The 56975-nt window shown below is 72.6% G+C and carries 51 protein-coding genes (2 of these 51 only partly in view); 25 read left to right on the forward strand and 26 right to left on the reverse strand.

All coding sequences use genetic code 11. The features are described 5' to 3' along the window. The 5 genes in view from DT019_RS16940 to DT019_RS16960 are tightly spaced (at most 34 nt apart) and all read right to left on the reverse strand, a layout consistent with a single transcriptional unit that may run on beyond the window. Positions 1 to 536 carry the 5' portion of a 3,4-dihydroxyphenylacetate 2,3-dioxygenase gene (locus DT019_RS16940; RefSeq protein ID WP_114037660.1) on the reverse strand. Its footprint begins 409 nt before the window's first position, so 536 of the gene's 945 nt are visible here — the first part of the coding sequence; its start codon is at positions 534 to 536; its stop codon lies off the left edge, out of view. Between the two features lie 6 nt (positions 537 to 542). Next, positions 543 to 2027 (reverse strand): aldehyde dehydrogenase, encoded by a 1485-nt coding sequence (locus DT019_RS16945; RefSeq protein ID WP_114037661.1) that lies wholly within the window; start codon positions 2025 to 2027, stop codon positions 543 to 545. A gap of 34 nt (positions 2028 to 2061) precedes the next feature. Further along, positions 2062 to 2868, reverse strand: a complete 807-nt coding sequence (locus DT019_RS16950; protein ID WP_114037662.1) for an acetoacetate decarboxylase family protein — start codon at positions 2866 to 2868, stop codon at positions 2062 to 2064. Next, positions 2865 to 4097 (reverse strand): NAD(P)/FAD-dependent oxidoreductase, encoded by a 1233-nt coding sequence (locus DT019_RS16955; RefSeq protein WP_189389667.1) that lies wholly within the window; start codon positions 4095 to 4097, stop codon positions 2865 to 2867. Before DT019_RS16955 ends, DT019_RS16950 begins: the two co-directional genes overlap by 4 nt. Positions 4098 to 4102: 5 nt before the next feature. Continuing rightward, positions 4103 to 4291 carry a ferredoxin gene (locus tag DT019_RS16960; protein ID WP_114037663.1) on the reverse strand — a complete coding sequence of 63 codons (189 nt, stop codon included), beginning with the start codon at positions 4289 to 4291 and terminating at the stop codon, positions 4103 to 4105. Positions 4292 to 4564: 273 nt separating this feature from the next. On the opposite strand from DT019_RS16960, the gene DT019_RS16965 reads away from it, so the two are divergent. From DT019_RS16965 to DT019_RS16985, 5 genes are all read left to right on the forward strand, one after another. Then, positions 4565 to 5854: a glutamine synthetase family protein gene (locus DT019_RS16965; protein WP_114037878.1), complete on the forward strand. Its 1290-nt coding sequence runs from the start codon at positions 4565 to 4567 to the stop codon at positions 5852 to 5854. A gap of 57 nt (positions 5855 to 5911) precedes the next feature. Further along, positions 5912 to 7192 carry a cytochrome P450 gene (locus DT019_RS16970; protein WP_114037664.1) on the forward strand — a complete coding sequence of 427 codons (1281 nt, stop codon included), beginning with the start codon at positions 5912 to 5914 and terminating at the stop codon, positions 7190 to 7192. Positions 7193 to 7256: 64 nt separating this feature from the next. Beyond that, positions 7257 to 8471, forward strand: coding sequence for a cytochrome P450 family protein (locus DT019_RS16975; protein WP_114037665.1), 1215 nt, complete (start codon positions 7257 to 7259; stop codon positions 8469 to 8471). A 100-nt stretch (positions 8472 to 8571) separates the two neighbouring features. Continuing rightward, positions 8572 to 9342: an IclR family transcriptional regulator gene (locus DT019_RS16980; RefSeq protein WP_114037666.1), complete on the forward strand. Its 771-nt coding sequence runs from the start codon at positions 8572 to 8574 to the stop codon at positions 9340 to 9342. Beyond that, complete coding sequence (locus DT019_RS16985) at positions 9339 to 10181, forward strand: SMP-30/gluconolactonase/LRE family protein (RefSeq protein ID WP_114037667.1); 843 nt, start codon at positions 9339 to 9341, stop codon at positions 10179 to 10181. Before DT019_RS16980 ends, DT019_RS16985 begins: the two co-directional genes overlap by 4 nt. A 60-nt stretch (positions 10182 to 10241) precedes the next feature. Here the strand turns inward: DT019_RS16985 and DT019_RS16990 are convergent, their stop codons facing one another. The 7 genes from DT019_RS16990 to DT019_RS17020 form a co-directional block, all read right to left on the reverse strand. Then, a complete protein-coding gene (locus tag DT019_RS16990) occupies positions 10242 to 11396 on the reverse strand; it encodes an aldose epimerase family protein (RefSeq protein WP_114037668.1) in 1155 nt (384 codons plus the stop codon). 49 nt (positions 11397 to 11445) lie between these two features. After that, positions 11446 to 12681 (reverse strand): multiple monosaccharide ABC transporter permease, encoded by a 1236-nt coding sequence (gene mmsB / locus DT019_RS16995; RefSeq protein ID WP_114037669.1) that lies wholly within the window; start codon positions 12679 to 12681, stop codon positions 11446 to 11448. 5 nt (positions 12682 to 12686) lie between these two features. Continuing rightward, positions 12687 to 14207, reverse strand: coding sequence for a multiple monosaccharide ABC transporter ATP-binding protein (gene mmsA, locus DT019_RS17000; protein WP_114037879.1), 1521 nt, complete (start codon positions 14205 to 14207; stop codon positions 12687 to 12689). A gap of 35 nt (positions 14208 to 14242) precedes the next feature. Continuing rightward, positions 14243 to 15358 (reverse strand): multiple monosaccharide ABC transporter substrate-binding protein, encoded by a 1116-nt coding sequence (gene chvE, locus DT019_RS17005; protein WP_114037670.1) that lies wholly within the window; start codon positions 15356 to 15358, stop codon positions 14243 to 14245. After that, on the reverse strand, positions 15358 to 16341 hold the full coding sequence (locus tag DT019_RS17010; RefSeq protein WP_114037671.1) for a hypothetical protein: 984 nt from the start codon (positions 16339 to 16341) through the stop codon (positions 15358 to 15360). Before DT019_RS17010 ends, chvE begins: the two co-directional genes overlap by 1 nt. A gap of 118 nt (positions 16342 to 16459) precedes the next feature. Continuing rightward, complete coding sequence (locus DT019_RS17015) at positions 16460 to 17470, reverse strand: zinc-dependent alcohol dehydrogenase (RefSeq protein ID WP_114037672.1); 1011 nt, start codon at positions 17468 to 17470, stop codon at positions 16460 to 16462. Continuing rightward, on the reverse strand, positions 17467 to 18627 hold the full coding sequence (locus DT019_RS17020) for a mandelate racemase/muconate lactonizing enzyme family protein (protein ID WP_114037673.1): 1161 nt from the start codon (positions 18625 to 18627) through the stop codon (positions 17467 to 17469). The genes DT019_RS17015 and DT019_RS17020 overlap by 4 nt, the downstream gene beginning before the upstream one ends. Before the next feature lie 234 nt (positions 18628 to 18861). Here DT019_RS17020 and DT019_RS17025 point away from each other — a divergent pair, with 234 nt between their 5' ends. Further along, positions 18862 to 21447: an alpha-L-arabinofuranosidase C-terminal domain-containing protein gene (locus tag DT019_RS17025; RefSeq protein ID WP_114037674.1), complete on the forward strand. Its 2586-nt coding sequence runs from the start codon at positions 18862 to 18864 to the stop codon at positions 21445 to 21447. 110 nt (positions 21448 to 21557) lie between these two features. After that, positions 21558 to 24740 (forward strand): amidohydrolase family protein, encoded by a 3183-nt coding sequence (locus DT019_RS17030; RefSeq protein ID WP_114037675.1) that lies wholly within the window; start codon positions 21558 to 21560, stop codon positions 24738 to 24740. A gap of 51 nt (positions 24741 to 24791) precedes the next feature. Here DT019_RS17030 and DT019_RS17035 read toward each other — a convergent pair whose 3' ends face one another. Beyond that, the gene (locus DT019_RS17035) at positions 24792 to 25082 is read right to left on the reverse strand and encodes a hypothetical protein (RefSeq protein WP_114037676.1); all 291 of its coding nucleotides are present in this window, start codon (positions 25080 to 25082) and stop codon (positions 24792 to 24794) included. A gap of 161 nt (positions 25083 to 25243) precedes the next feature. Here DT019_RS17035 and DT019_RS17040 point away from each other — a divergent pair, with 161 nt between their 5' ends. Genes DT019_RS17040 through DT019_RS17050 form a run of 3 tightly spaced genes read left to right on the forward strand, consistent with a single transcriptional unit; the run spans position 25244 to position 27530 of the window. After that, positions 25244 to 25924 carry an ABC transporter permease gene (locus DT019_RS17040; protein ID WP_114037677.1) on the forward strand — a complete coding sequence of 227 codons (681 nt, stop codon included), beginning with the start codon at positions 25244 to 25246 and terminating at the stop codon, positions 25922 to 25924. Then, a complete protein-coding gene (locus DT019_RS17045) occupies positions 25921 to 26595 on the forward strand; it encodes an ABC transporter permease (RefSeq protein WP_114037678.1) in 675 nt (224 codons plus the stop codon). The genes DT019_RS17040 and DT019_RS17045 overlap by 4 nt, the downstream gene beginning before the upstream one ends. After that, complete coding sequence (locus DT019_RS17050) at positions 26592 to 27530, forward strand: ABC transporter substrate-binding protein (RefSeq protein ID WP_114037679.1); 939 nt, start codon at positions 26592 to 26594, stop codon at positions 27528 to 27530. Before DT019_RS17045 ends, DT019_RS17050 begins: the two co-directional genes overlap by 4 nt. Before the next feature lie 11 nt (positions 27531 to 27541). Here DT019_RS17050 and DT019_RS17055 read toward each other — a convergent pair whose 3' ends face one another. The 8 genes from DT019_RS17055 to DT019_RS17090 form a co-directional block, all read right to left on the reverse strand. Further along, the gene (locus DT019_RS17055; RefSeq protein ID WP_114037680.1) at positions 27542 to 28222 is read right to left on the reverse strand and encodes an esterase/lipase family protein; all 681 of its coding nucleotides are present in this window, start codon (positions 28220 to 28222) and stop codon (positions 27542 to 27544) included. A gap of 142 nt (positions 28223 to 28364) precedes the next feature. Beyond that, on the reverse strand, positions 28365 to 29525 hold the full coding sequence (locus tag DT019_RS17060; protein ID WP_114037681.1) for an ABC transporter ATP-binding protein: 1161 nt from the start codon (positions 29523 to 29525) through the stop codon (positions 28365 to 28367). Positions 29526 to 29595: 70 nt separating this feature from the next. After that, the gene (locus tag DT019_RS17065) at positions 29596 to 31089 is read right to left on the reverse strand and encodes a sensor histidine kinase (RefSeq protein WP_114037682.1); all 1494 of its coding nucleotides are present in this window, start codon (positions 31087 to 31089) and stop codon (positions 29596 to 29598) included. A 12-nt stretch (positions 31090 to 31101) separates the two neighbouring features. Beyond that, positions 31102 to 31836 carry a response regulator transcription factor gene (locus DT019_RS17070; RefSeq protein WP_114037683.1) on the reverse strand — a complete coding sequence of 245 codons (735 nt, stop codon included), beginning with the start codon at positions 31834 to 31836 and terminating at the stop codon, positions 31102 to 31104. A 40-nt stretch (positions 31837 to 31876) separates the two neighbouring features. Further along, entirely contained in the window at positions 31877 to 32425 is a 549-nt protein-coding gene (locus DT019_RS17075) for a DUF5666 domain-containing protein (RefSeq protein WP_114037684.1), read from the reverse strand. A 29-nt stretch (positions 32426 to 32454) separates the two neighbouring features. After that, a complete protein-coding gene (locus tag DT019_RS17080; protein WP_114037685.1) occupies positions 32455 to 33672 on the reverse strand; it encodes an ABC transporter permease in 1218 nt (405 codons plus the stop codon). Beyond that, positions 33669 to 34520 (reverse strand): ABC transporter ATP-binding protein, encoded by an 852-nt coding sequence (locus DT019_RS17085; RefSeq protein ID WP_114037686.1) that lies wholly within the window; start codon positions 34518 to 34520, stop codon positions 33669 to 33671. The genes DT019_RS17080 and DT019_RS17085 overlap by 4 nt, the downstream gene beginning before the upstream one ends. Further along, positions 34517 to 35881, reverse strand: coding sequence for an efflux RND transporter periplasmic adaptor subunit (locus DT019_RS17090; protein WP_114037687.1), 1365 nt, complete (start codon positions 35879 to 35881; stop codon positions 34517 to 34519). The genes DT019_RS17085 and DT019_RS17090 overlap by 4 nt, the downstream gene beginning before the upstream one ends. A gap of 280 nt (positions 35882 to 36161) precedes the next feature. On the opposite strand from DT019_RS17090, the gene DT019_RS17095 reads away from it, so the two are divergent. Continuing rightward, complete coding sequence (locus DT019_RS17095) at positions 36162 to 36752, forward strand: hypothetical protein (RefSeq protein WP_114037688.1); 591 nt, start codon at positions 36162 to 36164, stop codon at positions 36750 to 36752. A gap of 67 nt (positions 36753 to 36819) precedes the next feature. On the opposite strand, the gene DT019_RS17100 is transcribed toward DT019_RS17095, so the two are convergent. Continuing rightward, positions 36820 to 38247 (reverse strand): alkaline phosphatase family protein, encoded by a 1428-nt coding sequence (locus DT019_RS17100; RefSeq protein ID WP_114037689.1) that lies wholly within the window; start codon positions 38245 to 38247, stop codon positions 36820 to 36822. Positions 38248 to 38495: 248 nt separating this feature from the next. Here DT019_RS17100 and DT019_RS17105 point away from each other — a divergent pair, with 248 nt between their 5' ends. Continuing rightward, positions 38496 to 39332 carry an enoyl-CoA hydratase/isomerase family protein gene (locus DT019_RS17105; RefSeq protein ID WP_114037690.1) on the forward strand — a complete coding sequence of 279 codons (837 nt, stop codon included), beginning with the start codon at positions 38496 to 38498 and terminating at the stop codon, positions 39330 to 39332. 6 nt (positions 39333 to 39338) lie between these two features. Here the strand turns inward: DT019_RS17105 and DT019_RS17110 are convergent, their stop codons facing one another. Beyond that, positions 39339 to 40256 (reverse strand): SDR family oxidoreductase, encoded by a 918-nt coding sequence (locus DT019_RS17110; protein ID WP_114037691.1) that lies wholly within the window; start codon positions 40254 to 40256, stop codon positions 39339 to 39341. A gap of 184 nt (positions 40257 to 40440) precedes the next feature. Between DT019_RS17110 and DT019_RS17115 the strand changes: the two genes are divergently transcribed. From DT019_RS17115 to DT019_RS17160, 10 genes are all read left to right on the forward strand, one after another. Next, a complete protein-coding gene (locus DT019_RS17115) occupies positions 40441 to 41409 on the forward strand; it encodes an NADPH:quinone oxidoreductase family protein (protein WP_114037692.1) in 969 nt (322 codons plus the stop codon). After that, positions 41406 to 42587, forward strand: coding sequence for an acyl-CoA dehydrogenase family protein (locus DT019_RS17120; RefSeq protein WP_114037693.1), 1182 nt, complete (start codon positions 41406 to 41408; stop codon positions 42585 to 42587). Before DT019_RS17115 ends, DT019_RS17120 begins: the two co-directional genes overlap by 4 nt. Further along, entirely contained in the window at positions 42584 to 43693 is a 1110-nt protein-coding gene (locus DT019_RS17125; RefSeq protein WP_114037694.1) for an acyl-CoA dehydrogenase family protein, read from the forward strand. Before DT019_RS17120 ends, DT019_RS17125 begins: the two co-directional genes overlap by 4 nt. Positions 43694 to 43875: 182 nt before the next feature. After that, on the forward strand, positions 43876 to 45471 hold the full coding sequence (locus tag DT019_RS17130) for an ABC transporter substrate-binding protein (protein WP_114037695.1): 1596 nt from the start codon (positions 43876 to 43878) through the stop codon (positions 45469 to 45471). Between the two features lie 23 nt (positions 45472 to 45494). Continuing rightward, positions 45495 to 46460, forward strand: coding sequence for an ABC transporter permease (locus DT019_RS17135; RefSeq protein ID WP_189389703.1), 966 nt, complete (start codon positions 45495 to 45497; stop codon positions 46458 to 46460). After that, entirely contained in the window at positions 46453 to 47301 is an 849-nt protein-coding gene (locus tag DT019_RS17140; protein WP_114037696.1) for an ABC transporter permease, read from the forward strand. The genes DT019_RS17135 and DT019_RS17140 overlap by 8 nt, the downstream gene beginning before the upstream one ends. Next, positions 47298 to 48254: an ABC transporter ATP-binding protein gene (locus DT019_RS17145; protein ID WP_114037697.1), complete on the forward strand. Its 957-nt coding sequence runs from the start codon at positions 47298 to 47300 to the stop codon at positions 48252 to 48254. The genes DT019_RS17140 and DT019_RS17145 overlap by 4 nt, the downstream gene beginning before the upstream one ends. Then, positions 48247 to 48906 (forward strand): ABC transporter ATP-binding protein, encoded by a 660-nt coding sequence (locus DT019_RS17150; RefSeq protein WP_114037698.1) that lies wholly within the window; start codon positions 48247 to 48249, stop codon positions 48904 to 48906. The genes DT019_RS17145 and DT019_RS17150 overlap by 8 nt, the downstream gene beginning before the upstream one ends. A 179-nt stretch (positions 48907 to 49085) precedes the next feature. Continuing rightward, positions 49086 to 49280, forward strand: coding sequence for a hypothetical protein (locus tag DT019_RS17155; RefSeq protein WP_114037699.1), 195 nt, complete (start codon positions 49086 to 49088; stop codon positions 49278 to 49280). Then, complete coding sequence (locus tag DT019_RS17160; protein ID WP_114037700.1) at positions 49277 to 50452, forward strand: winged helix DNA-binding domain-containing protein; 1176 nt, start codon at positions 49277 to 49279, stop codon at positions 50450 to 50452. The genes DT019_RS17155 and DT019_RS17160 overlap by 4 nt, the downstream gene beginning before the upstream one ends. A gap of 93 nt (positions 50453 to 50545) precedes the next feature. On the opposite strand, the gene DT019_RS17165 is transcribed toward DT019_RS17160, so the two are convergent. Continuing rightward, on the reverse strand, positions 50546 to 50929 hold the full coding sequence (locus DT019_RS17165; protein WP_114037701.1) for a DUF779 domain-containing protein: 384 nt from the start codon (positions 50927 to 50929) through the stop codon (positions 50546 to 50548). 233 nt (positions 50930 to 51162) lie between these two features. Between DT019_RS17165 and DT019_RS17170 the strand changes: the two genes are divergently transcribed. After that, on the forward strand, positions 51163 to 52665 hold the full coding sequence (locus tag DT019_RS17170) for a carotenoid oxygenase family protein (RefSeq protein ID WP_114037702.1): 1503 nt from the start codon (positions 51163 to 51165) through the stop codon (positions 52663 to 52665). 6 nt (positions 52666 to 52671) lie between these two features. Here DT019_RS17170 and DT019_RS17175 read toward each other — a convergent pair whose 3' ends face one another. After that, entirely contained in the window at positions 52672 to 54069 is a 1398-nt protein-coding gene (locus tag DT019_RS17175; protein WP_317617774.1) for an amino acid permease, read from the reverse strand. Here DT019_RS17175 and DT019_RS40890 point away from each other — a divergent pair. Beyond that, the gene (locus DT019_RS40890; protein WP_317617775.1) at positions 53957 to 54235 is read left to right on the forward strand and encodes a hypothetical protein; all 279 of its coding nucleotides are present in this window, start codon (positions 53957 to 53959) and stop codon (positions 54233 to 54235) included. The genes DT019_RS17175 and DT019_RS40890 overlap by 113 nt on opposite strands. A 41-nt stretch (positions 54236 to 54276) precedes the next feature. Here DT019_RS40890 and DT019_RS17180 read toward each other — a convergent pair whose 3' ends face one another. Next, positions 54277 to 55233, reverse strand: a complete 957-nt coding sequence (locus DT019_RS17180; protein ID WP_189389705.1) for a hypothetical protein — start codon at positions 55231 to 55233, stop codon at positions 54277 to 54279. 469 nt (positions 55234 to 55702) lie between these two features. Here DT019_RS17180 and DT019_RS17185 point away from each other — a divergent pair, with 469 nt between their 5' ends. Next, a protein-coding gene (locus DT019_RS17185; protein WP_317617769.1) for an RICIN domain-containing protein crosses the window boundary here: on the forward strand, positions 55703 to 56975 show its 5' portion. Its footprint extends 929 nt past the window's final position; the window shows 1273 of its 2202 coding nt (coding positions 1–1273); the start codon lies at positions 55703 to 55705; the stop codon falls past the right edge of the window.

Genomic DNA, 56975 nt, shown 5'->3' on the forward strand with positions numbered 1-56975 from the left:
ACCCTGCGGCCCGGGGTGGCGGCGATGCCGTCGGCGAGCGCCCGGCCGAGCCGCAGGTGGTCCTCCGAGTCGCCGGTCTGGCACACCCCGATGGACATCCAGCGCTTGTCGGGCAGCCCCTCGCCGAGGAACTTCCACAGGTTGACGGTGGCGTAGTGCACCGGCAGGCAGGGATCGTCGATGGCGGTGATCCAGGTCTGGTGGCGCGCCGCGAACCCGGCCGTCCTGCGGGCGAGTTCGGGGTCGCCCGCGAAGTCGTAGGGCATCCGGCACATGCCGCGCGGAAGCTCCTCGGAGGTGAACAGGCCGGCCCGCCGGCTCTGCGCGGCGATGACGAACTCGACGGTGGTCGCCCAGTGCGAGTCGAGGACCACCACCGTGTCGTAGCCGTCGCTCTCGAAGACGTCCGCGCGCAGCTGCCGCAGACCCGTGACGAGGCTGATCTCGCTGCCGTAGTTGAGCTCGCGCCGCACCGGCTCGGGCAGCACGATGGTGGGTACGTGCGCGAGCAGACCCGCCCCGACGATCTCGCCCATGGCCCCTCAACCCTCCGGTGCCGTAACGGTGTTCTTGACGTCGCAGAAGAAGTCGAAGCTCCATGTGCCGCCCTCGCGGCCGACGCCCGAGGCGCGCGAGCCGCCGAAGGGGGCCCGCAGGTCGCGCACGAAGAAGCAGTTCACCCAGACCGTGCCCGCCACGAGAGCGGCGCCCACCCGCCGGGCCCGCTCGGCGTCCGAGGTCACGACGCAGGCGGCCAGCCCGAAGCGGGTGCCGTTGGCGAGGGCCAGCGCCTCGCCCTCGTCCGCGAAGGTCTGGAGCGTGAGGACCGGGCCGAACACCTCCTCCTGGACGATCTCGCTGTCCTGGGCCACCCCCGTCAGCAGCGTGGGGCGGTAGTAGGTGCCGCCGAGCTCGGCGTTCGGGGCGCCGCCGAGCAGGGCCCGCGCCCCGGTGCCCTCGACGGCCCGGCGCACGAACCCGTCGACCTTCTCCAGCTGGACGGGATGGATCAGCGGGCCGACGTCGGTCGCCTCGTGGCGCGGGTCGCCCTGGCGCAGCCCCGCCGCCCGCGCCACGAGGCGCGCGGTGAACTCGGGCGCGACCGACTCCTCGACGAGCAGCCGGGTGGCGGCCAGACACACCTGCCCGGCGTTGTCGTACTGCTCCACGGCCAGGTCGACCGCGCGGTCCAGATCGGCGTCCGCGAACACCAACAGGGGTGATTTCCCGCCCAGTTCGAGACTCAGGGGGGTGAGGTTCGCGGCCGCCGACGCCGCGATGCGGCGGGCGGTGGGCACCGAGCCGGTGAAGCTGACGCGGCGCACGTCCGGGTGGGCCACCAGCGCCGCGCCGGCTTCGGCGCCGTACCCCTGGACGACGTTGAGGACACCGGGCGGGAGCCCCGCGTCGGCGGCGATGTCGGCGAGCAGCGAGGCGGTCAGCGGTGCCCACTCGGCGGGTTTGAGGACCACCGTGTTCCCGGCGGCCAGCGCCGGTGCGACCTTCCAGGTGGCCAGCATCAGCGGCGCGTTCCACGGCGTGATCAGCACGCACGGCCCCGCCGGGTCCCAGGAGACGTGGTTGCGGTGGCCGGGGCCCGAGGCTGCACCGGCCCGTCGCGTCGTGAAGTCGTGGTGGTCCAGGGTGAGCAGCCGGTCGGCGAAGAAGCGGAAGTTGTGCGCCACCCTCGGCATCACCCCGCGCCGGTGGGAGCGCAGCAGCGCGCCGTTGTCGAGGGTCTCGACCTGGGCCAGGTCCTCCGACCGCTTCTGCACGCCGTCGGCGATGGCGCGCAGGAGGCGGGCCCGCTCGGCCGGGGGCGTCGCGGCCCAGCGGGGGAAGGCGGCCTTCGCGGCGGCCACCGCCGCGCCGGCCTCGAAGGAGGAGCCGCGCGCGACCCCCGCGAGCGCACGGCCGTCGATCGGTGACACGTCGGTGAAGACGCCGGAGGAGCCCACGCGGGCTCCGCCGATCCAGTGCCGCGTGTCGACGGCGACTCCGGCGACGGCGGTCATGTGCTCACGCATCTCCGGCCTCCAACTGAGTGCGAGCGATGGGGAGTTACTCGGCTCCTGAGGTGTTGGATTCGAGGAGTGTGCCGCCGTCCCACACCACCCCGACCTGTCGGTAGTACGCCGCGATCGGCTCGCGCACCGCGAGGCGGGCCAGCTCCTCGGTCGGGGACTCGAAGAGTTCGAGCTCGGCGTCGCCCCGCCACGCCTGCCCGGCCTCGAAGGACGCGGAACCGGACTCGATCAGCTCGTCGAGGGCGAGCCCCTTGCCCTTCTCGATGGACGGCAGCCAGCGGTGGTGGGCCATCGGGTGCCCGTTCACGAACCCGGCTGTCGGCGACGGCTCGCGCAGGGTCACCAGCACCTGGGCGAGCCTGCGGTCGGCCGCCGCCAGGGTGGCTCCGAAGCGGGCCCCGGCCTCGATCCGGGGCGCAGGTCCGAACGGGTGCGGCCGGGTCTGGTGGATCGAGCCGAGCTTCTTGGGGTAGCCCTGGTGGAGCCCGCGGGCGACCGCGAAGTCCTTGTCGACCCAGATGTGCGCGCAGCGCGAGTAGATCCGCCCCCGGTACGAACAGCGCACCACCGCGAACGCCTCCTTGTACTGGGCGCGCACCGGGTCGAGCAGCTCGCGCTTCGAGGCCGAGCACGACTGCCAGTCCGCCCAGACGAGGGCCACCGCGCCCGGGTCCTCGGGAGCCAACTCCAGGGGCCGTGGCAGGAGTTCGCGTACGCGCTCCGGGTCCGTGCGGTACTCGACGGTGAGGACATCGCCCGAGTACAGCCACGGGGGAGCGGGGACGATCGAGGAGGCGCCGGTCGCCGTCTTGGGATGGAAGTAGCCGCGGACGCCGCTCACGGGGCGGCTCCCTCTGGACTGAGGGCGGGCTCGCCGAGCAGGCGGCGCCGGTGGCGGGCGGCGGCAGCGGTGGCGCCCGGGCCGCCGAGCCCCACCACACCCACGAGGCGGCCCTCCCGGTGGTAGCCGACCAGGACATCGCCGTCCGCCCGGCCGTCGAGCAGGCGCACGTCGTCGCGTCCGAGCTCGGGCGAGCCGAACGACTGGAGCCGGAAGTCGTACTGGTCGCTCCAGAAGGACGGGAGGGGAGCGAACGGCGTCGACTCCCCTGCCTGTGAGGCGAGGTGGGCGGCGAGGGTCTTCGCCGCGTGCTTGGCGGTGTCGCCCGGGATCGACCAGTGCTCGACCCGCCGTGGTGTGTTGTCGTACCGGGCGTTGGGGAAGCGGGCGAGGTCGCCGACCGCCACCACGTGCGGCAGGGCGCCCACGCGCAACCGGTCGTCGGTCAGGACGCCGTCGGACAGATCGAGCCCGTTCCCCTCCAGCCACTCGGTGTTGGCCACGGAACCGACGCACTCCACGACCACATCGGCCGCGAGGGTCCGGCCGTCGCCGAGCGCGACCCCGGTCACCCGGTCCCTGCCCTCGTACGCCGTGACTCCCGTACCGAGCGCGAAGCGCACTCCGCGCTCCTGGTGGCGGCGGAGCAGCGCGCGAGCGAGGAGCTCGCCCAGCGGGCGCAGCATCGGCAGCGGTTCGACGTCGACGACGGTGACCTCGGCGACGCCGAGACCGACGGCGGTCGCGGCCACCTCGCAGCCGATGAACCCGGCGCCGACCACCACCAACCGGGCGCCGGGCCGCGTCAGTGCGTCCCGCAGGGGGCGCACGTCGGCGAGGGTGCGCAGCGTGTGGCGGCCGCTGCCGGGCCCGGCCGGGCCGGGGCAGCGCATCCGTCGCGAGCGCAGGCCGGTCGCGACGACCAGGGCGTCGAAGCCGAGCTCCTCGCCGCGCTCCAGGGTGACTACGCGGTCCCGCAGCCGGGCTCCGGTCACCCTGGTGCCGAGGCGCCACTCGATGTCGGCGGTGTTCGCGCGGGGAACGAGGGCGAGGGAGGCGAGCGGCGCGGTTCCGGCGAGGACGCGTTTGGAGAGCGGGGGACGGTTGTAGGGCATGTGGGGCTCGTCGCCGACCACCGTGATCGGTCCGGCCCACCCCGCGGCGCGCAGCTGCTCGGCGGCGCGCAGGCCGCCCAGGGACGCCCCGGCCACGACCACGCGCGCGGTCACGGGGCTCAGGCCTCGATCCGGATGGCCTGCATCGGGCAGACGTCGGCGGCATCCTCGACATCGGCGCGGAAGGCGTCGCCGGGGTCGGCGAGGTAGGCGAGGTGACCGTTGTCGTCGAGGCGGAAGACGTCCGGGGCGGCGAAGACGCACTGCCCGTGGTCCTGGCACTTGTCCATGTCGACGGCGACCTTCATGGGCCGGCTCCCTGCGTGACCGAACTCGTTTGATACCAAACAATGTAGAGAGGTGCCGGACGGCGGTCAATGCCCTTGCGGGGAGCGGCAGTTCCTGTGCGCACCCTTGCGGGGAGGTGCCCGGCATCCATACCGTTTGAAGTCAAACCAACAGCGTGCGCTCAGCCCGAGGAGACATCGGTGAGTGCTCAAGTCCCGTCCCAGGCAACCCGGTTCACCGAGCGACTGTCCGTCGAGGGAATCGACGTGGTCCGGGTGACCTACGCCGACCTCATGGGCACCGACCGCGCCCGCGACGTGCTGGTCGACCAGCTGCCCGCGGTCTGCGCCCACGGCCTCTCGTTCTGCCGCGCGGTCTACCACACCAGTCCCCAGGGCGATGTCGTCCCGATCGCGGGCGGCCTGGAGGCGGGGCTCCCCGACATCGTCGTACGCCCGGACCTCGACACCCTCGTCGAGCTGCCCTGGGAGCCCGGCGTCGCCTCCTGCCTGGGCGACGTCACCGACCCGGCGACCGGCGCGCCCACCCCCGAATCCCCGCGCGCCCTGCTGCGCGCGGTGCTCGCGCGGTGCGCGGAACACGGGCTGTTTCCGGTCGCGGGACCCGAGCTCGAATACTTCCTGTGCGATCCGGACCCCCGCGCGCCCGGCGGCTGGCGGCGCTACAGCGCCGCCCGGGGTGCCGTCTACACGGCGGGGCTGCGCGCCGACCCCGACAACCACCTGCTGCGGACCCTGCGGCTGCTGCGGGATCTCGACATCGGGATCACGCACGGCAACCACGAATTCGACGGTGCGCAGTTCGAGATCAACCTGATGCACTCACGGGCGATGGGCGCCGCCGACCGCGCCTTCCGGCTCAAGGCCGCCGTCAAGGAGCTGGCCCGCAGGGAGGGCAGGCTCGCCACGTTCATGGCCAGGCCCTTCAACGACGCGGGCGGCTCCGGTTTCCATCTCCACCTGTCCTGCGAGCGGGGAGCCGGGAACGAGTCCGGTGAGGATGAGGGCTCCCGCAACGTCTTCGACGACCCCGCCGGCACCCATGGCCTGTCCGCCACCGCCCGGCACGCCGTGGCGGGGCTGCTCGCCCACGCCCCGGCGCTGGCCGCCCTGGTCAATCCGACGGTCAACTCCTACAAGCGGTTCGGGCCGGACACGGTGGCGCCCTGGCTCATCGACTGGGGTCTGGACAACCGCAGCGCGATGGTCCGCATCCCGCCCGAGCGCGGCGCCGGATCCCGGCTCGAACTGCGGCTCGGCGACGCGAGCGCCAACCCCTATGTGCTCATCGCCGCGACCGTCGCCGCGGCCCTGCTCGGCATCCAGGCCGCCGAGGAACCGCCCCCGCCGCTGGAGGGCTACGGCTACGACCCCGCCAGGTCCGCACTCCTCCCGGACTGCCTGCCTACCGCGCTCGACGCCCTCGAAGCGGACACCGCGCTCGCGGGAATCCTCGGCGAGGACTTCACCGCGGCCTACCTCGCGTACAAGCGGAACGAGGTCGAGCGCTTCCAACAGCACGTCACGGACTGGGAGTTCACCGAGTACGCGTACCACCTGTGACCCGCCGGGGCGCGCCGACCGCCCGCGCCCCGCCGCACCTCAGCTCAAGGAGCACCGATGGCCGAGGCCCACCCCGCCGCGTACGACCCGCTGCCGCTCGACGAGGTCGACCTGGCCGACCTCGACCGGTTCACCGACGGCGTCACCCCCTGGCGCATGTTCCACACCCTGCGCCACCGGGACCCCGTCCACTGGCAGCCGGAGTGCGCCCCCAACTCCGGTTTCTGGGCGGTGACCCGCCACGAGGACATCGTCCGCGTCGACCGCGACGCCGACACCTTCACCTCGGCCCGGTTCGTCAACCTCGAAGAACTCGACGACGACCAGATCAAGAAGCGGGCCTCGCTCCTGGAGACGGACGGGGCGCGCCACCGTGCGCTGCGCGGCCTCCTCCAGCGGCAGTTCGGGCAGCAGGTGATCAGCGGATACGCCGACTTCCTGCGCGGCCTCACCGCCACGACCCTGGACGCGGCCCTGGAGAGGACGGCCTTCGACTTCGTGGAGCACGTCTCCGCGGACTTCCCCATCAATGTCCTGGCCCGGCTCCTGGACGTCCCGCCCGAGGACAACCGGCGGCTCATCGACTGGGGCAACCGCATCATCGGCCACACCGACCCCGACTACGCCGACGTCCTCCTCGACAGCGCGGAGAGCGAGCGCTACCGGGACCTGCCGTTCCGCTCGCCCGCCTCCCTGGAGGTCTTCGCCTACGGCCGCGAACTCGCCCGAAGGCGCCGCGGCGGACCGGGCACCGACCTGGTCTCCCGGCTCGTCAACGAGGTGCCGCGCGACCGGATCCCGCTCAGCGCCCAGGACTTCGACAACTACTTCCTGCTGCTTGTCGTCGCGGGCAACGAGACGACCCGGCACGCCATCTCGCACACCATGCTGGCCCTGATCCAGCATCCCGAACAGCTCGACCGGCTGCGCCGCGACCCGGCCCTCCTCCCGGGCGCCGTGGAGGAGTTCCTGCGCTGGGCCTCGCCCGTCTACCACTTCCGCCGCACGGCCACCCGTGACGTCGAACTCGGCGGCAAGCGGATCAGGGAGGGCGACAAGGTCGTCATGTGGTACGCCTCCGGCAACCGCGACGAGCGGGTCTTCGCCGACCCGTACGCCTTCGACGTGACCCGCACCGCCAACGACCACGTCACCTTCGGCAAGGGCAGCCCGCACCTGTGCCTGGGCAACCTGCTGGCCCGCACCGAGGTCCGCATCATGTTCGAGGAGCTCCTGCCCCGCCTGGCCGACATCCGGCTGACCGGCGAGGTCCCCCGGGTCCGCTCCAACTTCGTGAACGGGATCAAGCGGCTTCCGGTGGAGGTCACCCCTGCCTGACGGCCCGGACCGGGGGCGGGGGAGGATCGGTCGGTAGCCCCTCCGGAACGCGCAAGGACCCCTCGTGACCCAGCCTCAGGCGAACCCGCCGCTTCCCCAGCCGTTCGACGCCGCCCACTTCGACGACCCGTACGCGACGTACGCGCGGTTGCGCGAGGAAGGGCCCGTCCACCACATCCGGCTGCCCGACGGATCCGCCGTCTGGCTGGTGCTCCGCGAGGCGGACGTCCGCGCCGGGCTCACCGACCCCCGGCTCTCGGTCAACAAGGCCCGCGCGGGCAACGGCTACCAGGGGTTCTCGCTGCCGCCCGCCCTGGACGCCAACCTCCTCAACATCGACCCCGAGGACCACCCGCGGCTGCGCCGGCTCGTGTCCAAGGCCTTCACCCCGCGCTACGTCGAAGGCATGCGGCAGCGGATCGAGGACGCCTGCGAACGGCAGGCCGACGCCCTGGCCAAGCAGTTGACGGCGGACGGCACCGTGGACCTGGTCGCCGCGTTCGCCCAGCCGCTGCCCGTCGCGCTCATCGGAGACATCCTCGCCGTGCCCGAACCCGACCGGCATGCCTTCTCCGGCTGGGTCACCACCATGATGGATCCGGCCGGCCCCCAGGACCTGGTCGCGGCGATCGGGCACATCCACCGCTTCCTGCTCGACCTGGTGGCCGCCCGCCGCGCCGAGCCCGGCGACGACCTGCTGTCCGAGCTCATCGCCGCGCGCGACGAGGGCGACCGGCTCAGCGAGGACGAACTCGTCTCGCTCGCCTTCCTCATCCTGATGGCCGGCAGCGAGAACACCCAGCACGTCATCAGCGGCGGAACGCTCACCCTGCTCCGCCACCCCGACCAGCTGGCCGCCCTGCGTGCCGACCCGGGGCTCATGCCGGGCGCCGTCGAGGAACTCCTGCGCTACGTGCACCCCAACCAGAGCGCCATCCGCCGCTTCCCCACCGAGCCGGTCGAGCTGGCCGGGGTGCCCGTCCCGGCGGGCGACACGGTCCTGCTCTGCCTGGCCGCGGCCCATCGCGACCCGGAGCGCTACCCGGAACCCGACCGCTTCGACATCCACCGCGCGGACAGCGCCCATCTCGCGCTCGGGCAGGGCATGCACTACTGCCTCGGCGCGGCGCTCGCCCGCACGCAGCTGCACAGCGCCCTGGGCACACTGGTGCGCCGGTTCCCCGGGCTGGCCCTGGGCTGCCCGGCGGAGCGGCTCGCCTGGCGCACCTCCTTCAGGTCGCACGCCCTCAAGAGGCTGCCCGTGCGGATCGGGCGGTAGTCGCGGGCCCATTGCCGGGCGAACACCCCTGTGGTTAGCCTGTGTTCGCCATTCCGGTCGCTGGCCGGAGTTTCGAACAAGGAGGGTGGGTGGCCGAGCCATGGGCCGACTGGTTCCCGCGGTGACCAGGGCGCTGGACGTCCTCGAACTCTTCCTGGAGAGCGAGGGCAGCCTCTCCGCGCCGGACGTCACGCGCCGGCTCCAACTGCCCCGCACCACCGTCCACGAGCTGCTCACGACCCTGGCCGCCCGCTCCTATCTGGCGCCGGTGCCCGAACAGCCCGGGCGCTACCGTCTGGGCGTACGCACCTACCAGCTCGGCAGCCGCTACGCTGAGCAGCTGGATCTGGCGGCCGAGGGGCAGCAGGTGGCCCGCGAGGTCGCCGAGACCTGTGACGAGACCGTGCACGTCGCGATCCTGGAGGACGCCGACGTCATCTACATCGCCAAGGTCGACTCCACCCACGCCGTCCGCATGGTCTCGGCGGCCGGCCGCAGGCTCCCCGCGCACTGCACCTCCGTGGGCAAGATGCTGCTCGCCGCGCTGCCCGAGGCCGAGCTCGACGCCCGTCTCGAAGGGCGCGACCTCGTCGGCATGACCCCCGACAGCATCACCGACCCCGCCGCCCTGCGTACAGCCCTCGCCGACATCCGCGCCCGGGGAATCGCCGTCGAGCACCGCGAGTCCAACCCGGACGTGAGCTGTGTGGCGGCGCCGGTCAGGGACGGCGCGGGGCGGGTCGTCGCCGCGCTCTCCATCTCCGTACCCATGATCAGGTGGAACGGCGACCGCGAGGACGAGCTCGCCGAACTCGCCCGCAAGGGCGCGGGCGATCTCTCCGTACGGCTCGGCCACCGGGGCGTGCGATGAGGTACGAGCTCGCCGTGCGGGAGGCGGCCGAGCTCGGCGAGGGGCCGACCTGGGACCCCGTGGCCGGACGGCTCATCTGGGTCGACATCCTCTCCTCGCGGATCCACACCTACGCGCCGGGCACCGGCCGCCGCACCGTCCTGGCCACCGAACAGCACGTCGGCGCGGCCAAGCCGCGGGCCCGGGGCGGCCTCGTCGTCAACCTCCGCGACGGCATCGGGGCGTACGGTCCCGAGGGCGGTTTCCGCTGGCTGCTGCGCGAGCCCGTGGCCGGACGGCGCGGCAACGACGCGGCCGTCGCCCCCGACGGGGCGCTGTGGGCCGGGACCATGCGCTACGACGAGGCGCCCGGCGGCGGCTCCCTGACGCGCCTCGCGCCGGACGGCACGGCGACCGCCGTGCTCGACGGCGTGACGGTCAGCAATGGCATCGGCTGGAGCCCGGACGGGCGGCTGATGTACTACATCGACACCCCCACCAGGACCGTCGACGTCTTCGACTTCGACGGCCGACTCCCGCATGACAGGCGGCCGTTCGTCCGGATCGAGGACGGTGCCGGTTGTCCCGACGGGCTGACCGTGGACGCGGAGGGGGGCGTCTGGGTGGCGCTGTGGGACGGTGGCGCGGTCCGGCGGTACGCGCCCGACGGCAGGCTCGACCAGGTCGTCGAGCTGCCCGTGCGGCGGCCCACCGCCTGCGCCTTCGGCGGCCCGGACCTCGGTGACCTGTACATCACGAGCGCCCGAGCGGGTCAGGCGGCACCGCACCCGCTGGCGGGCTCCCTGCTCGTCGTGCCGGGCGCGGGACGCGGGCTCCCCGGCTTCGCCTACCGGGACTGACCGAGCGTCAACACGCCTGCGCCCCCTGGTGGTTCCAGGGGGCGCACGCCTGCTGGTGCCTCAGCGGGTCGAGAACGCGTGCACCGTGGAGGTGCGGTACGTCGTGCCGGGGCGCAGCACTGTCGAGGGGAACGACGGGTGGTTGGGGGAGTCCGGGAAGTGCTGGGCCTCCAGGCACAGGGCGTCGCCCTGGCGGTAGGTGTGGCCGGAGGTGCCCACGAGGGTGCCGTCGAGGAAGTTGCCGCTGTAGAACTGCAGGCCCGGCTCGGTCGTGTACATCCGCATGACGCGGCCCGACGCCGGGTCCGCCAGGGTCAGGGCGTAGTCGGGTGACGCCGAAATCCCCTTGTCGAGCACCCAGTTGTGGTCGAAGCCCTTGGCGCGGACCAGCTGCTCGTCGCCCTCGCGGATGTCGCGGCCGATCGGCTTGGCGCGCCGGAAGTCGAACGGTGTGCCCGCCACCCGCGCCAGTTCGCCGGTCGGGATGAGACCGGCGTCCACGGGCGTGTAGCGGCCGGCGGCGAGTTCCAGGGTGTGGTCGTAGACGGAACCACTGCCCTCGCCCGACAGGTTGAAGTAGGTGTGGCTGGTCAGGTTGACGACGGTGGGCCGGTCCGTCGTCGCCTCGTAGTCGATGCGCCAGGCGCCGCGCGCGGTGAGGGTGTAGGTGACGCGGACCTTCAGGGTGCCGGGGTAGCCCATCTCGCCGTCGGGGGAGACCCGGGTCAGGACGAGACCGGTGTCCGAGCCGCGCGTGAACCCTTCCACCCGCCACATCTGCTTGTCGAAGCCCTTGGTTCCGCCGTGCAGGCTGTTGGCGCCGTCGTTGAGCGGAAGCTGGTAGGTGTGGCCGTCGAGCGTGAACCGCCCCGCGGCCATGCGGTTGCCGTACCTTCCGATCAGGCCGCCGAAGTACGGGCTCTTCGCCACGTAGTCGGCGAGGTTGTCGAAGCCGAGGGCGATGTTGGTCGAGCAGCCGTGCCGGTCCGGGACGTCGAGGGCGTGGACGACACCGCCCCAGGACAGCACCTGGAGCCGGGTGCCGCCGTTGGAGACGGTCCACACGTCCACCGCCGTGCCGTCGGCGAGGGTGCCGAAGTGCTTCTTGGACGGGGAGCGGCGCGGCGCGGCCTGAGCGGTGCCGGCGCCGAGCACCGTCGTCGCGGCCAGGCCGGCGGCGCCCGCCGCCAGGACCGTACGTCTGCTGGTGTTCATGGAGCGACTCCTTCGGTGAGGGGATGACCGTAGGGGGCAGGGGAGGGACTCACGAACCGACCTTGCGCTTGTTGTAGACGTCGAAGCCGACCGCGGCGAGCAGCACGAACCCCTTGATGACCTGCTGGTAGTCCGTGCCGATGCCCACCAGGGACATGCCGTTGTTGAGGACGCCGAGCACCAGACCGCCGATGATGGCGCCGAACACCGTGCCGACGCCACCGCTCATCGAGGCGCCTCCGATGAAGGAGGCCGCGATGGCCTCCAGTTCGAAGTTGACGCCCGCGTTGGGGGTGCCCGCGTTGAGGCGGGCGGCGAAGACGACGCCGGCCAGCGCCGCGAGCACGCCCATGTTGACGAAGACCCAGAACGTGACCCGCTTGTCCTTCACACCGGACAGCTTCGCCGCCGCCTGGTTGCCGCCGAGCGCGTACACATGGCGGCCGACGACCGCGTTGCGCATCACGAAGCCGAGCCCGATGAGCAGCGCGGCGAGCAGGAGCAGGACCACCGGGACGCCCCGGTAGCTGGCCAGGGTCATCGTGAAGGCGAGGACGGCCGCGACCATCGCCACGCACTTCGCGATGAACAGGCCCCGGGGCAGCACGTCGAGTTCGTACGCCCGCTGGCGCCGCCGGGAGCGTGCTTCCTGGAGCAGCACGACGGCTATCAGGACGAGCCCCAACAGAACCGTCAGGTTGTGGTAGTTGGTGTCCGGGCCGACGGCCGGGAGATAGCCCGTGGAGATCTTCTGGAAGCCGTCGGGGAACGGGCCGAGCGAGCGCGAGCCGAGCAGGATCTGGGTACCGCCGCGGAACAGCAGCATCCCTGCCAGGGTGACGATGAACGACGGTATGCCGACGTACGCGATCCAGAACCCCTGCCAGGCGCCCGCCACCGCCCCGATGACCAGCGCGATGGCCAGGGCGAGCACCCAGGGCACATGGTGCTCGACCATCATCACGGCGCACGCGGCCGACACGAAGGCCGCCAGCGAGCCGACGGACAGGTCGATGTGGCCCGCGATGATGACGATCATCATGCCGATCGCGAGAACCAGGATGTAGCTGTTCTGGAGCACCAGATTGGTGACGTTGTTCGGCTTGAGCAGCACCCCGCCGGTCCAGATCTGGAACAGCACGACGATCAGGCCGAGCGCGACGAGCATGCCGTACTGGCGCAGGTTGCGCCGCGCCGCGCCGAGCAGCAGCGCGGCGGGTGCCGGACGCGGGGAACGGGGCGCCGACGGGGCGCTCCGGGGGGTGTCGGTGGTGACCGGACCCATGGCGACTACCTCTTGTTCGTGGTCATGTGGCGCATCAGCACTTCCTGCGTCGCCTCGGCCCGCGCGACCTCACCGGTGAGCCGGCCGGCCGCCATCGTGTAGATGCGGTCGCACATGCCGAGCAGTTCGGGAAGCTCCGACGAGATGAAGACGACGGCCTTGCCTTGGGCCGCGAGCTGGTCGATGACGGTGTAGATCTCGTACTTGGCACCCACGTCGATGCCGCGGGTCGGCTCGTCGAGGATCAGCACATCGGGACCCGCGAAGATCCACTTGCTGAGTACGACCTTCTGCTGGTTGCCGCCGGACAGCCGCCCCACCTGTTCGAACACGGTGGGCGCCTTGATGTTCATGGACCGGCGGTAGGACTCGGCGACCCGGCGCTCCTCGTGCTCGTCGACCACCCCGCGCCGGGCCACCCGGCCGAGCGCGGCCGTGGTGATGTTGCGGGCGATGGTGTCGATGAGGTTGAGGCCGTACTGCTTGCGGTCCTCGGTGACGTAGGCGATGCCGTGGCCGACCGCCTCCGGGACGGTCCTGGTGCGGATCTCGCGGCCGTCCTTCCACACCGAGCCGCTGATGTTGCGCCCGTAGGAGCGGCCGAACAGGCTCATCGCGAGTTCGGTGCGGCCGGCGCCCATCAGGCCCGCGATGCCGACGATCTCGCCCCGCCGCACCTGCACGGACACGTCGTCGACGACCTTGCGCTGCTGGTCGATGGGGTGGTGCACGGTCCAGCCGCGCACCTCCAGGGCGGGGTGCGCGCCCGGGTCGCCGTCGTACGCGGTGCGTTCGGGGAACCGGTGGTCGAGATCGCGGCCGACCATGGCCCGGATGATCCGGTCCTCGGTCGTCGCCGGGTCCCGCACGTCGAGGGTCTCGATGGTGCGGCCGTCGCGGATGACGGTGACGGAGTCGGCGACCGCCGCGATCTCGTTCAGCTTGTGCGAGATCACGATCGAGGTGATGCCCTGCTGCTTCAACTCCAGGATCAGGTCCAGGAGATGGGCGCTGTCCTCGTCGTTGAGCGCCGCCGTCGGCTCGTCGAGGATGAGCAGCTTCACCTCCTTGGACAGCGCCTTGGCGATCTCCACCAGCTGCTGCTTGCCGACGCCGATGTCGGCGACCCGGGTCCCCGGGTGCTCGCTCAGGCCGACCCGCTTGAGGAGCCGGGCCGCGTGCAGCAGCGTCTCGTGCCAGCTGATGATGCCGCGCGTGGCGTGCTCGTTGCCGAGGAAGATGTTCTCCGCGATCGACAGGTAGGGCACCAGGGCGAGTTCCTGGTGGATGATGACGATCCCGCGTGCCTCGCTGGCCCGGATGTCCTTGAAGGCGCAGTGCTCCCCCTGGAAGAGGATGTCGCCCTCGTAACTGCCGTGCGGGTGAACGCCGCTGAGGACCTTCATCAGGGTCGACTTGCCCGCGCCGTTCTCCCCGCAGATCGCGTGGACCTCGCCCGGCGCGACCCTGAGGGACACGTCGGACAGGGCCCGTACGCCCGGGAACGTCTTGACGATGGAGCGCATCTCAAGGACGGCGGAGTCCGTCTGGACGGGTGCGCTCACTTCAGGTCACTCGCCTTGATGTAGCCCGAGTCCACCAGGACGGACTGGTAGTTGGTCTTGTCGACGCTGACCGGGTTGAGGAGGAAGGACGGCACGACCTTCTTCTCGTTGTCGTAGGTCTTGGTGTCGTTGACCTGGGGGGTCTTGCCGTTCAGCACGGCGTCGGCCATCTGCACGGCCTGCTTGGCGAGGGCCCGGGTGTCCTTGTAGACGGTCTGCGTCTGGTTGCCCGCGATGATCGACTTGACCGATGCCACCTCGGCGTCCTGCCCCGTCACCACGGGGTAGGGCTTGGCGGGCGTCCCGTAGCCACCGGAGCGCAGGGCGGACAGGATGCCGATGGAGATGCCGTCGTACGGTGAGAGCACGGCGTCGACGCGGGCCGACGAGTAGGCCTTGGTCAGCAGGTCGTCCATGCGCTTCTGCGCGGTCGCACCGTCCCAGCGCAGCGTGGTCACCTGGTTGAGGTTGGTCTGTCCGCTGAGGACCACGAGCTGCTTCTTGTCGAGGTAGGGCTGGAGCGTCTTGAGGGCGCCCTGGAAGAAGTAGCGGGTGTTGTTGTCGTCCGGCGACCCGGCGAACAGCTCGATGTTGAACGGCCCCTTCTTGGAGCCGTCCTTGAGCCCGAGCTTGTCGACGATGTACGAGGCCTGGAGCACGCCGACCTTCTCGTTGTCGAAGGAGGCGTAGTAGTCGACGTTGGGCGAGCCGAGGATGAGCCGGTCGTAGGCGATGACCTTGATGTGCTGGTCGGCGGCCTGCTTGAGGACGTCGCTCAGGGCGCGGCCGTCGATGGCGGCGATCACCAGGACGTCCACGCCCTTGGTGATCATGTTCTCGACCTGGGCGACCTGCTGGTCGACGTTGTCCTCGCCGTACTGGAGCTCGGTCTTGTAGCCGAGGTCCTGGAACTGCTTGACCATGTTGTTGCCGTCGTTGATCCACCGCTCGGACGACTTGGTCGGCATGGCGATGCCGATGGTGGAGCCCTTGCCGCCCTTCTTGGTCTCCTTGCCGCCGCCCTCGCTGCTCTGGCCGCAGGCGGCGAGCGCGAGGGCGAGGGAGCCGGCGACGAGGGCGAGAGCTGTGGTGCGGATGCGGCGCATGGTCATCAGTCCTTGAGGGAGAAGCGGTTGAGGGGGCCGGGGAGGCGCGAGCCGAGCGGGGACATGCCGCCGTCGGCGCCGTGCCGGGCGAGCAGGTCGAGCGCGAGCCGGCCGCGGCGCACGCGCTCGCGCGCGGTGTCGAGGGCGGCGTCCCGCAGATGCGCGCCGTACGGGTAGATGCCGGGCGCCCGGGAGAGGCCGAACTTGAGGTACAGCGGGGCGGCGCGCCGGATCAGCTCGGCCGCCTCGTACATCCGCACATAGCCGCCGAGGTCGTCCGGCGCCTCGATGTACAGGTCGAGCGGGGTGCCCGACACCCGGCGGATCTCGGTGAAGTGCGCGGCCGTCAGGTCGGAGGGCACGTTCACGGAGTCCGCGCCGAGCCGCTCGTACACCGAGACGGAGGCCGGGTTGACCGGGCCGATCAGCGCCGAGACCTTGAGGGTGGTGTCCGAGGGCAGCAGGCCCCGCTCACGCAGCCGGTGCAGGGTCCACAGCACTCCCTCGTCGGCGACGAGCAGACACGGAACCCCCAACTCGGTTGCCCGCAGGGCGTCTTCGACGCACCCGGCGAGCGCGTCGTGGCCCCGGGCGCGCAGCCCCGCGCCGCCCGATGCGGTACGGGTGGAGCCGCCCGTGTCCCAGGTGCCGCGCGGCCCGGTGAACAGGCAGAGCTCGATGCCGCGGGCCGCGCAGGCCTCCGCCATCTCGGTGATCTCCGCGTCGGAGAGCATCCAGACGCCGCTGCCCTGGCTGACCCGGTGCACGGGCACGTCGAGCCGGGAGGACTCCTTGAGGACGACGGCGAGCGCCTCGGGGCCTTCGACCGAGGGGATCTCGGTGCGCCAGGTGCCGCCGTCGGGGAAGGCGTGCGGGGAGGAGTCGGCGGGATTGTCGGCGGGCGCGGCCAGGCCGAGCGCCGAGAGCGCCCGCTCACCGGGGCGGCGGGGCCCCGTGGGCGTACGGAAGGGGTCTGATGTGTCGGTCACAGGCGGGATTCCTTGCGTGAGCGGGCCTTCGCGATGTTCGGTATGTCGAACATGGTTCGGCTCATGGGGTACGAAGTCCTGGAACGGGGGGCCATGGGAGAGGGGAGGGGGGCCGTGTCTAGGGGCGCAGCAGGACCTTTCCGGTCTTGGGGTCGCCGCCGACCAGTGCGAGCGCGTCGGCGTACCGCTCCAGCGGGAACTCGTGGGTGATCAGCGCGGCCGGATCGATCAGCCCGGCGGCGTACGCCCGCACGGCGAAGGACCACGCGGCCGAGGAGGCGCCGAAGACACTGCGCACGGTGAGCTGGCTCACCGAGAGGTGTACGGGGTCGATGCCGGTGGCGCCCGGCGCGAACATTCCGGTGAGGACGGCCCGGCCGCCGCGCCGGGCGAGCAGGACCGCGTCGGCCGCGGTCGAGGGCGCGCCCGCCGTCTCGATCACCAGGTCGTAGCGACCGCGCATGCCGTCGTCGGGGTCCGGGGGTCGAGCCTCGGTCGCCCCCATGGCGCGGGCCAGTTCGGCCCGTTCGAGGCGGGGGTCGATCACGGCCAGCTCGCCGGGGGAGTGGCGCGCCAGGAACTGCACGGCGAGCAGGCCCAGGGTGCCCCCGCCCACGACCGCGATCCGCTCGCCCGGCTCGGGTGCGCCGGCCCGTACGGCGGCGGCCACCACGGCCGCCGGTTCGAGGAGGGCGGCGGCCCGCAGGTCCGCGTCGTCGGGCAGCAGGTGCAACAGCCGGGCCGGGACCACCACATGGTCGGCGAAGCCGCCGGGGTGGGTGAACCCGGTCTCGGCGTACGCGGCCGTGCACAGCGAGGTCTCGCCGCACCGGCACCGGTCGCAGGTGCCGCAGATGCGGAAGCCCTCGGCGACCGTCCTGCGCCCGACGAGCGCGGGGTCGGTGCCCGGCCCGGCGACCTCGACGGTGCCGGCCCACTCGTGGCCCGGGATCAGCGGATAGCGGACATAGCCGGGGGCGCGGCGGCCGTCGTACACCTCGCGGTCGCTCAGGCAGATCCCGGCGGCGGCGACCCGCACCACGACCTCCCCCGGGCCCGGCTCGGGGCGCACGCCGTTGACCAGGCGGTGGCGGCCCGGGGCGTCGACGACGATCGCGCGGCTGCTCATCCGCGCGCCCCGGACGGGTCGCGCTTCTCCCAGCCCTCGGCCCACAGGTCGAACCGGGCCTGCTGCTGCGGGAATTCGGCTGCCGCGTCCACGTCGAGCTCGACGCCGAGGCCGGGTGTCTGCGGCAGTTCGAAGTAGCCGTCGACCACCTGCGGGGCGCCCTTGACGACCTTCTTGATGTCCGCGTCCGCGAAGTCGTTGAAGTGCTCCAGGATCTTGAAGTTCGGTGTGCAGCCCGCCACTTGGAGGGAGGCGGCGGTGAGCACCGAACCGCCCACGTTGTGCGGTGCGACCAGCGTGTAGTGCGTCTCGGCGGTGGCGGCCAGCTTGCGGGTCTCCAGGATGCCGCCGATGTGGCCGACGTCCGGCTGGATGATGTCGGCGGCCTGCGACTCGAAGAGCTCGCGGAACTCGATCCGGTCGTGGATGCGCTCGCCGGTCGCGAGCGGGATGTCGACCTTGCCCGCGACCTTCGCCAGCGCCTTGAGGTTCTCCGGCGGCACCGGCTCCTCCAGCCACGCGGGGTCGAACGGCGCGAGCTCGTGGGCCAGGCGCACGGCGGTGGCCGGTGAGAAGCGGCCGTGCATCTCCAGCATCAGCTCGGTGTCCGGGCCGATCGCGTCCCGCACCGCCTCGATCAACGAGACGGCGTACAGCGACTGCTGACGGTCCAGCTCGTAGTGCCCGGTGCCGAACGGGTCGATCTTCAGCGCCCGGTAGCCGCGCTCGACGACCCCCTGGGCCGCTTTGTGGTAGGCCTCCGGGGTGCGCTCGGTGGTGTACCAGCCGTTCGCGTACGCCTTGACCCGGTCGGTCACCCTGCCGCCGAGCAGCTGCCACACCGGGACGCCGAGGGCCTTGCCCTTGATGTCCCAACAGGCCATCTCGACCACGGCGATGCCCGACATCACGATCTCGCCGGCCCGCCCGTAGTCGCCGTACTTCATCCGGCGCACCAGGTCCTCGACGGCGAACGGGTCGGATCCCGCGATGTGGTTGGCCTCCGCCTCGCGGAGATAGCCGATCAGGGCGTCGGTATGGCCGAGCATCCTGGTCTCGCCGACGCCGGTCAGGCCCTCGTCGGTGTGGACCTGGACGTAGGTGAGATTGCGCCAGGGCGTCCCGACGACGTGCGTGCTGATTCCCGTGATTCGCAAGGCAGTTGCTCCCGGGGCTGCTGTCCATGACGTTCGATATTTCGTCATGCGTTCGAAATTCTGGCGTGACGGTAATGACGTGCGGCGGGGAGTGTCAATGGGTCGGACAGGAACCGGTTCGGGGTGGTGCGGAGGTGTTGACGCGGGGCGGGGGAGGCGGAATGCTCCCCGGCGTCGAAATGCAGAACGTCGTCCGAAATCTCGAACCCCCAGCGAGAGTTGAGGAGTACCCGCATGACACACCCCACCCCCGCCCCGGCCCCCGGGCCCAGCCGCAGAGCGGTCGTATCGGCGCTCGGCGCGCTGCCGCTGGCCGGTGCGGTCGGCCCCGCCCTCACGGCCGCTCCGGCGCGAGCCGCCGAGGCGGCGCTGCCCCTGCCCGTCGCCCACTGGGCCTTCGACGAGGGGGCGGGCACGACCGCCGCCGACAGTTCCGGACGCGGCCGCGCGCTGACCCTGGCCGAGGGCGCGCGGTGGGGCGCCGCGAAGTCCGGCGCCGCCGCCCTCGACCTCTCGGCGGGCGGCAGCGCGTCGGCGGCGGGGGCCGTGGTGGACACCTCGGGGAGCTTCAGCGTGGCCGCGTGGGTGCGGCTCACCGCCGTCGCCGGATACCAGACCTTCGTCTCGGTCGACGGACTCGCGGTGAGCGGCTTCTACCTCCAACTCCGCGACGACACCGGGGTGTTCGCCTTCACCCGGCTGCCCCTGGACGCGACCTCCGCGAACGGCGGGGCCGCCGTCGCCGGTGCGGCCTGCGCGCCCGTGACCGGCGCCTGGTACCACCTGCTCGGCGTCGACGACGCCGCCGCGGGTGTCCTGCGCCTCTACGTCAACGGCGTGCTGGAAGGCGAGGTCCCCTACAGCGGCGGCTGGCGCGCCACCGGGGCCACCGCCGTCGGACGGGGCCTGTTCGGCGGAGCCCACGTCGACCAGACGCACGGCCTCATCGACGACGTCCAGGTCTTCGACACCGCGCTGACCGCGGCCGACGCCGCGGCGCTGGCAGGCGTCCCCGCCGGCTCCACCGAGCCCCTCCTGACCGTCGACACCACCCGCCCCGGCCCGCGGCTCAGCGCCGAACTCGGCGGGATCTTCTTCGAGGACATCAACCACAGCGGCGAGGGCGGCCTGTACGCCGAACTCGTCAACAACCGCAGCTTCATGGCCGCCGCGACCCCGCTGCACTGGAGCGCGACCGGCGGCGCGGTGCTGGCCGTCGACCCCGGACAGCCGCTCAACCATGCCCTCACCCAGTCCCTGCGCGTGACCGCGAAGGCGGCGGGCGACGGCGTCGCCAACGAGGGCTTCTGGGGGATCCCGGTGCGGCCGTCCACCGCGTACCGCGCCGGCCTCTACGCCAAGTCGGCCGACTCCACCGGCACGTTGACCGTCGCCCTCACCGGCAGCGACGGCACCGTCCACGCCTCCGGCACCGCCGGGCCCCTCACCGGATCCTGGCGCAAGTACACCCTCACCCTGCGCACGGCCCCCGGCGCGCCCACCACCGCCGACGCGCGCCTCACCCTGACCGCCTCCACGCCCGGCACCCTCTGGCTGAGCCAGGTCTCGCTCTTCCCGCCCACCTACAAGGGCCGGGCGAACGGACTGCGCGTCGACCTGATGGAGAAGCTCGCCGCCCTGCAACCGAAGTTCCTGCGCTTTCCCGGCGGCAACTACCTCGAAGGCAACGTCGTCGCCGACCGCTTCGACTGGAAGAAGACGATCGGCCCCGTCGAACAGCGCCCCGGCCACCGCAACTCCGCCTGGGGCTACTGGTCCACGGACGGCCTCGGCCTGCCCGAGTACCTCCAGATGACCGAGGACCTGGGCTGCCTGCCCCTGCTGTGCGTGTACGCCGGGTACTCCCTCCAGGGCGCCCACGTCACCGGCGACGCGCTGAAACCCTTCGTGCAGGACGCCCTCGACCAGATCGAGTACATCACCGGACCCGCCACCTCCCCGTGGGGCGCCCGGCGCGCGGCCGACGGGCACCCCAAGCCGTTCCCGCTGAAGTACGTCGAGATCGGCAACGAGGACGGATTCGACCGGTCCGGCTCCTACGAGGAGCGCTACGCCGCCTTCCACGACGCGATCAAGGCCCGCTTTCCCGCGCTCAGGCTGATCGCCACGACGCCGGTGTCCTCGCGCCCCTACGACCTGATCGACGAGCACTACTACCAGTCGCCCGCCGCCTTCCAGGCGGGCTCCCACAAGTACGACCAGCGCGACCGCGACAGCCCGAAGGTCTTCGTCGGCGAATGGGCCGCCCAGGAGGGCCGGCCCACCCCGGACCTCAACGCCGCGCTCGGCGACGCCTCCTGGCTGGCCGGGCTCATCCGCAACTCCGACCAGGTCCTCATGGAGTCGTATGCCCCGCTGTTCAGCCACGTCCGGGACAACACCTGGGCCACCAACCTCATCGCCTACGACGCGCTGACGAGCTACAACTCGCCCAGCTACTACGCGCAGCAGCTGCTCCTCACCCACCGGGGCGATGTCGTGCTGCCGACCGCCGTGCGCGCCCTGCCGGGGCTCAACGTGGTCACCACCCACGACCCGCGCACCCGGCGCGTCCACCTCGCCGTGGTCAACACGACAGGCACCGCCCGGCGGACCACCGTCACCCTGCGCGGCGTCGCCCGCACCGCCCCGTCCGCCGTCGTCACCGTGCTCGCGGGCCCCGGCACCCAGGCCACGAACACCCTCACCGACCCGCTCGCCGTGGCACCGCGCACCGGCACCGTCAACGGCGTGGCACCCACCTTCACCGCCACGTTCGCCCCGTACTCGGTCACGGTCCTGGAGGTGCGCACCGGCTGAGCCGCGGCTCAAGGGCGGTGTTCCGTGCGGGGGTTCACGGGAGGTTGTGCCCATGTGGCGGGAATGGCGGTGTTGCCCCTGCGGCGCACGGTGCGCGAGCGTGCTGTGCCATGGACCGTGACAACACCGCCACCCCCTTCTCCCTCTCCCGCCGCCAACTCCTCGCCGCCGCGGGCGCGGCCGGAGCCGTCACCGCCGTCGGCCCCGTGCCCGCCCTGGCCGCACCGCGCACCGGACTCCCGCTCCACTTCACGCAGTCCACCAACGGAGCGGCGACCCTCTCGCCCGCCGGGGACCGGCTGATCGCCGAGGTGCAGGACGTCCTGTGGTCGGTGCCCCGCGCCGGCGGCAGGGCCGAGCCCCTCACCCCGGCCGGACTCGAACCCACCCGGCCCGTGTACGCGCCCGACGGCGAACTCATCGCGTTCTGCGCCTACAAGAGCGGCAACTACCACATCTGGACCATGCGGCCCGACGGCTCGCAGGTGCGCCAGCACACCGACGGCCCGTGGGACGACCGGGGCCCCGCGTGGTCGCCCGACGGCACCCGCGTCGCCTTCGCCTCGGAGCGCGCGGGCGACCCGGTGGCGGGCAGCCCCTACCGCATCCACGTACTCGATCTGCGCACCGGCCGGTTGACCCGCCTCACCGGGCTCCCCGGACAGGAGGGCCCGCTCCAGAACGGCCCGTGGGAGGACTTCGACCCCACCTGGTCGCCCGACGGCAAGCGGATCCTGTTCGTCCGCGCCCAGGCCGTCACCACGCCGTTCGGGCTCGGCGTGGACGCCAGAACCATCGCCGCCGTGCCCGCCGACGGGGCGGGCGCGGTCACCGTCGAGCACACCGAGACCGAGAACGCACAGGTCATGACGCCTTGCCTGGCGCCCGACGGGCGCCGCCTGGCCTATCTGCGCACCACGGCCGCGCCCAACGCCTCCTGCGTCCTGGTCGTCGACGGCAAACCCGTCCCGGTCACCGGGGACATCGCCCCGATGCCCCCGCGCTGGACGGCCCACGGCGAGCTGCTCCTCACCCTGGACGGCCGGTTCACCCTCGTGCGCCCCGACGAGCCCGCCGGGCCGGAGACCATCGCGTTCGAGGGCGTGCTGCCCGTGGACCGGCCGCGCTACCAGGTCAAGTCCTACGACCTCGGGGAGGAGCGGGTGCGTCCGGTGCGCGGCATCCATCTGCCCGCGCTGTCGCCGGACGGCCGGAGCATCGCCTTCGCGGCCCTCAACTCGCTCTGGCTCGCCGACACCTCCGGCTCCCGGCCGCCGCAGCGCCTGCGCCAGTCGGCCGCCACCCGCTATCTGCTCGGACCGGTCTGGGCGCGTGACGGCCGCTCCCTCCTGTACGCCGACGACCGGGACGGGCTGCTCGGTGTCTACCGGCGCGATCTCGCCACCGGGGAGGAGAGCGCCGTGGCCACCGGCGGCCGGGTGCACCCGGCGCTCTCACCCGACGGGACGCGGCTCGCCGCGATCGACATGTCCGGCCGGCTCGTCGTGCGCGACCTCGCGAGCGGGACCGAACGCGTGCTTCTCACCGCGCTCGGCGCGGGCGGACTGCCCGGCCGTCCGACCTGGTCGCCCGACGGCCGCTATGTGGCCCTGTGCGACCGCAACCGTCTCAACCTGCGCTTCCGCGAGGGCTACAACGTCATCCGGGTCGTCGACACCACCAGCGGCGCGGACCGGCTGCACGCCGTCGCCCCGCACGCCTCCATCGCCGACCGCTACGACTCCGGCCCCGTCTGGTCGCCCGACGGCCGCTGGATGGCGGTCGTCGTCGAATCCGCGCTGTGCCTGCTGCCCGTCGCCCCCGACGGCACCCCGCAGGGCCCGCCGCGCACCCTCACCACCGAACCCGCCGACCACCCCTCCTGGTCCGGCGACTCCACGACGCTGCTCTACCTGTCCGGCGCCCGGCTGCGGCTCATCGGCGTCGACGGCGGCGCCGCGCGCACCGTACGGATCGCCCTCGACCAGCGCAGGCCCGCGCCCGCCGACACCGTGGTGCACGCCGGGCGGCTCTGGGACGGCACCGGCGACACGGTGCGGGACGACGTCGACATCGTGGTGCGCGCCGGACGCGTCGCCGCCGTAGAACCCCACCGCAAGCGCGGAGCGCTGCGCAGCGTCGACGCCTCGGACCGCACCGTCGTGCCCGGGCTCTGGGACACCCACACCCACCCCTGGCAGAGCACGTACGGCGGCCGCCAGACCGTCGGGCAGCTCACGTACGGCATCACCACCGCCGTCTCCCTCGGCGGGTTCGCCTATGAGCAGGCGCGCATCCGCGAGGCCGTCGCCACCGGGCAGCTCGCCGGGCCCCGGCTGCTGACCACCGGGGAACTGCTCGACGGATCGCGGGTCGCCTACAGCATGGGCCGCGCCCACCGCACCGAGGCGGGTCTCCAGCGGTCCCTGGAGCGCGGCGCCGCCCTGGACTGGGACTTCGTCAAGACCTATGTGCGGGCCCCGAGTTGGATCATGCGGGAGGCGGCCCGGTTCGCGCACGAACGGCTCGGTGTGCGCTCGGGCAGCCATCTCCTGTCCCCGGGCGTCGAAGTGGGCCAGGACCTGACGACCCATCTGCTCGCCACGCAGCGCGCCGAGTTCGGCCACGCCACCAGCGCGACGGGGCACGCCTATGAGGACGTCATCGAGATCTACACGGCGCGGGGGATCAACTTCGCGCTCATCGTGACGCCCTTCACCTCGGCGCCGCTGCTCGGCGCGGACCCCGCGCTCGCCGACGACCCCCGGGTCACCACCGTCATGCCGCCCTGGGACTCGGCGGCCGTGCGGAAGGCGTCGGGCGTCGCGCCGACCGCGGCCCAACTGGCCACCCTGCGCACGGAGACCGACGTCTACCGCCGGGTCCTGGAAGGGGGCGGGCTCGTGGCGCTCGGCACCGACCAGCCCCTCGTGCCCGTGGGACTCTCGCTCCACCTGAGCCTGCGCGCCCTCCACCGCGGCGGCCTGTCCCCGGCCGCCGCGCTGCGCACCGCGACCGTTCTGCCGGCCCGGCTGTTCGGGCTCGACAAGGACCTCGGCACGGTCGAGCGCGGCAAGCTCGCCGATCTCACCCTGGTCGACGGCGATCCGTTCACGGACTTCGACTCCCTGGTGCGCACCACGGGGGTGCTGAGGGGAGGCGTGCCGTACACGACCGACGAGCTGGTGGACGCCTTCGAGCCGCACGAGCGGCACGCCGCGGCGAAGGCCGAGAACTGGCTGGAGGTGGGCCGCCTGATGCGCCGCGACGGCTGCTGCGACGCCGGTCTCTGAGACCACCGGGCCGGGCCACGACCGTGGCCCGGCCGCCGGGTCGCCCGAACGTCAGCCGAGGGCGGCGAGCCCCTTCTCCAGGTCCTCCCCGTTCATGACCGGCACGAAGGACACCTTGGCGCCCATCTCCATGAAGAACGGCTCGGCGTTCCTCGGGATCTGGGACGGGTCGGCCAGGTCGAAGAAGATGAGTGCCGTGCGGCACCCGTCCTCGGCGGTGAAGTAGGCGGCCTCGGGACGCAGGGCCTCCATCGCCGCCTGCATCGTCTTCTGCATGGTTCCGTTGCGGATGACGTCGTTGGTCTTCTCGGTGTCGAGAACGGCCTTCAGGAGTACGCGCACGGTACTCACCTCTCCCCGACCGGGCGGGTGCCCTCGACGCACCGGTCACTCCCGGCCGTATCCATCCCCAGCGTCTCCCTTTTGCCCCGCTCTGACAATGTGTGCCCCGAACAGACCACCAGGACGCGCGGCCGTCCGGGGCCGCGGGCTCCAATGAACGGGTGACCGCGCCTCCCGACGACTGCCTCGCGCGCAATGACTGGATCTGTGGCGCCTATCTGTCGAGCCGCCGCCAGATCCTCTGGGACGCGGTGCTCCAGCACCTCCACCTCACGGCGGTCTCCGTCGCGCTCGGCCTGCTCGTCGCCGTACCGCTGGCCGTCGCGGCCCGCCGCTGGCGCTGGGCCGCGGGACCGGTGCTCGGGGTGACGACGATCCTCTACACCATCCCCTCCCTCGCCATGTTCTCGCTGCTGCTGCCGGTCTACGGCCTCTCCGCCTCGATTGTCATCGCGGGTCTGGTCCTGTACTCCCTGACGCTGCTCGTACGGAACATCCTGGCCGGGCTGCGCGCCGTACCCGAGGACACCCGGCAGGCGGCCCGCGGCATGGGCTACGGGCCGGTACGGCTGCTCCTGGCCGTGGAACTCCCGCTCGCTGTGCCCGCCGCCATGGCGGGTCTGCGCATCGCCACCGTCTCCGCGGTCTCGCTGGTGACGGTCGGCGCCATCGTCGGCTACGGCGGACTCGGCAACCTGATCTACTCCGGGATGAACACCTACTTCAAGGCGCAGGTGCTCACCGCGTCCGTGCTGTGCGTCGTGATCGCCGTGGCCGCCGATCTGGTGCTGCTGGCCATCCAGCGCCTGCTGACGCCCTGGACGCGGGCGGAACCCGCGTGAACACCCTCTCCGACGCCTGGTCGTGGCTCACCTCCGCCGCCCACTGGTCGGGCGAGAACGGCATCTGGCACCGGCTGGGCGAACACCTCTGGCTGACCGCGCTGTGCCTCGTCCTGAGCTGCCTCATCGCGCTGCCGGTGGCCCTCGTGCTCGGCCACCTCGGCAAGGGCGGCACGCTCGCCGTCAACATCTCGAACGTGGGCCGTGCCGTGCCCACCTTCGCCGTTCTCGTGCTGCTCCTGCTGACCCCGCTCGGCAAGCACGGCGAGTGGCCGACCATCATCGCGCTCATCCTGTTCGCCGTGCCGCCGCTGCTCACCAACGCCTACGTGGGCATGCGCGAGGTCGACCGGGACGTGGTGCGCGCGGCCCGGGGCATGGGCATGACCGGACGTCAACTCCTGCTCCGCGTCGAGCTGCCCCTGGCCCTCCCGCTGATCCTCACCGGCGTCCGCATCGCCGCCGTGCAGCTCGTCGCAACCGCCACCCTCGCGGCCCTCGCGGGCGGCGGCGGGCTCGGCCGGATCATCACCGCGGGCTTCAACCTCGCCTCCACCCCTCAGGTCGTCGCGGGCGCCGTGCTCGTGGCGGTCTTCGCCCTCGTGGTGGAGGGCGTCTTCGAGGCGGTCCAGCGCCTGGCGCCGCGGTGGGCGAGGGGCGGTTTCGGATGAGGCCGCGCCTGCTCCCGGCCGTCCTCGCCCTGACGGCGGTCACCGCCTGCGCCACCGGGCCGAGCCTGGAGCGACAGGGAGCGGTCACCGCGCCCCCCGGCGACAGCAAGCACCTGACGATCGGCACCGCCGGATTCACCGAGAGCGACCTCCTCGCCCAGATGTACGCGCTGCTGCTCGGCAGGGCGGGCTACGGCACGAAGATCCTCTCGGTCACCAACCGGGAGATCTACGAACCCGCCCTGGAGAACGGCCAGATCGACATGGTGCCCGAGTACGCGGCGACCTTCGCGGACTGGCTCAACTCCAAGACCCACGGCCCCGACGCGAAGCCCGTCGGCTCCCCGGACCTGGACCGCACGATGAAGGCCCTGCGCGCCCTGGCCGGCCCCCGCGGGCTCACCGTCCTCGACCCCGGCAGGGCGGTGGACCAGAACGCCTTCGCCGTCGCCCAGTCCTACGCGCGCGAGCACCGGCTCAGGACGCTGAGCGACCTCGGTGCGGCGAAGCTTCCGGTACGGCTCGCGGCGGGCGACGAGTGCGTCCAGCGTCCCTACTGCGAGCCCGGGTTGAAGAAGACGTACGGGATCAACGTCACGGCCGTCGACCCCAAGGGAGTCGGCACGACCCAGGCCAAGCAGGCCGTGCAGAGCGGTCAGGACCAGATGGTCCTGACCACCACCACGGACGCCACGCTCTCCGGCTTCGGCCTGGTGCTGCTGGCCGACGACAAGCATCTGCAGAACGCCGACTACATCGTGCCGGTGGTGAACCGCTCACGGGCGGGCAGCGCCGGCGTGACCGGCGCGCTCGGCCGGCTCAACACGGTGCTCACCACCGCCGACCTCGCCTCCCTGAACGAACAGGTCGACAGCTGGCGGCGACTGCCCGAGGACGTGGCCCGCGACTACCTGAAGTCCAAGCACCTCATCTGACCACAACGCGCCTACTGCTTGAGGAAGGTGAGCACACCCTGGGCGGTGGGGGCGTCGGTCAGGAGGTCGTTGTGCGCCAGGCATCCGGCGTCGGTGTTGACGGCGCCGGACAGCGGCACGCTGCTGTTGGGCAGGATGAAGCCGTCGCAGTCCGACCAGAACGTGGCGTACCGGGTGGCGCCCGGCGTCTCGTCGCCGCTCGCCAGACGGCTCTCGACGTACGAGTTCGGCGTCATGTCCCGGCATCCCTGGTCCCAGATGGCGCACGCCCAGGCCAGACTCGTCCCGTGGTTGGGCCCGCCGAGCGAGACCCAGTGCCGCACCACCGCGGCGCCGCCGCCGAACTTCACGTACCAGCGGGTGGGCAGGCTGCCCTGGCTGTGCGCGACGATGTCCACCTGCGCGGCGCCGGTCCGCGCGCGCACGGAGTCGACGTACGCGGCGAACCGGCCGGCCAGCACCTCGTTGGTCGACTGGCTGGAGTCGTACCCCCAGGCGAAGAGGACCCCGTCGGGGTAACCGGCCTGCCGGAAGCGGTCCTTCATGGTGCCCCAGACGCCCGGGTCGGCATTGCGCCCGTGCACGAAGACGACCGGAATCGGCGCGGAGGCCGACCGCGGGGCCGCTTGGGCGGCGGGGGCGAGGGTGCCGGTGAGCAGGGCGAGCGCGGTGGCGGCGGTGGCGAGGCGCATGGCGGCTCCAGCGGGGGTGGGTGTGGGGCGCCCTGTGCGAGGGCTACCGGATGGTAGCCAGCCGGTCCGCGGAAGGTAAGAGGCGTGCGGGGCCCGATTTCCGCGTGAAGGGCCGCAGGAGGGAGCGCCGTCCACCGCCCTCCTACGCGTCGGCGACCGAGTCGAAGTCGACGTCGCCCCGGGCCACCCCCAGCGCGTCCGCGTCCACCGACCGGCGCAGCGCCTCGTGCAGTTTCGCCGGGGTCAGGACGCCGACGAAGCGGGCGCCGTCCACCACGGCCACCCAGCCCGCGTCGTACTGGAGCATCTCGCTGAACGCCTGCTTGAGCGGCGCCCCGACCGGCACCCACGCCTCCATGCGCCGGGCCAGGTCGCCGACCGACCCGGCCCCGGCCGCCGAGAGCTCCTCCACGGCGACCCACCCGTGCAGCTCGCCCTCCTCGTTGAGCACCACGGCCCACCGCGCGTCCTCGCCGCGCAGCCGTGCCGCGGCCGCCCCGGCGGGCTCGTCGAGCCGTACGAGCGGAGGCTGTTCCAGATCGTCGGGCTCCACCCGCGTCACCGACAGGCGCTTCAACCCCCGGTCCGCGCCCACGAATTGGGCCACGTACGAGGTGGCCGGAGCCCCGAGCACCGACGCCGGGGTGTCGAACTGCTCGATGCGCCCGGCCCCGTACACCGCCATGCGGTCGCCCATCCGCACGGCCTCCTCGATGTCGTGCGTCACCAGGAGGACGGTCTTGCGTACGGTCGCCTGGAGGCCGAGGAACTCGTTCTGGAGGCGTTCGCGCACCACCGGGTCGACCGCTCCGAACGGCTCGTCCATGAGCAGGACCGGCGGGTCCGCCGCCAACGCCCGGGCCACGCCCACCCGTTGGCGCTGGCCGCCGGAGAGCTGGGCCGGGTAGCGCGGGCCGTACGTCGTCGGGTCGAGGCCGACGAGGTCGAGCAGTTCGGCGGCCCGTGCCCGGGCCTTGGCGCGCTTCCAGCCGACCAGCGCCGGGACCGTCGCCGTGTTGTCGAGGACGGTGCGGTGCGGGAAGAGGCCGACCTGCTGGATGACGTAGCCGATCCGGCGGCGCAGCCTGACCGGGTCGAGCGTGGCGATGTCCTCGCCCTCGACGAGGATGCGGCCGGCGGTGGGCTCGATGAGCCGGTTCACCATCATCATGGTGGTGGTCTTGCCGCAGCCGGACGGTCCCACCAGCGTGACCAGTTCGCCCTTCGCGACCTCGAAGGACAGGTCGTCGACGGCGCGGGTGCCGTCCGGGTAGACCTTGCTGACCTGCTCGAACCGGATCATGGACCCACGCTAGGAGCCCTGGCCGCCGCGCGCACTCGGGCCGGTCCGCCGGAGTGGGAGCCGGGCCCGCTCAGGGCGCGGCGGGCAGGAGCACCCGGAAGACGGCGCCCTCGCCGGGGGCGGTCTCCAGCTCGACCGTGCCGTGGTGCGCCTGGACCAGCGCCGAGGCGATGGCCAGGCCGAGGCCGGCGCCGCCCCCCTCCTGCCGGCTGCGCGAGGCGTCCACGCGGTAGAAGCGTTCGAAGACCCGGGCCGCCTGCTCGGGGGCGAGTCCGGGGCCCGAGTCGGCGACCTCGATGATGTTGTGGCTCCCGGCCGCGCCCACGCCGATGCGTACCGGCGAACCGGACGGGGTGTGCGCCACGGCGTTGCCGACGAGGTTCGCGACCACCTGGCGCAGCCGCGCCTCGTCGCCGAGCACCGGGGCGGGGCCGGGCGCGCCCGCGCCGCCTGGCCCGGTCAGGGTCACCTCGCGCGCGGGGTCCAGGGCCCGCGTGTCGTGCAGGGCGTCCACGGCCAGGGTGCGCAGATCCATCGGGGCGAGCTGGAGCGGCCGCTGCTCGTCCATGCGGACCAGGGTGAGCAGGTCCTCGACCAGACCGCCCAGGCGTACCGCCTCGCTCTCGATCCGGGCCATCGTGCGCCGCACGTCGGCCTCGGCGGGCAGCGCGCCCATCCGGTACAGCTCGGCGAAGCCCCGGATGCCGGCCAGCGGCGTGCGCAGTTCATGGCTGGCGTCCGCCACGAAGCGCCGCATCTGCTCCTCCGACTCGGCGCGCGCGGCGAACGCCGACTCCAGCTGCGCCAGCATGCCGTTGAGCGCGCTGGTCAGCCGGCCCGCCTCGGTCCGCGGAGAGGCGTCCGGCATCCGGTGCGAGAGCGGGCGGCCGGCGGCGATCTCGGCCGCGGTGGCCTCGATGCGGCGCAGCGGGCGCAGCCCCGCCCGCACCGCGAACCAGCCCGCGACGCCGAGCAGCAGCGCCACGACGACGCCGATGAGCCGGAAGGAGGTCGCCAGGTGGTCGACCGTGGAGGAGACCTCCTCCAGCGGCGCGGCCACCACCACCCCGGCGGGCAGCGCCGGGTCGCCGCTGTCCACCGGCACGATCAGCATCCGCCAGCTGCCGCCCCCGTGGTCGCTGGGCACCTCGAAGGGCTTGCCCATGCGGGCCCGCAGCGCCTTCGCGTCCATCACCGGCCACAGCGGCCGGGGGTCGCCCGCAGCGACGGGCTGGCGGAACTGTTCGGTGACCCTGCCGTCGGCGGCGGCGAACGCGATCACGTACTGGCTGGGCAGCCAGGCCCGGCCGCCGGAGCGGCCCGCGCGGGGACCCGGGGTGCCCTCGACGCCGACCCGGTGCGCCACCGAGTCCCCGAACCGGTTCAGCTGCTGGTCGACGCGCTGCACCAACTGGCCGCGCACCGAGCTGAGCACGACGGTGTCGCTCACGGTGAGCCCGAGCGCCACCAGGGCCATGGCGAGCAGCACGAGGCGCGAGCGCAGCGACAGCGCGCCGCAGCGGCGCGGCAGCCGGCCGAGCCGCCCCCGGAGGTGTCTCAGCATCGGGTGGGCACCTCAGGACTGCGGGCGGCGCAGCACATAGCCGATGCCGCGTACGGTGTGGATGAGCTTGGGCGCGCCGTCGGCCCCGGAGTCCACCTTGCGGCGCACGTACGAGATGTACGACTCGACGATGCTGAGGTCGCCGCCGAAGTCGTACGCCCACACATGGTCGAGGATCTGCGGCTTGGACACGACCCGGTCGGCGTTGGCCATCAGATACGCGAGCAGCTTGAACTCGGTGGGCGACAGCGAGACGGGCCGCCCGCCGCGCAGCACCTGATGGCCCACCGGGTCGAGTTCGAGATCGCCCGCCACCAGCCGGCCCTCGCCGCTCGGGCCGCCCGTGCGGCGCAGGATCGCGCGGATCCGGGCGATCAGCTCCTCCAGGCTGAACGGCTTGGTGACGTAGTCGTCGCCGCCCGCCGTCAGACCGCTGATCTTGTCGTCGACGCCGTCCTTGGCGGTGAGGAACAGCACCGGGAGATGGTCCGGTCCCGCGCCTGCGCCGGACTCCTCGCGGAGCCGGCGCACGACGGCGAAACCGGTCATGTCGGGCAGCATCACATCGAGCACCACCAGGTCCGGGCGCTCCTTGGCGACGGCGGCCAGCGCGTCGGCCCCGGTGGCCGCCGAGACGACCCGGAAGCCGACGAAGCGCAGCGAGGCCGAGAGCAGTTCCCTGATGTTGGGCTCGTCGTCGACGACGAGCAGGCTCGCCTCGGGCGCGACCGGATCCGTCGGGGCCATCGGTTTCCTCCTCGTGGCGGCGTGGGCGGTGGATGGACGATCAGCCCCGGCCACCGCCGAAGCCGCTCGCGCCGCCCTCGGTGACGGTGGTCGCCGCGACGTCCCCGGCGGCATTCTGGCTGCCGCGCACCGTCACCGTCTGGCCCGGCTGCAGGTCGGAGACCTTGCCGCTCTTGGCCTCGGTTACCTGGGTGCTGCCGGCCGTCGTCACCTTCACGACGTTGCCCTGGGTGTCGGTGACGTAGAGGGTGCTGCCGTCGACGAGCTTCACCGTACCGATGGTCAGCCCGGCCGCCCCGACCGGGCCGGTGCCGAAGCCCTGCCGCTGGCCGCTCTGCCCGCCGCGGGTGGCTCCGGACGGGCTGCCGCTCTGGTTCTGGCCCTTCTCCACCAGGGCGCCCCCGGCGAAGGCGAGGCCCGCCACGAGAGCGCCGGACAGCAGCAGCGTGAGCCACGGCAGCCGGGGCCGGGGCGGAGCGCTGAGCTCGGCCGCGATGTCCCGGGCGTCCGGGGGTTCGGCGAGGATGTGCTCCGGGCCGCCGGTCGTGGTCGGGACGGCGCTCTCCACCATCTCGGCGTTGCTGAACATGTCCGCTTCTCCCTGTCCGTCCATGGGGTTCACTCGTGCCGCAGGGCTTCGATGGGCCGCAGGCTCGCGGCGCGGCCGGCCGGATAGCCGCCGAAGAACAGGCCGATGGCCACCGCGATGGCGAAGGCGCCGACGACCGACTCGGGGATGACCACCGGCTTGATGCCGACGATGGTGAAGTGCGAGCCGATCAGGCCCGCCGCGACGCCGAGACCGCCGCCGATGAGCGACAGAAGCGTCGACTCGGCGAGGAACTGCCCCAGGATGACGCCCCTGGGGGCGCCGATCGCCTTGCGGATGCCGATCTCCCGGGTCCGTTCGGTCACCGTCACGAGCATGATGTTGGTGATGCCGATCCCGCCGACGAGCAGCGAGATCGCGGCCACCGCGCCGAGCAGCACCGTGAACGTCCTGTTGGTGTCCGCCTGCGTGGTGAGCAGGGAGGCCTGGCTGCTGACCCGGAAGTCGAGCGCGTTCGGGTCCTTGATGCCGTGCCGTCCCATCAGGACGGTCGTGATCTCGTTCTGCGCGGGCGTGGTGGCGCCGGCCGACGTGGCCTCGACGAGGATCTGGCCGATCGAACCGAAGCCGGTGAAGGCGTTCTGCACGGTCGGCAGCGGCGCGACCACCACGTCGTCCGGGTCCTGGAACCCGGTGCCGCCCTTGGTGGCGAGCACTCCGACCACCGTGAACGGCGTGCCGCCGAGCGTCATCTTCTTGCCGACCGGGTCGGTGGTGCCGAACACGTCGGTCGCCGTGGTCGAGCCGATCACGGCCACCTTGCGCGAGCCCAGCACGTCGTCGGCGCTGAAGTAGTCGCCCTTGGCCACCTTGCTGTTGGACGCCTTGAAGTAGGCGGGATAGGTCCCCACGACCTGGCCGACGGTGTGTGCGGTGCCCTCGTACAGGGCGGTCTGTGAGGTGGTGGTCTCCGGCGCGACCGACTCGATGTGCGGTGCCGTCGCGGGGTCGGCGAGCGCCTTCGCGTCGTCCAGGGTGAGCGGCTTGGTGACGGTGGCGCCCGAGGAGCGCGAGCCGCCGAAGCCGCCGCCCGATGACACCGTCAGCGCGTTGGTGCCGAGCTTCTCGATCGAGTCCTTCACGGCCTGCGAGGAGCCGTTGCCGACGGCGAGCAGCACGATGACCGCGGCCACGCCGATCAGCACTCCGAGCATGGTCAGGGCGGAGCGCACCTTGTTCGCCGCGAGCCCGCCGAAGGCGAAGCGCAGCGTCTCGAACGCGTTCACCGGCCGCCTCCGACCAGCGAGTCGTCCTCGCGCAGGGCGGGCGGCGGGCCGTCCACGGGCGCCTGCCGCACGTCCTCGACGATCCTTCCGTCGACGAGCCGGACGACGCGCTTGGCGTGCCGGGCCACCTCGTCCTCGTGGGTGATCAGGACGACGGTGCGGCCCGCCGCGTTCAGGCGGTCGACGACCGCGAGCACCTCTGCGGTGCTGCGGCTGTCGAGGTTGCCGGTGGGCTCGTCGGCGAGCAGCATCGCGGGCGCGGTGACCAGGGCGCGGGCGACGGCCACGCGCTGCTGCTGGCCGCCGGAGAGCTCGTTGGGGCGGTGGTCCATCCGGTCGGCCAGCCCGACCAGGGTCAGGGCCGCCTCGGCCCGTCTGCGCCGCTCGGCCGGCCTCACCCCCGCGTACGCGAGCGGCAGCTCGACCTGGGCCAGCGCGGACGTGCGCGGCACGAGGTTGAACGACTGGAAGACGAAGCCGATCTTGCGGTTGCGGACCAGCGAGAGCTGGCGCTCGTCGAGGCCGCCCACGTCGATGCCGTCGAGCAGATACCGCCCGGAGGTCGGCACGTCGAGGCAGCCCAGGATGTTCATCAAGGTCGACTTGCCGGAGCCGGAACTGCCCATCACGGCCATGAAGTCGCCCTGCTGGACGGCCAGTTCGAGGCCCAGGGCCCTGCCGCTCGCCGGGTCGAGGGGGCCGCTGAGGGCGTGCACGGCCGCGTCGCCGTGCCCGTACGTCTTGGTCAGCGCGCGCACCTCGATCACCGGAGCGGGGTCCCAGGGGCCCGCGTCGGGCGCCGTCTCGGGCAGTACGGCGGCACCGCGCGACCACAGGGGCGGCGTCATCCGCGGCCACCCCCGCCGCCACCGGCGCGGGAGCCACCGCCCCCGGCGCCGCCGCCACGGGTCCGCCCGCCACCGCCGCCGAAGCCGCCGGGGAAGGCGCCGCTGGGGAAGCCGCCGTTGCCCGCCGCGGACACGCTGGGCAGCTGGACCTTCTCGCCCTCGCTGAGCCCGCTGAGGATCTGGTCGGCGCTGTCGCCCTCCAGGCCCACCGTGACCGGGGTGCGCTCGGTGGTGCCGTCGGCCTTGACCACGGTCACCGTGCGGCCCGCGCCGGTGCCGGTCACCGCGGCGCTCGGCACCGACAGGGCGCCCGACGCCTCGCCCGTGACCACCTGGATGCTCGCGCTGAGCCCCGTGCGCAGCTCGGCCGTGGGGCTGGTGATGGTGAGGGTGGCCGCGTACTGCACGGCGCTGCCCGAGCCGTTGTTGCCGCCCCCGCCCGAGCCGGAGCCGCTGCTGACGGGAAGGGAACTGACCGACAGGACCTTGGCGTTGAGGGCCGTGCCCGGCTCCGCGTTCAGCGTGACGGTCGCGGCCTGGCCGGGCCGCAGCTTGAGCGCGTCGGCCTCGGAGAAGTTGGCGGTGACCTGCATCCCGGACGGGTTGGTGAGCACCACGAAGCCCGTGAGGGTCGACGAGGACGAACTGCCACTGTTTCCCGTGGAGTTGGCGCCGCCGCCCGAGCCGCCGGCGCCGCCGCCCGAGCCGCCGTTGCCGCCGGTGCCGGAGACGGTGTCGCCCGGCTTGGCCGACACCGACGCGACGGTCCCGGCCACCGGGGCCGTCAGGGTGGTGCCGTCCACCGCGCGCTGCGCCGCGTCCACCGCGTTCTGGGCCTGGGTGAGCTGGGCCTCGGCCTGCGCGAGCTGCGCGGGGTCGACCGTCGGGGAGGCGGCCGGGGCGGGTGCGACCTTGGCGGAGCCGCGCGTGGCGGAGCCGCCGCCCGTACCGGAGGCGGTGCTCGAACTCGGCTGGCCCTCTTGCACCTTGGTCAGGTTGGCCTGGGCTGCCGTCAGCGACGCCTCGTCCTGGGCGAGGGTCTCCCTGGCCGCGGTGGCGTCCACCTTGCCGAGCACCTGGCCCTTGGTGACCTTGTCGCCGGGCTTGACGTCGACCTCGGTGAGCCTGCCGCCCGTGGTGAAGTTCACCCCCGCGTCGCTCGGCGAGGCCAGGGATCCGGAGCCGGACACGGTGGCGAGGACCGTGCCCCTGGCGACCGTGACCGTCTTCGCGTCGGCCCGCGCGGGAGAGTCGCTGTGGCTGGTCACCGCCGCGTAGGCGCCGCCGGCGCCGGCCAGGACGGCCACGCCGAGCACCGAGTTGATCAGGACGGCTCTGCGCCGTCGTGGGAGCACCTTCATGACGGCGGATCCTGGCCGCCCGCACTTTGGAAGTCCTGGGAGCTTTCTGGGAGTTCCCTGGGAGCGCGAAGGCCGGTCAAACGGCGCATCGCGGACGTGCGGGTGCGTATCGTCCGCTCACCCGGGCCCCTGGGGTCCCGTGGCCGCCCTCTCGCCCAGGGAACTCCCAGCCGTTCCCCCGGAGGCGCCCACCCGGGTGCGGTTCAGTCATGGGTCGCCGACGGCGTACCGACGCCCGGCGGGGCCGTCGTCGGACCACCGCACCGAGGAGAGACCGGACATGACCTGGACCAAGCGCCGGCCCGCCACCGCGCGGGCCGCCATCGCCGTGCGGGCCGGGCTCCGCGCCGGCGCCGTCGCGGCGTGCGGCCTGCTGCTCGCGGCCTGCTCGTCCTCGGCCGCGGGCACCAGCGCCCAGGCGTCGCCCTCCGCGTCCGCCTCGGCCGGGGCCAAGGCAAGGGACGCCTACCGGCAGTGCCTGGCCCAGCACGGGGTCACGATGGCACCCCGGCCCAGCGGCAGCGCGCGGCCAAGGGGTTCCGGCCGGCCGGGCGACGGCTCGCGGGGGCCCGGCGGGTTCGGTGGTTTCGGTGGCGGGGCCTCGGCCGATCCGGCGCAGCGGCAGGCCATCGAGGCCTGCGCGAGCGAGCGCCCGCGGTTCAACGGCAGCGGCGGTACGGCGATGAAGGCCTTCACCAGCTGCCTCAAGGACCACGGGGTCGTACTGCCCTCGGCGTCGCCGGGCGCGGGCGGCCCGCGCGGCCTCAACACCGCGGACCCCAAGTCCGCGCAGGCCTTCCAGGTCTGCAAGGCCCTGCTTCCGCAACGTCGTCCGGGATCCCCGTCGCCGTCCGCGAGCCCCGCGGCCTGAGCGGGGCGGGCCTTCCCCGCCCGGCCGGGAGCAGCCGGGCGGGGAAGGCGTCTCGCGGTGGGGCGGGTCATACGTGCGGGCGCTGTCCTGGTTCCTGCCGGGGGAAGGACTGGTCGGCGCCGGGCAGCTTCGGCTTCGGCAGGGTGGCCACCTCGCGCTTGGCCTCCTCCAGCTGCTTGGCCGTGTCGTCCGGCAGCCTCGGCGGCCGGGGTGCGGTGGCGCTGAACCGGAAGGCCGAGGTCAGGTCGCCGAACGTGCGGCGACGCCACTGGCTGATGTTGGGCTCGGCGACCCCCGTGAAGTGCTCCAGGAAGCGCAGCGCCGAGGTGTGGTCGAAGGCCTCGCCGGCCACCCAGCCGCCCACGGTCCAGGGCGAGACGATGATGGCGGGCACCCGGAATCCGCCGCCGATGGGCAGCCCGCCGACGAACTCGTCGGCGGTGCCCGCCTTCGGGGTCGGCGGCGGCACATGGTCGAACAGGCCGTCGTTCTCGTCGTAGTTGAGGATGAACGCGGTCTTCGCCCACACCTTCGGGTTGGACGCGATGGCCTCGATCTTGCGTGCCACGAAGTCCGCGCCCGCCGCGGGCAGGTAGTCGGGGTGCTCGGACTGGTGGCTGGTCGGCATGATCCAGGAGACGGCCGGGAGCCGGTCGGCCCGTGCGTCGTCCTCGAAGGTGCCCTCGGGCTGCGGGCGCACTCCGCGCTCGTAGAGCGGTGAGCCGGGCTTGGCGTCGCGGAAGGCCTTGAACTGCTCCAGCAGGTTGCAGCCGTAGTCGTCGTCCTGCTGGTAGACCTTCCAGCTGACGCCCGCGGCCTGGAGCCGCTCGGCGTACGTCGTCCAGCGGTACGGCGACGGCGCGGAGTTGCTGATCACCGGGCCGCCCTTGGTGCCGCCCGGGTCGATGCTGCCCGTCATCCAGTACAGCCGGTTCGGCCAGGTGGGACCGAAGACGGAGGAGAAGTAGTTGTCGCAGATCGTGAAGGTCTCCGCGAGCGCGAACTGGAACGGGATGTCCTCGCGGGTGTAATAGCCCATGACATAGGGCCCGTTGGCGCCGTCCGCCTTGCGGTGCGCGGGCAGCCACCGGTCCATCCTGCCGCCGTTCCAGGCCTGGTGCTGGACCGCCCAGGCGTGGCTCGTGGACGGGATGGCCTGCGCGCTCGTGCTGCGGGTGTCCAGGTGGAAGGGCAGCAGGTAGCCCCTCGGGTTCGCCGTGTCGGGCTGGTAGAACACCGAGCGCCCGCCCGGCAGCTTGAGGGCGTCGGGGTCGTTGAACCCGCGCACGCCGGAGAGGGTGCCGAAGTAGTGGTCGAACGACCGGTTCTCCTGCATCAGCATGACGACGTGCTCGACGTCGCGCAGGGAGCCCTTTGGGGGTGGTCCGGCGGCGACGGCCTTTTGCACACTGGGCGGCAGCAGGCTGAGCGCCGCCGCGCCACCGAGGGCTCCGGCCGCCGATCCCAGCAGTCTGCGTCGTGTCAACTCGGCCATGAACGCCCCTTTCAGAGCTGTCGGTTGAGACTAGTGACGTGGACCTGCCAGTCAGTCTCGCGGTGTTCGGTGTGAGGTGGCGGGGGTAACCGGTGAACGCGGGCCCAACGAAGAGCGAGGGCTTCACGAAGCCCGGGCCCGAGCGTCACCGCCCCGCACCGTCACCCGCCCCAGGGGTGCGCCGCACGCGGAAGTCCCCTAGTCTCGACAGACCTGACGGGTAGTCAGCATAGGGAAGGGGCGCGGTGATGATCGACACCCTGGACCGGCGGGTCGCCGAGGGCGAGGAGCGCATGCGGCTGGAGGTCACCCGTTCCGGCATCGGCGTCCTCACCCTGTGCCGGGCCGACAAGCTGAACGGCTGGAGCTGGGAGTCCAGCCGCCAACTCGGCCTGATGGCGGACCGTATCCGCTTCGACGAGTCGGTCAAGGTCGTCCTGCTGCGGGCCGAGGGACGGGCCTTCTGCGCCGGGATCGACGTCGCCGCGCCCGGCGGCGCCATCACCGGACGCTCCCCGGCCGAACGCACCCACCGCTACTACGAGGGCATCCGCTGGGCCCATGAGCGCTTCGCCGCCTTCGCCCGCCTCCCGCAGCCGGTGATCGCCGCGGTGCAGGGGTACTGCCTCGGCTTCGGCTTCGAGCTCGCGCTGATGGCCGACATCCGCATCGCCGCCGACGACGCCGTCTTTGCGCTGCCGGAGACCGGCATCGGGGTGGCCGTCGACGCCGGAGGCGATCTGCGGATCGCGCGCGACGCGGGCGCGGGCTGGGCCAAGCTGCTTGCTCTGACCGGCCGCCGCATCGACGCGCCGACCGCCGAACGCATCGGCCTGCTCCAACAGGTCGTGTCCCTGGGCGAGTTGGGGGCGGCGGCCGGTGAGGTGGCGGCCGGGATCGCGGCCAACGCGCCCCTGGCCGTGCGCTCCGTCAAGCGCGCGATCGACGCCTTCGCCGACGCGGGTCTCGCCGAGGCGCTCGACCGCACGGCCCTGGCCGCGGCCCTCACCCTCACCTCCGAGGACGCCCGCGAGGGCTACGCCGCCAAGGCCGCCCGGCGCCCCGCGGCCTTCGAGGGGAGGTGAGCCGGGCTACTGCCCGAACGGCCCCCGGCCCAGCTGGTCGCGCACACTGCGCACGGGCGGTGTCACCAAGGCGCGCCGCTGCCAGTTCGCGCCGTCCACCACCAGGGTGTGGCCGCTGATGAAGCGGGCGTAGGGGGAGGCGAGGAAGGTGGCGGCCCAGCCGAGCTCGCGCGGCTCGCCCACCCGCAGAGCGGGCTGGCGCAGGGCCAGTTCGCCGTCGTCCGCGGCCCGGTCGAGGCTCGCGCGGACCGGTTCCGGGAGGTCGGGGTGCGGCATCAGCCCGGGCACCAGCCCGTTGACCTGGATCCCGTACGGGCCCCACTCCACGGCCAGCGTCTCGACCAGATTGCGCACGCCCGCCTTCGCCGCGGCCGAGTGGGCGTGGCCGGGCCCGCCGGTCCAGGCGTACGAGGCGCCGATGCTGATCACCGAGCCGGGGGTGCCGGCCGCCAGATGACGGCGGGCGAACTCGCGGGTCATGAACCATGTGCCGGTCAGGGTGATGTCCAGCACCGCCCGCCAGGCGTTCGGCGACAGGTCCTCGGCCGGAGAGGGGAAGTTGGCGGCCGCGTTGTTGACGAGGACGGCCGGGAGGCCGAGCGTGGATTCGGCCGCGTCGAAGACCTCGGCGATCCGCTCCGGCTCCCGGATGTCGCACACCGCGACCGCCACCCGCCCGCCGAGCCGGGCCAGCTCCTCCGCGGCGGCCCCGAGCCGGTCCGCCGAGCGGCCCACGATCATGAGATCGGCGCCGAGCCGCGCGAACTCGGCCGCCATCGCCTTGCCGAGCCCCGACCCGCCGCCGGTCACCAGGACCACGCTTCCCTCGTACGTGCCGGGCGGCAGCGCGCAGGTGCCCGGCGGGGGAGGGGCGGGCAGCCCGGGGTGCGCGGGACGCGGCGGCTGTGCGGCGGTGTCGTCCATGGCGTCTCTCTACCGGCTGCCACCCGAAACCGCCATGGCCGTGCGGCACCGGCCTCGGGCCCGGAGGGGCCCGGCCGAGGCGAGCCCTTTCCCCTGGGGCAAGCGACCGCTTAGTATGCCTCGGAGCAGTGGAAGGTACTCAGCGGTACGCAGCCGTATCGCGCCCGGCGTGTGGAGGCCCCGAATGCAGGCATGGCGAGTGCACGAGAACGGCGAGCCGGGCGAGGTGATGCGGCTCGAAGACGTGGACCGGCCGGTGCCGGGTGCGGGCCAGGTGCTGCTGCGGGTGCGTGCCGCGAACATCAACTTCCCCGACGCGCTGCTCTGCCGCGGCCAGTACCAGATCCGCCCGCCGCTGCCCTTCACTCCGGGGGTGGAGATCTGCGGCGAGACCGAGGACGGCCGCCGGGTGATCGCCAACCCGGCGCTGCCCCACGGCGGCCTCGCCGAGTACGTCGTCGCCGACGAGGCGGCCCTGCTGCCCGCGCCCGACGCGCTGGACGACGCCGAGGCCGCGGCCCTGCACATCGGCTACCAGACCGGTGTGTTCGGACTGCACCGGCGGGCGCGTCTCCAGGAGGGCGAGACGCTGCTCGTGCACGCCGCCGCCGGGGGAGTGGGCAGCGCGGCCGTGCAACTCGGCAAGGTCGCGGGAGCCCGTGTCATCGGAGTCGTCGGCGGACCCGAAAAGGCCGCGGTGGCACGGGAGTTGGGGTGTGACGTGGTCATCGACCGGCGCGCCGACGACCTCGTGGCCAGGGTGAAGGAGGCCACCGGCGGGCGCGGCGCCGATGTCATCTACGACCCCGTCGGAGGCGACGCGTACGCGAAGTCCGCCAAGTGCGTCGCCTTCGAGGGCCGGATCGTGATCGTCGGCTTCGCGAGCGGATCCGTACCGGCGCCCGCGCTCAACCACGCGCTGGTGAAGAACTACTCGATCGTCGGACTGCACTGGGGGCTGTACGCCCAGAAGGACCCGGCGTCGATCGCGCGCTGCCACGAGCAGCTGACCAAGCTCGCCGCCGAGGGCGCGATCAAGCCGCTCATCAGCGAGCGGGTCCCGCTGAAGGACGCCGCGGCCGCCGTGCAGCGCGTCGCCGACGGCACGACCACCGGCCGGGTGGTCGTCCTGACGGACGGAGCCGACCGATGACCGACGCAGCCGAACTCCGCGCACGGGCCGGCGAGTTGCTCGCCTCTCACCCGCCCGCCACGACCGCGCCCCTCGACTTCCTCAAGGCCCGCTTCGACGCGGGGCTCGCCTGGGTGCACTACCCGGTCGGCCTCGGCGGTCTGGACGTGCCGCGCTCCCTGCAAGCCGTCGTCGACGCCGAGCTCGCCGCCGCCGGAGCGCCCGACAACGACCCCCGCCGCATCGGCATCGGCCTCGGCATGGCAGCTCCGACCGTCCTCAAGTACGGCACCGAGGAGCAGAAACGGCGCTTCCTGCGGCCCCTGTGGGTGGGCGAGGAGGTCTGGTGCCAGCTGTTCAGTGAACCCGGCGCGGGCTCGGACCTCGCGGCGCTCGGGACCCGGGCCGTACGCGACGGGGACGACTGGGTGGTCGACGGGCAGAAGGTGTGGACCTCCAGCGCCCACCTCGCCCGCTGGGCCATCCTCATCGCCCGCACCGACCCCGGCCTGCCCAAGCACCAGGGCATCAGCTACTTCATCTGCGACATGACCGACCCCGGCGTCGAGGTGCGGCCGCTGCGCCAGATCACCGGTGAGGCCGAGTTCAACGAGGTGTTCCTCACCGGCGTGCGCATCCCCGACGCCCACCGGCTCGGGGAGATCGGCGAGGGCTGGAAGGTCGCCCAGACCACCCTCATGAATGAGCGGGTCTCCATCGGCGGCATGCGCATCCCCCGCGAGGGCGGCATGATCGGTCCCGTCGCCCGGACTTGGCGCGAACGGCCCGAGCTGCGCACCCACGACCTGCACCAGCGCCTGCTCACCCTGTGGGTGGAGGCGGAGGTGGCCCGGCTCACCGGTGAGCGGCTGCGCCAGCAGCTCGTCGCGGGCCAGCCCGGCCCCGAGGGCTCGGGCATGAAGCTCGCCTTCGCCCGCCTCAACCAGGAGATCAGTGGGCTGGAGGTCGAACTCCTTGGCCAGGACGGCCTGTTGTACTCGGACTGGACCATGCGCCGTCCCGAACTCGTCGACTTCACCGGCCGGGACGCCGGATACCGCTATCTGCGCTCGAAGGGCAACTCCATCGAGGGCGGCACGAGTGAAGTGCTCCTGAACATCGTCGCCGAACGCGTCCTCGGCCTGCCCGCCGAGCCGCGCAACGACAAGGACGTCGCCTGGAAGGACCTGTCCCGATGACCGCACAGACCGACGAAGCGGCCGCCCCGGACCTGCTGTACTCGGAGGCCGAGGACGACCTCAGGGCCGCCGTGCGGTCCCTGCTGGCCGACCGCACCGACACCCCCTCCGCGCTCGCCCGCGCCGAGTCGGACGCGCCGTACGACCCGGAGCTGTGGCGCTCGCTCGGAGCCGGGATGGGGCTCGCGGGGCTGCTCGTGCCCGAGAAGCTCGGCGGACAGGGCGCCTCGCACCGCGAGGCCGCGGTGGTCCTGGAGGAGATCGGCCGCGCGGTGGCCCCGGTGCCGTACCTGACGAGCTCGGTGGTCGCCACCGAGGTGCTCCTGGCGCTGGACACCGAGACCGAGGAAGTCGCCCGCCTGGTACGGGAGTTGGCGTCCGGCAACCGCACGGCGGCCCTCGCCGTGCCGTTCTCGGCCGGACCGCACACGGTGCGGCTGCCGGGGGCGCTCGCCGGGACCGTCACGGCGGTCGCCGACGCGGCCACCGCCGACGTGCTCCTGGTGCCGACCGAGGAGGGCCTGTACGCCGTCGACGCGAGCGACGCGGCCCTGACCGCGCTCACCCCGCTCGACCTGACCCGGCCGCTGGCCGCCGTGCGCCTCGACGGCGTGGTCGGGACGCCGCTGGCCGGTGCGGAGGCGACGTCCGCGGCCGTGCGCCGGGGTCTGCTCGCCGGGGCCGGACTGCTGGCCTCCGAACAGCTCGGGGTCGCCGAGTGGTGCCTGACCGAGACGGTGACGTACGCCCGCGAACGCAAGCAGTTCAACCGGCCGGTCGGCTCCTTCCAGGCGCTCAAGCACCGGATGGCGCAGCTCTGGCTGGAGGTCGTCTCGGCGCGGGCCGCCGCGCGCAACGCCGCCGACGCGCTCGCCACGGGCAGCCCCGAGGCCCCCCTCGCGGTGGCCGTCGCCCAGGCGTACTGCGCCAAGGTCGCGGTGCACGCCGCGGAGGAGTGTGTGCAGCTGCACGGCGGCATCGGCATGACCTGGGAGCACCCGGCCCACCTCTACCTCAAGCGCGCCAAGTCGGCGCAGACAGCGCTCGGTTCGGCCGGTGAACACCGTGCGGCCCTCGCCGAACTGATCGACCTGCGCGCGCCCTGAGAAGGGGCCGGGCGTCACCCGTCCGGCACCACGGCAGTTGCCCCGCGCCCTCACCGTGAACGGCCCCGGTCCGCGTCCTTCGCGCGGACCGGGGCCGTCGCTTTTGACCACTCCTTTACATGCGGGTTTAATTGCGATTTGTTCGCAATAGCAGTTGATCTTCAGCAAGGGGTGTGGGCCGCATGACCGCCCGTTCCATACGCGCCACGGCCGCCGCGGTACTGGCCGGGGCGCTCGCCGTCGGCACGGCCGCCTGCTCGAACCCGGGCGGCGCCACGGCGGCGGGCGCGGGGAAGGACTCCGCGGTCGTCGGCATCGCGTACGAACCCGAGACGCTCAGCCCGCTGCTCGGCTACGGCAAGGACGGCAACTCCAAGCTCTTCGACGGGCTGCTCACCCTCGACGCGGACATGAAGCCGCGGCCCGCTCTCGCCATCGCGCTGCCCGAGGTCAGCGCGGACCGGCTGACCTACACCTACAAGCTGCGCCAGGGCGTGAAGTTCAGTGACGGCAAGCCGTTCTCCGCCAAGGACGTCGTCTTCACCTACACGAAGATCCTCGACCCGAAGACCAACAACCCGTCCAAGGGTGAGCTCGACGCGGTCAAGTCCGTCGAGGCCAAGGGCGACGACACGGTGGTCTTCACGCTCAAGTACCCCTACGCGCCGTTCGCGCAGCGCACCGTCCTGCCCATCGTCCCCGAACACGTCGCGGCCCAGCAGGACGTCAACTCCGGCGCCTTCTCCAGCGCCCCGGTCGGCACCGGCCCCTACACCCTCACCAAGTGGTCCAAGGGCGAGAAGATCACCTTCGCGGCGAACCCGTCCTACTGGGGCGGCGCGCCCGCCGTGCGCAAGTTCACGATGGCGGTGATCAAGGACGACGACGTGCGCGCGACCCGGCTGCGCGTCGGCGACCTCGACGGCGCGATCCTGCCGCCCAACCTCGCCAAGACGTTCAAGGGCGACCAGGGCAAGAAGACGTACGCGGCCACGACGTACGACTACCGCGACGTCACCCTGCCCACCGGCAACAAGGTCGCCGGGGACACGGCGGTGCGCCGGGCCCTCGACCTGGCCGTCGACCGCCAGGCCATGGTCGACCGCATCCTGGAAGGCGCGGGCAAGCCCGCCTACGGACCGGTGCCCACCGGCAGCGAGTGGTTCGCCGCGGGCACCGAACGCGCCCACGACCTGGCCGGGGCGCGGAAGATCCTGGACGACGCGGGCTGGAAGCCGGGCGCCGACGGCATCCGCGTCAAGGACGGCGTGAAGGCCGCCTTCCCCCTGTGGTACCTCTCCGGCGACAAGCTCCGCCAGGACCACGCCCTCGCCTTCGCCTCCGACGCCAAGAAGGCGGGCATCGCCGTCACCACCCAGTCCGGTACCTGGGAGGTCATCGAACCCCGCATGAAGCAGGACGCGGTCCTGGCCGGCGGCGGCTCACCGGGCGACCCGGACTTCGACCAGTACAACCTGCTCAAGTCCTCGCTCGCGGGCGACGGCTTCAACAACATGGCGTCGTACGCCAACGCCGTCGTCGACACGGCCCTCGACGACGCCCGCAAGAGCGGCGACCGGGCCGCCCGCAAGAACGCGTACGACACCGTCCAGCGCGAGCTCATGAAGAACCCCGGCTACACCTTCCTCACCCACATCGACCACCTGTACGTCGTCAACGACCGCTGGGACGGCCTGTCCACGCAGGTCGAGCCGCACGACCACGGCCTCGCGTCGGGCCCGTGGTGGAACGTCGAGAAGTGGGCCCCGAAGAAGTGAGCCGCCCCCTCGCCTGGGCGGCGATGGGCCGCATGACGGGACGGCGGCTGCTGGCCGCCGTCCCCGTCCTGCTCGCCGTCACCTTCGGCGTCTTCGCGGTCGCCGAAGCGTCCCCCTTCGACCCGGTCAAGGCGTACGCGGGCACCGCGGGACTCACCGCCTCGCAGGCCGACCTGGACCAACTGCGCGCCAACCTCGGTGGGGACCAGCCGCTCGTGCCACGCTGGTGGGACTGGCTGACCTCGGCCCTCTCCGGCGACCTCGGCGACTCAAGTACGCTGCGCCAGCCCGTCGCCGACGTCATCACCGAACGCATCGGCTGGTCCGCCCTTTTGGCCACCGCCGCCTTCGCCGTCGCGATCCTGCTCGGCACCGCGCTCGGTGTGCTCGCCGCGCGCCGCCGCGGCGGCCGGCTCGACCGCTGCGTCAGCTCCGCGGCCTACACCCTCGAAGCCGCCCCCGCCTTCTGGCTCGGGCTGCTCGCCATCTGGTTCTTCGCCCTGAAACTGGGCGCGCTGCCGGCCGGCGGCCTCACCGACACCGCGAGCGACACCCTCACCCCTGGACAGATCGTCAGCCACCTCGTGCTTCCGGCCGGTGTGCTCGGCCTGTCCCAACTGCCCTGGTTCTTCCTGTATGTACGTCAAGGAGTCAGCGACGCGCTGGCGGAGGACCCGGTGCGCGGTGCGCGGGCGCGCGGACTCGCCGAACGCACCGTCCTGGCCGGTCATGCCCTGCGCTCCGGCATGCTCCCCATGCTGACCCTGATCGGGTCCCGCGTCCCGGAACTGATCACCGGCGCGCTCCTCGTCGAGACGGTCTTCAGCTGGCCGGGCATCGCCGCCGCCACCGTGCAGGCCGCGACCTCCGTCGACTTCCCGCTGCTCGCCGCCCTCACGGTGCTCGCGACCGCCGCCGTACTCCTCGGCAACCTCCTCTCCGACCTCCTGTACGGACTCGCCGACCCGAGGGTGGGATTCGATGGCTGATGCGCGCCCCGGCCGCTCCACCCGCACCGTGCGGATACGCGTCTCGGCCGTCATCCTGGCCGTCGTCGTGCTCGCCGTCGTCCTCGTGCCGCCCCTCGCCCAGCTCGACGAACAGGCCGTCGATCTCGCCCAGCGGCTCCAACCCCCGTCCTGGGCGCACCCGTTCGGCACCGACGACGTGGGACGCGACCTGCTGCTCCGCTGCGTGTACGGACTGCGCGTATCGCTCCTCGTGGGCGCCGTCGCCGCGCTCGCCGCCACCCTCATCGGCACCGCGGTCGGCGCGGCGGCCGGAGCCTTCGGCGGCTGGGCCGATCGGGTCCTGATGCGGCTCGTCGACACCTTCTCGTCCGTACCGCATCTGCTGCTCGGCATCTTCGTCGTCGCGATGTTCCGCCCCGGGGTGTGGCCGGTGGTGGTGTCGGTCGCCCTGACGCACTGGCTGTCGACGGCCCGCATCGTGCGCGCCGACATCCTGTCCCTGCGCTCGCGCCCCTACATCGACGCGGCGATCTCGGGCGGCGCCTCCCGATGGCGGGTGACGGTACGTCATCTGCTGCCCGGGGTGTTGCCCCAGGCCGGTCTCGCGGCGGTTCTCATGGTGCCGCACGCCATGTGGCACGAGTCCGCGCTGTCCTTCCTCGGCCTCGGACTGCCCGCCCACCAGGCGAGCCTCGGCAATCTCGTCCAGGGCGCGCGCGGCTCGCTGCTCGCCGGGGACTGGTGGCCCACGCTCTTCCCGGGCCTCCTCCTGATCGTCCCGACCCTCGCCATCGCGGGTCTGGCCGGAGCCTGGCGGGAACGGCTGAGCCCGCGCCGCCGATCGGAGCTGATGCTGTGAGCGCGCACGCGCTGTCGGTGCGGAACCTCACCGTGCGGTTCCGGATGCGGGGCGGTGGACACATCGCCGCCGTCACCGAGGCCTCCTTCGACCTGGCGGCCGGGGAGTGCCTGGCGCTCGTCGGCGAGAGCGGCTGCGGAAAGTCCGTTCTCGCCTCCGCGCTGCTCGGCCTGCTGCCCGCCAACGCCGAGGCGGAGGGCGCCGCCCTGCTCGACGACGGAACCGATCTGCTCACCGCCGACGAGCGGCTGCTCGCCCGCACGGTGCGCGGGCGGCGCATCGGCCTCGTCCCGCAGAGCCCGGCCGCCCACCTCACCCCCGTACGCACCGTACGCAGCCAACTCGAAGAGACAGTAAGGGAGTTGAGGCGCGTGCCGCGCGGCGAGCTGCGCGCCGCGGCACGGGAGGCCGCCGGGCGGGCCGCCTTCCCCGCCGACCACCTCGACCGCTACCCCCACGAACTGTCCGGCGGGCTCGCCCAGCGCGCCGCGACCGCCCTCGCCCTCGTCGGCGACGCACCCGTACTGCTCGCCGACGAACCGACGACCGGCCTCGACCGGGCGCTGGTCGAGCGCACGGCCGACGAACTGCGCCGCACCGTCGACGAGGGCCGCGCCCTGCTGATGATCACGCACGACCTCGCGGCGGCGTCCCGGATCGCGGACCGCGTCGCCGTCATGTACGCGGGCCGCGTCGTCGAACTCGCCGACGCCACCAGGTTCTTCGGCGAGCCGGGTCCGCTGCACCCGTACGCTCGTGGTCTGCTCGATGCCCTGCCGGAACGATCCTTCCTGCCCATCCCCGGCATGCCGCCGGAGCTCGGAGATCTTCCGGCGGGGTGCGCGTTCGCACCCCGCTGCGACCGGGCCGACGCGCTCTGCGGCACCCAGCCGCGGTTCGACGGCCGGGCCGCCTGCCACCACGCCCACGCGGAGGACCCCAGCCGTGCTTGAGCTCAGCAACATCACCGCCGGCTACGAGCGGGGCAAGCCCGTCGTGCGGGACGTGAGCCTGGCCGTGGCCCGCGGCGAGGCGGTCGGCCTGCTCGGCCCGAGCGGCTGCGGCAAATCCACCCTGGCCCGGGTCGCGGCCCTGCTGCACCGGCCCGATAGGGGGACGGTCGTCCTGGACGGCACCACGGTCGTCGACTACCGCCACCGCGCCCCGCGCGCCCTGCGCACCACCGTCGGCGTCGTCTTCCAGTCGCCCCGGCTCTCCGCCGACCCGAGACTGCGGCTGCGCGACGTGATCGCCGAGCCGCTGAAGGCGACCGGCCGACGCATCGAGATCCGCGAGCGGGTCGACGAACTCGCCCACGCGGTCGGCCTCGGCGGCGACCTCCTGAGCCGGGGCGCCCACGAGGTCAGCGACGGCCAGCTCCAACGCGCCTGCCTGGCCCGCGCGCTGGTGCTCCGCCCGCGCCTGCTGATCTGCGACGAGATGACCGCCATGCTGGACGCCTCGACCACGGCCGCCCTCGTCGCGGCGGTGGAGGACTATCGCCGCCAGACCAAGGCGTCCCTGCTGGCCGTCGGCCACGACCACGTGCTCCTCGACCGCTGGTGCGACCGCACCGTCAGCTGGACGGCCCCGCCGACGGCCTGACCCGGCACCCCCGCCGGGCGAGCCGCACCCCGATGCAGGCCCAGCGACCGCGGTACGCCTGAGGGGTCACAGGCAGTCAACACCCGTACGGCGGACATGTCTTGAGCCGGTCCGTGGTGCCTCCTCCGCCACACTGACGCCCGAATGCCGCAATTCCGGCGCGGCGGAGGAGGCTCGTCATGGCTGTTTCGATCTCGGTGGTGCTGTTGCTGCTGGTGCTCGCGGTGATCTTTCTGCGCAGCGGAGGGCTCAAGCCCTCGCACGCGATCGTCTGCGCCCTGCTCGGCTTCTTCCTGGCCGGTACGAGCATGGCCACGACCATCCAGGACGGTCTCAACGCGACGGCGGGTGTGGTCGGTAGCCTCAAGCCATGACCAAGGCCCGCCGGAAGATCACCGCCGAGGAGCGGCGCGCCCGCCTCGGCGCCCGCCATCTGCTCGCCCCCGCAGCCCGGGCCGCCACCCCGGAGGCGGTCGCCGAGGCGGTGCTCGGCCTGCACGCCACCGACCCCGCCTCGGTCTACCTCAGCGTGGCCGCCCGGCTGAGAACCCCGTCCGTGGCGGACCTGGAGCGCGCGCTGTACGAGGACCGGACGCTGGTGCGGATGCTCTGCATGCGGCGCACCATGTTCGTGGTGCCGCGTGAGCTCGCGCCCGTCGTGGACGCGTCGACCGCCCGCGCCGTGGCGGCCCGCGAGCGCAGGAACCTCGTCAAGGTCATTCAGGAGCAGCTCGGCTTCGACGAGCACTGGTTCGCCGCGACCGAGGCCGCGGTCCTGGCCGCCCTGGACCGGCGCGGCGAGGCGACGGCCGCCCAACTGGCTGACGACGTACCCGACTTGAAGTCGCAGATCGTGCAGTCCGAGGGCAAGCCGTACGAGGCCCGGCCCCGCATCACCAGCCGCTTCCTCGGGGTGATGGCCGCCGAGAGCCGCATCCGGCGCGGTCGTCCGCTGGGCACCTGGGCCTCCAGCCAGTACCGCTGGACCGCGGCCGAGCCGCATCCCGAGCTGCCCGTCGACGAGGCCAAGTCCGAGCTCGCCGCCCGGTACCTGGCCGCCTTCGGGCCGGCCACCACCGAGGACGTCAAGTGGTGGACCGGGTGGACTCTCACCGACACCCGCAAGGCGCTGGCCCGCACCGAAGCGGTCGAGGTCGAGCTCGACGAGGGCCCCGGCCACGCCCTGCCCGCCCAGCTGGAAGCGCCCGCCGCGCCCGAACCCTGGGCCGCGCTGCTGCCCGCGCTCGACCCGACCCCGATGGGCTGGCGCCACCGCGACTGGTACCTCGACGTCGACCACGCGTCCGAACTCTTCGACACCAACGGCAACATCGGCCCCAGCGTGTGGTGGTCGGGCCGCATCGTGGGCGGCTGGGCACAGCGACCCGACGGCGAGATCGTCACCGAACTCCTCACGACCACGGGCCTGGGCCGCGAGGCCCGCGCCGCGATCGACGCCGAAGCCGGACGCCTGGCCGCGTTCTTCGACGGCGTCCGCATCAAACCGAGCTTCCGCACGCCTCTGGAGCGGCGCCTCGCCACTTGACCCGCGCCCAACCGGCCGGAGCGGCACGCTGGATAGAGCTCACCGGCACGGGCCCCGCGGGACCGGGGCTGAGGGCGCCTCGCGGCGGTGGGTTCAGATCAGCCGGGACCGGATGAGGAACCGCACCCCTTCCGGCGCCTCCAGCGAGAACCCGCTGCCGCGGCCCTCCACCACGTCGACGATCAGCCGGGTGTGCCGCCACAGCTCGTACTGGCTCGCCGACATCCAGAACGGCACGGACTCCCCGACGCCCGGCACGTCGAGGGAGGCCAGCAGGACGTCCGAGCCGCCGGTGCGGAACTCGCCGTCCGGATAGCACATGGGCGCGCTGCCGTCACAGCAGCCGCCCGACTGGTGGAACATCAAAGGGCCGTGGGCCGCCCGCAGCGTGCGGATCAACTCGGCTGCGGCGGAGGTGAGTTCGACCGCCGGCGCCTCGGGCGTCGGGGCCGGTCCCGGGTGATCGGCGGGCGTCATCGCTCCCTCGCTCCTCCGGTCGCACGACGGCCCCCTGCGGGCCGCGACCGCGCGGATCCGGCAGCCACACCCCACCATGCGGATGGTTGCGAGCCGGTTGCGACCACCCGGAGACGGGGGGCCTGGCACCACCCCCTTCCGGGTCCCAGGCCTCCTGACCGGCCCCCGCCCCCTGCCCCAGGATCGTGAGCGACAGATCCGTACGGCCAGAACGGAAGGCAGGGGGCTCGGAGATGACCGGTCACACTCGGCGGAACGTGCTGCGGGGCACGGCGGCGGTCGCACTGGCGGGAGGGGCCGGGGCGCTGCTGGGCGGGCGGGCCGCCGCGATGGCCCCGGCCGCTTCCGCGACCGCGGGCGGCAGCCCCTTCAGTGAAGGGGCCTTCACGCCGGCGACGCGGGAGCTGACGGCGTTCAGCCTGCCCGTCACCGGCCGCCTCCCGCGCGAACTGAACGGCCGCTATCTGCGCAACGGCCCCAACGCCCTCGGCATCGAGGACCCGCGGGCCCACCACTGGATGATCGGCCCCGGCATGGTGCACGGCGTACGGCTCCGGGACGGCCGCGCCGAGTGGTACCGCAACCGCTGGGTCCGCTCGGCCGCCGTCGCCCAGCAGCTGGGGGAGCCGTACCGGGGCAAGGCGCCCGAGGACGACTTCGCGTGCAACACCCATGTCGTCCCGTACAAGGGCCGCATCCTCGCCCTCCAGGAGGGCGGGCCGCTGCCGTACGAGCTCGACGGCGAGCTCAACACGGTGCGCCCCTACGACTTCCGTGGCACGCACAGCGGTTCCTTCGCCGCGCACACCAAGTACGACGCCCACGCCGACGAGCTGCACGCCATCGCGTACTACCCGACGTGGGACCACGTCCGCCACGTCGTCGTGGACCGCACCGGCAGGGTGACCCGGACGACGAGGATCGCGATGCCCGCGGGCTCGATGGTGCACGACTTCGGGCTCACCGAACGGCACATCGTGGTCATCGACATCCCCATCTCCTTCGACGCCGAGGCGGCCCGCAACGGCGCGATCGTCCCCTATGTGTGGGACGAGCATCACACGGCGCGGGTGGGGGTGATGCCGCGCGCGGGCGGCCCGGTCCGCTGGTTCGAGGTGGACCCCGTCTACTACTCGCACACGCTCAACGCCTACGACGAGGGCGCGACGGTGGTCATGGACCTCACCACCTACCCGGCCCCGTTCTTCGTGGCCGGGCGCGGCTCGGGCGGCCCCGCCGCGACCGGCACGCCCGCCCTGGACCGCTGGACGATCGACCTGCAGCACGGCCGCGTCCACCAGCGTCGGATCGACGACCGCCCCCAGGAGTTCCCCCGCGTCAACGAGGCGATGGTCTCCAGGCGCCACCGCTACGGCTACTCGGCGGCCGCCGCCGAGTTCTTCGCCGCGTACGAGTCGGTCGACGGTGTCCCGCCGGACCGGGCGTTCAGCAGCGCCCTGATCAAGCAGGACCTGCTGCGCGGCACCTCCCAGGTGCACCGGCTGCCGAAGGCGGCGGCCGCGGGCGAGGCCGTGTTCGTGCCGCGGGCGGCGGGCGACCGCCACGCGGCCGAGGACGACGGGTACGCGCTCGCCTACGTCCACAACCCCGAGCGCGGCGCGAGCGACCTGGTGATCCTGGACGCCCGGGACTTCACCGCCGCGCCGGTCGCCCGCGTCCATCTGCCGGGCCGGGTACCCCTTGGTTTCCACGGCAGTTGGGTGCCCGACGCCTGAGCCGGGTCAGATGAGGTCCATCGCCGCCACCTCGTCCGGGCTGCCGTAGCTGACCGGCCCCTGGAAGCGCCGGCGGGCGGTGGCGAACCACCAGACGGTGGCGATGAGCAGGACCACACCGAGCGCGATCGGGGCGTAGTTGAAGTTGTCGGTGGTGATGGGGGAGACCTGGGGCAGCATGAACAGGACGCTGCTCAGCACGATCCAGATCACGGCGACGGCCGCGACCGGCCTGCCGTAGCGCCCCAGGTTCCACGGGCCGGGCTCGAAGTCGTTCAGGCGCAGCCGCAGGAAGATGGGCACGCCGTACGCCAGGTAGAGGCCGACGACGTTGACGCTGACGATGGCGGTGAAGGCGGTGTGCGACCACCAGCCCGGAACGATCAGGACCAGCGCGCAGCCCGCGGCCAGCCATACCGCCTTCACGGGGGTGCGGGTGCGCAGCGACACCGAGTGCCACCAGTGCGATCCCGGCATCGCCCCGTCGCGCGAGAAGGCGAAGATCTGGCGGGTGTTGCTGGTCATGTTGGCCAGCCCGCAGAACAGCATGGCGCCGATCACGATCAGCAGGAGCAGCTTGGCGGTGCCCATGCCCAGCGCGTCGACGAGGATCTGCACCGGCGGCGCCGCCGCGCCGATCTCGCCCGCGTAGTCACGGATGGCGTACACCAGGGCGAGCATGAGGACGAGACCGGCGAGCGCCGAGTAGACGATCGCGCGCATGATGCCCTTGGGCGTGTTGACGGTGGCCTTCACCGTCTCCTCGGACATGTGGAAGCTGCCGTCGAAGCCGGTGAACGTCCAGCTCGTGACCAGCAGGCCGAGCATCGAAGCGTACAGCCCGTTGTCGAAGCCGGTGCTGTTGACGAAGTGCGTCGCGTACGAGAGCGACTGGTGGGAGGAGGGCTTCACGGTCAGGGCGACGACGATCACCACCATGCCGATCAGGAGCCACCACACGGAGATCCGGTTCACCACGGCGACCAGCTGGACGGTGTAGGTGTTGGCGAGCGCCTGGACCAGGAGGATCGCGGTGGCGATGCCGACCGTCTGCTGCGGGGTGGCCTCGTAGGAGGGCCACTGCATCGCGAGGAAGGCCTGGATGAAGGTGGCGGCGGCGTAGTTGGTCGCGGCGGTGCCGCCGACCTGGCCGACGAAGTTCAGCCATCCCGTGTACCAGGACCAGGCGCCGCGGTGGCGCTTGGCGAGCTTGCCCGCGGAGAAGTACAGCGCGCCGCTGGTCGGGTAGGCGGAGGCGATTTCACCCATCGCGGCGCCCACGAACAGCACCATGACCGAGACACCGATCCAGCCGAAGACGAGAATGCGCGGACCGCCCGCGCCCATTCCGAATCCGAATGCGGAAAAGATTCCGGAAATGATGTTGATGATGGTGAAGGATATGGCGAAATTGTCGAAGGCGTGGAATCTGCGGGTGAGTTTCCGCGGATATCCCATCGCGTGCAGCGTGGCATCGTCGTCGAATGCCGCGGGGGTTTCCCGGGGTCGGCTCGGTGAACGGGTGTGGGACGTGCGCTGGGACACAGTGGCAACCTTTCCTTGGGGGTGAAAAGACGCGTAGGTCGCGCGGATGGGCGGAGGCGATCGTGGTCAGGCCGGTGCGGGAGTCGGCAGCCCGCAGGACCGCCTCGCCCTGGTCAGCTGTTCGCCGGGGTCGCCGAACACGCTCCAGGGCATGCGCGAGGCGTAGGGGCCCATGGCCGTGAGGACCTCACGTGCCTCGAATTCACGCCCGGCCATGTACAGAGCATGTGCCAGATACGCCAGGTCGAGGACCGGGGTGAACCGGTAACTCGCCGTCTGGGGAAACCAGTTGTGATAAATGCCGAGCGTGGTCGTCGCCCATTGCGGCTGCTGCCAGGTCTGGTCCGCCAGGAGCGCGTTCGGGTCGTAGTCCTCGACGAGCGCGACCAGCGGCAGCAGCCGCAGCGCGGAGGTGGCGGGCGCCCGGTGGCTGAGGAAGGAGGCCACGTCCCAGCGGGCGCTGGCCGAACCGCCGTGCCGCGTGAAGAAGCAGGCCAGAAAGCGGTGGTGGGCCTCGCGGTGCCAGGGGTCGAGGCGCAGGACATGGGCGAACATCTGCCACGGGCCCGGCGGCGCGGTCAGCAGTCCTCTGGGCGCGGGGTCGCGGGGGCCCTGGATCCGGGCCAGGGCGAGCTGGGCGACCCACGGGGTCGGGTCCTGGGGCAGCAGCCGGGCCGCGCGCACGCAGGCCGCCTGGGCTATCCGCAGCAGGGCGTCCGCGCGCGGGTCGCCGGCGTCGGCCGTGCGCAGGGCGCGGATCATCGCCACGCGCGCGCCCAACAGGGCCGCCTCCGGGCCGGGTTCCTCGGCCATCCAGCGCTCCGCCAGGTCCGAGTCCGCGGCCTCCGAGGCCAGCACTAGCGAGCGGTGGGCCCGCACCTCGAAGTCCCCGCGTGCCTCTTTGAGGACGTTGTGGGCGCCCAGGTAGCGCCCCGCCCGCACGTCCGTGCAGGCGCGGGCCAGCTCGCGATCGTCGGCCGCCGGATGCCACACGTAGTGTCCCTCGAACGAGCCGGCAGCCACGATCCTCTCCCCGTCCCCGCAGACGACACCCTGCGCCCTACGAATTCCAGCCATGCGGAATTCCGCCGGAGCCCGAGCTCTTCCGCAGGTTCACCGACAGCGACCCACACCTTACTCATCCTTTAGGGCTGTCGAAACTCGCCGCCCGGAATATCTGGTTCCGTGCCTTTTAGGGATGTGGTTCCTGTCCGTGAATCCCCGGGCTTCGGCGTGGGTTTCCGGTGGCGCATTCCCGCCGTAGTGGCGGGCGCCTATGTATTCGGCATATTCGGGGCCGAAGGTCCACGCGGCGGCCGGACACCCTGCGTGGGCCCTGTGCGGCGGCCGCGACAAAAGTCCAAGGCCGGTCGACGGATGTCCGTGGACGGTGCGCCGCGCGGTGCACAGACTGCCCAGCACGCGGTCGGCCACGCCGCCGGCGAGCGCGTCACCGCTCCCGCACGCGGGGGCCGTCACCGAAGGAGCGCCCGTGTCCTCCCCCACCCTCAGAGCAGTCGCCGCCGTCGGCGCCGCGGTGCTGGCACTGGCCGGGGCCGTCGCGCCGCCCGCGGCGGCCACGTCGCCCGGCGCGACGTACACCGTCAGCGTCGGATCCCCCGTGCCGTACGCGCACCCGACGGACACCCCCGCCTCGACCTACGTCGACAAGGACGGCACGTTCTACTTCCAGCAGTCCGCCGCCCTGTACGGGGCGAAGGACCCCCGCTACTGGGACTTCTTCACCGGCACCGACATGGACAGCGCCACGCGCTCGGGGGCGATCAGCGACGCGGTGAACCCCGCCAACCCCGACGACCGGAACAACGACACGACCTGGCGCTGCAACAACAGCCCGACCGGCCTGGAGGCGACCTACGCCGTGGGCAACGCGGGCTACTCGCAGAAGAACTACTGCGACCTGTCGGGGGTATGGGTCGACCCGGACACCGGTGACTGGTACGGGCTGGTGCACAACGAGTTCACCCCGGCGCCCTTCGGCGACGGCATCCACTTCGACGCGATCGACTACGCGGTGTCCCGGGACCAGGGCCGTACCTGGACCATCAAGGACCACGCGATCACCTCGCCGTACAGCACGAAGCGCGGCGACACCGCGCAGTTCCCCCACGAGACGTACTCCTACGGCGACGGCGACCAGCGGCTGTTCGTCGACACCGCCTCGGGCTACTTCTACGTGTACTACGGCTCGCGGATCGTCGCGAAGGGCGGCAACTGGCAGGACAGCCTCGCTCATGTGGCACGGGCGCCGATCTCCTCGAAGATGGCCCGGGGCTCCTGGCAGAAGTGGTACGACGGCCACTGGTCGCAGCCGGGCGTGGGCGGCCTGGAGAGCAACATGGTGCCGGTCGACGCCTCCAGCTCCACCGGGTACACGCCGGTCGCGGGCGACTACGACCCGGCCAACGCGGGCACCGTGAGCCAGCAGATCGCGGCCGGTCAACTGCCCACGAAATCCCCCCTGTTCGTCATGAACATCACCTACAACGCCTACCTCGGGCTGTACATCGGAGAGCCCGAGGCGGTGAACGGGACGGCGCCGCAGCGCTTCTACGCCACCGACGACCTCGCCAGCCAGAAGTGGCGCCTCATCGGCGACACCGGCGGCTACACCAACAACTCCTGGTACCGCTGGTTCCTCGACGGCGCCAACCGCACCAACTCCACCATCGTGGGCAAGACCTTCCGCTCGTACTGCTCCATCGACTGCCAGGGCGGCGCCTCCGGCGAGTACGTGGACGTCA

The organism is Streptomyces sp. SDr-06, from assembly GCF_003324565.1.
GTDB lineage: Bacteria > Actinomycetota > Actinomycetes > Streptomycetales > Streptomycetaceae > Streptomyces.

Excerpts from the sequence above, each read along its gene's own strand:
- DT019_RS16945 (WP_114037661.1), bottom strand. The coding sequence starts at position 2,027 with ATGCGTGAGCACATGACCGCCGTCGCCGGAGTCGCCGTCGACACGCGG.
- DT019_RS16960 (WP_114037663.1), bottom strand. The coding sequence starts at position 4,291 with ATGAAGGTCGCCGTCGACATGGACAAGTGCCAGGACCACGGGCAGTGC.
- DT019_RS16965 (WP_114037878.1), top strand. The coding sequence starts at position 4,565 with ATGGGCACCGACCGCGCCCGCGACGTGCTGGTCGACCAGCTGCCCGCG.
- DT019_RS16970 (WP_114037664.1), top strand. The coding sequence starts at position 5,912 with ATGGCCGAGGCCCACCCCGCCGCGTACGACCCGCTGCCGCTCGACGAG.
- DT019_RS16980 (WP_114037666.1), top strand. The coding sequence starts at position 8,572 with ATGGGCCGACTGGTTCCCGCGGTGACCAGGGCGCTGGACGTCCTCGAA.
- DT019_RS16985 (WP_114037667.1), top strand. The coding sequence starts at position 9,339 with ATGAGGTACGAGCTCGCCGTGCGGGAGGCGGCCGAGCTCGGCGAGGGG.
- DT019_RS16990 (WP_114037668.1), bottom strand. The coding sequence starts at position 11,396 with ATGAACACCAGCAGACGTACGGTCCTGGCGGCGGGCGCCGCCGGCCTG.
- mmsB (WP_114037669.1), bottom strand. The coding sequence starts at position 12,681 with ATGGGTCCGGTCACCACCGACACCCCCCGGAGCGCCCCGTCGGCGCCC.
- mmsA (WP_114037879.1), bottom strand. The coding sequence starts at position 14,207 with ATGCGCTCCATCGTCAAGACGTTCCCGGGCGTACGGGCCCTGTCCGAC.
- chvE (WP_114037670.1), bottom strand. The coding sequence starts at position 15,358 with ATGACCATGCGCCGCATCCGCACCACAGCTCTCGCCCTCGTCGCCGGC.
- DT019_RS17015 (WP_114037672.1), bottom strand. The coding sequence starts at position 17,470 with ATGAGCAGCCGCGCGATCGTCGTCGACGCCCCGGGCCGCCACCGCCTG.
- DT019_RS17025 (WP_114037674.1), top strand. The coding sequence starts at position 18,862 with ATGACACACCCCACCCCCGCCCCGGCCCCCGGGCCCAGCCGCAGAGCG.
- DT019_RS17030 (WP_114037675.1), top strand. The coding sequence starts at position 21,558 with ATGGACCGTGACAACACCGCCACCCCCTTCTCCCTCTCCCGCCGCCAA.
- DT019_RS17050 (WP_114037679.1), top strand. The coding sequence starts at position 26,592 with ATGAGGCCGCGCCTGCTCCCGGCCGTCCTCGCCCTGACGGCGGTCACC.
- DT019_RS17055 (WP_114037680.1), bottom strand. The coding sequence starts at position 28,222 with ATGCGCCTCGCCACCGCCGCCACCGCGCTCGCCCTGCTCACCGGCACC.
- DT019_RS17060 (WP_114037681.1), bottom strand. The coding sequence starts at position 29,525 with ATGATCCGGTTCGAGCAGGTCAGCAAGGTCTACCCGGACGGCACCCGC.
- DT019_RS17065 (WP_114037682.1), bottom strand. The coding sequence starts at position 31,089 with ATGCTGAGACACCTCCGGGGGCGGCTCGGCCGGCTGCCGCGCCGCTGC.
- DT019_RS17070 (WP_114037683.1), bottom strand. The coding sequence starts at position 31,836 with ATGGCCCCGACGGATCCGGTCGCGCCCGAGGCGAGCCTGCTCGTCGTC.
- DT019_RS17075 (WP_114037684.1), bottom strand. The coding sequence starts at position 32,425 with ATGTTCAGCAACGCCGAGATGGTGGAGAGCGCCGTCCCGACCACGACC.
- DT019_RS17085 (WP_114037686.1), bottom strand. The coding sequence starts at position 34,520 with ATGACGCCGCCCCTGTGGTCGCGCGGTGCCGCCGTACTGCCCGAGACG.
- DT019_RS17090 (WP_114037687.1), bottom strand. The coding sequence starts at position 35,881 with ATGAAGGTGCTCCCACGACGGCGCAGAGCCGTCCTGATCAACTCGGTG.
- DT019_RS17095 (WP_114037688.1), top strand. The coding sequence starts at position 36,162 with ATGACCTGGACCAAGCGCCGGCCCGCCACCGCGCGGGCCGCCATCGCC.
- DT019_RS17100 (WP_114037689.1), bottom strand. The coding sequence starts at position 38,247 with ATGGCCGAGTTGACACGACGCAGACTGCTGGGATCGGCGGCCGGAGCC.
- DT019_RS17105 (WP_114037690.1), top strand. The coding sequence starts at position 38,496 with ATGATCGACACCCTGGACCGGCGGGTCGCCGAGGGCGAGGAGCGCATG.
- DT019_RS17110 (WP_114037691.1), bottom strand. The coding sequence starts at position 40,256 with ATGGACGACACCGCCGCACAGCCGCCGCGTCCCGCGCACCCCGGGCTG.
- DT019_RS17115 (WP_114037692.1), top strand. The coding sequence starts at position 40,441 with ATGCAGGCATGGCGAGTGCACGAGAACGGCGAGCCGGGCGAGGTGATG.
- DT019_RS17120 (WP_114037693.1), top strand. The coding sequence starts at position 41,406 with ATGACCGACGCAGCCGAACTCCGCGCACGGGCCGGCGAGTTGCTCGCC.
- DT019_RS17125 (WP_114037694.1), top strand. The coding sequence starts at position 42,584 with ATGACCGCACAGACCGACGAAGCGGCCGCCCCGGACCTGCTGTACTCG.
- DT019_RS17130 (WP_114037695.1), top strand. The coding sequence starts at position 43,876 with ATGACCGCCCGTTCCATACGCGCCACGGCCGCCGCGGTACTGGCCGGG.
- DT019_RS17135 (WP_189389703.1), top strand. The coding sequence starts at position 45,495 with ATGGGCCGCATGACGGGACGGCGGCTGCTGGCCGCCGTCCCCGTCCTG.
- DT019_RS17140 (WP_114037696.1), top strand. The coding sequence starts at position 46,453 with ATGGCTGATGCGCGCCCCGGCCGCTCCACCCGCACCGTGCGGATACGC.
- DT019_RS17155 (WP_114037699.1), top strand. The coding sequence starts at position 49,086 with ATGGCTGTTTCGATCTCGGTGGTGCTGTTGCTGCTGGTGCTCGCGGTG.
- DT019_RS17160 (WP_114037700.1), top strand. The coding sequence starts at position 49,277 with ATGACCAAGGCCCGCCGGAAGATCACCGCCGAGGAGCGGCGCGCCCGC.
- DT019_RS17165 (WP_114037701.1), bottom strand. The coding sequence starts at position 50,929 with ATGACGCCCGCCGATCACCCGGGACCGGCCCCGACGCCCGAGGCGCCG.
- DT019_RS17170 (WP_114037702.1), top strand. The coding sequence starts at position 51,163 with ATGACCGGTCACACTCGGCGGAACGTGCTGCGGGGCACGGCGGCGGTC.
- DT019_RS40890 (WP_317617775.1), top strand. The coding sequence starts at position 53,957 with ATGACCGAGACACCGATCCAGCCGAAGACGAGAATGCGCGGACCGCCC.